General features: G+C 58.2%; 48 protein-coding genes and 11 pseudogenes (2 of these 59 cut by a window edge). 36 read left to right on the forward strand and 23 right to left on the reverse strand.

The features are described from left to right. Window positions 1-685, reverse strand: partial view of an ATP-dependent DNA ligase LigA gene (gene ligA / locus ACFQH2_RS10120; RefSeq protein ID WP_377053263.1) — the 5' portion only. The gene continues 992 nt to the left of window position 1, outside the view; the window shows 685 of its 1,677 coding nt (coding positions 1-685); its start codon is at window positions 683-685; its stop codon lies off the left edge, out of view. Window positions 686-772: 87 nt separating this feature from the next. Between ligA and ACFQH2_RS10125 the strand changes: the two are divergent. After that, window positions 773-2,340, forward strand: a pseudogene (locus ACFQH2_RS10125) (hypothetical protein). Between the two features lie 124 nt (window positions 2,341-2,464). On the opposite strand, the gene ACFQH2_RS10130 reads toward ACFQH2_RS10125, so the two are convergent. After that, window positions 2,465-2,665, reverse strand: coding sequence for a hypothetical protein (locus ACFQH2_RS10130; protein ID WP_377053267.1), 201 nt, complete (start codon window positions 2,663-2,665; stop codon window positions 2,465-2,467). A gap of 239 nt (window positions 2,666-2,904) precedes the next feature. Between ACFQH2_RS10130 and ACFQH2_RS10135 the strand changes: the two genes are divergently transcribed. From ACFQH2_RS10135 to ACFQH2_RS10150, 4 genes and pseudogenes are all read left to right on the forward strand, one after another. Beyond that, window positions 2,905-3,576 (forward strand): potassium channel family protein, encoded by a 672-nt coding sequence (locus ACFQH2_RS10135; RefSeq protein WP_377053269.1) that lies wholly within the window; start codon window positions 2,905-2,907, stop codon window positions 3,574-3,576. Next, a pseudogene (locus ACFQH2_RS10140) lies at window positions 3,573-5,119 on the forward strand (TrkH family potassium uptake protein). The gene ACFQH2_RS10135 and the pseudogene ACFQH2_RS10140 overlap by 4 nt, the downstream one beginning before the upstream one ends. Window positions 5,120-5,206: 87 nt before the next feature. Beyond that, window positions 5,207-6,198 (forward strand): annotated as a pseudogene (gene cofD, locus ACFQH2_RS10145) (2-phospho-L-lactate transferase). Window positions 6,199-6,202: 4 nt separating this feature from the next. After that, window positions 6,203-6,946, forward strand: a complete 744-nt coding sequence (locus ACFQH2_RS10150; RefSeq protein ID WP_377053275.1) for a tRNA-dihydrouridine synthase — start codon at window positions 6,203-6,205, stop codon at window positions 6,944-6,946. A 33-nt stretch (window positions 6,947-6,979) separates the two neighbouring features. On the opposite strand, the gene ACFQH2_RS10155 is transcribed toward ACFQH2_RS10150, so the two are convergent. Next, a complete protein-coding gene (locus tag ACFQH2_RS10155; RefSeq protein ID WP_377076696.1) occupies window positions 6,980-7,447 on the reverse strand; it encodes a hypothetical protein in 468 nt (155 codons plus the stop codon). Between the two features lie 49 nt (window positions 7,448-7,496). Here ACFQH2_RS10155 and ACFQH2_RS10160 point away from each other — a divergent pair. The 3 genes and pseudogenes from ACFQH2_RS10160 (at window position 7,497) to ACFQH2_RS10170 (ending at window position 9,219) form a co-directional block, all read left to right on the forward strand. Then, window positions 7,497-8,338: pseudogene (locus ACFQH2_RS10160) on the forward strand (triphosphoribosyl-dephospho-CoA synthase). Between the two features lie 40 nt (window positions 8,339-8,378). Continuing rightward, window positions 8,379-8,968: pseudogene (locus ACFQH2_RS10165) on the forward strand (DUF447 domain-containing protein). A 62-nt stretch (window positions 8,969-9,030) separates the two neighbouring features. Further along, the gene (locus ACFQH2_RS10170; protein ID WP_377053283.1) at window positions 9,031-9,219 is read left to right on the forward strand and encodes a 30S ribosomal protein S17e; all 189 of its coding nucleotides are present in this window, start codon (window positions 9,031-9,033) and stop codon (window positions 9,217-9,219) included. A 78-nt stretch (window positions 9,220-9,297) separates the two neighbouring features. Here ACFQH2_RS10170 and ACFQH2_RS10175 read toward each other — a convergent pair whose 3' ends face one another. Next, a complete protein-coding gene (locus tag ACFQH2_RS10175) occupies window positions 9,298-11,607 on the reverse strand; it encodes a nitric-oxide reductase large subunit (RefSeq protein WP_377053285.1) in 2,310 nt (769 codons plus the stop codon). Window positions 11,608-11,754: 147 nt separating this feature from the next. Here ACFQH2_RS10175 and asd point away from each other — a divergent pair, with 147 nt between their 5' ends. Further along, a complete protein-coding gene (gene asd / locus ACFQH2_RS10180; protein ID WP_377053287.1) occupies window positions 11,755-12,789 on the forward strand; it encodes an aspartate-semialdehyde dehydrogenase in 1,035 nt (344 codons plus the stop codon). Window positions 12,790-12,877: 88 nt separating this feature from the next. Continuing rightward, window positions 12,878-13,345 carry a histidine kinase gene (locus ACFQH2_RS10185; RefSeq protein WP_377053289.1) on the forward strand — a complete coding sequence of 156 codons (468 nt, stop codon included), beginning with the start codon at window positions 12,878-12,880 and terminating at the stop codon, window positions 13,343-13,345. 35 nt (window positions 13,346-13,380) lie between these two features. Here the strand turns inward: ACFQH2_RS10185 and ACFQH2_RS10190 are convergent, their stop codons facing one another. Continuing rightward, window positions 13,381-13,638: a hypothetical protein gene (locus ACFQH2_RS10190; protein ID WP_377053291.1), complete on the reverse strand. Its 258-nt coding sequence runs from the start codon at window positions 13,636-13,638 to the stop codon at window positions 13,381-13,383. After that, window positions 13,622-14,308: an RNA ligase partner protein gene (locus ACFQH2_RS10195; protein ID WP_377053293.1), complete on the reverse strand. Its 687-nt coding sequence runs from the start codon at window positions 14,306-14,308 to the stop codon at window positions 13,622-13,624. Before ACFQH2_RS10195 ends, ACFQH2_RS10190 begins: the two co-directional genes overlap by 17 nt. Before the next feature lie 110 nt (window positions 14,309-14,418). On the opposite strand from ACFQH2_RS10195, the pseudogene ACFQH2_RS10200 reads away from it, so the two are divergent. The 6 genes and pseudogenes from ACFQH2_RS10200 to ACFQH2_RS10225 all read left to right on the forward strand — a co-directional run bounded on the left by ACFQH2_RS10200 (window position 14,419) and on the right by ACFQH2_RS10225 (window position 18,345). Continuing rightward, window positions 14,419-15,546, forward strand: a pseudogene (locus ACFQH2_RS10200) (RNA ligase). 48 nt (window positions 15,547-15,594) lie between these two features. Next, window positions 15,595-15,951 carry a hypothetical protein gene (locus ACFQH2_RS10205; protein WP_377076697.1) on the forward strand — a complete coding sequence of 119 codons (357 nt, stop codon included), beginning with the start codon at window positions 15,595-15,597 and terminating at the stop codon, window positions 15,949-15,951. Continuing rightward, window positions 15,948-16,859 carry a hypothetical protein gene (locus ACFQH2_RS10210; protein ID WP_377076698.1) on the forward strand — a complete coding sequence of 304 codons (912 nt, stop codon included), beginning with the start codon at window positions 15,948-15,950 and terminating at the stop codon, window positions 16,857-16,859. Before ACFQH2_RS10205 ends, ACFQH2_RS10210 begins: the two co-directional genes overlap by 4 nt. Before the next feature lie 82 nt (window positions 16,860-16,941). Further along, the gene (locus ACFQH2_RS10215; RefSeq protein ID WP_377076699.1) at window positions 16,942-17,562 is read left to right on the forward strand and encodes an FAD-dependent oxidoreductase; all 621 of its coding nucleotides are present in this window, start codon (window positions 16,942-16,944) and stop codon (window positions 17,560-17,562) included. Further along, complete coding sequence (locus ACFQH2_RS10220) at window positions 17,495-17,740, forward strand: NAD-binding protein (RefSeq protein ID WP_377076985.1); 246 nt, start codon at window positions 17,495-17,497, stop codon at window positions 17,738-17,740. The genes ACFQH2_RS10215 and ACFQH2_RS10220 overlap by 68 nt, the downstream gene beginning before the upstream one ends. Next, a complete protein-coding gene (locus tag ACFQH2_RS10225; RefSeq protein WP_377076986.1) occupies window positions 17,740-18,345 on the forward strand; it encodes an FAD-dependent oxidoreductase in 606 nt (201 codons plus the stop codon). The genes ACFQH2_RS10220 and ACFQH2_RS10225 overlap by 1 nt, the downstream gene beginning before the upstream one ends. A 9-nt stretch (window positions 18,346-18,354) precedes the next feature. Here ACFQH2_RS10225 and ACFQH2_RS10230 read toward each other — a convergent pair. The 3 genes and pseudogenes from ACFQH2_RS10230 to ACFQH2_RS10240 all read right to left on the reverse strand — a co-directional run bounded on the left by ACFQH2_RS10230 (window position 18,355) and on the right by ACFQH2_RS10240 (window position 20,208). Beyond that, window positions 18,355-19,324: pseudogene (locus tag ACFQH2_RS10230) on the reverse strand (D-2-hydroxyacid dehydrogenase). A 75-nt stretch (window positions 19,325-19,399) separates the two neighbouring features. Further along, window positions 19,400-19,543, reverse strand: coding sequence for a hypothetical protein (locus ACFQH2_RS10235; RefSeq protein WP_377076700.1), 144 nt, complete (start codon window positions 19,541-19,543; stop codon window positions 19,400-19,402). Beyond that, complete coding sequence (locus ACFQH2_RS10240) at window positions 19,543-20,208, reverse strand: enoyl-CoA hydratase/isomerase family protein (RefSeq protein WP_377076701.1); 666 nt, start codon at window positions 20,206-20,208, stop codon at window positions 19,543-19,545. The genes ACFQH2_RS10235 and ACFQH2_RS10240 overlap by 1 nt, the downstream gene beginning before the upstream one ends. 130 nt (window positions 20,209-20,338) lie before the next feature. Here ACFQH2_RS10240 and ACFQH2_RS10245 point away from each other — a divergent pair. Continuing rightward, window positions 20,339-21,708: pseudogene (locus tag ACFQH2_RS10245) on the forward strand (NAD(P)/FAD-dependent oxidoreductase). On the opposite strand, the gene ACFQH2_RS10250 reads toward ACFQH2_RS10245, so the two are convergent. The 3 genes and pseudogenes from ACFQH2_RS10250 to ACFQH2_RS10260 all read right to left on the reverse strand — a co-directional run bounded on the left by ACFQH2_RS10250 (window position 21,625) and on the right by ACFQH2_RS10260 (window position 25,128). Beyond that, window positions 21,625-22,395, reverse strand: a complete 771-nt coding sequence (locus tag ACFQH2_RS10250; RefSeq protein ID WP_377076702.1) for a cohesin domain-containing protein — start codon at window positions 22,393-22,395, stop codon at window positions 21,625-21,627. The pseudogene ACFQH2_RS10245 and the gene ACFQH2_RS10250 overlap by 84 nt on opposite strands. Before the next feature lie 2 nt (window positions 22,396-22,397). Continuing rightward, the gene (locus ACFQH2_RS10255) at window positions 22,398-23,744 is read right to left on the reverse strand and encodes a DUF7350 domain-containing protein (RefSeq protein ID WP_377053309.1); all 1,347 of its coding nucleotides are present in this window, start codon (window positions 23,742-23,744) and stop codon (window positions 22,398-22,400) included. Window positions 23,745-23,815: 71 nt separating this feature from the next. After that, window positions 23,816-25,128 (reverse strand): annotated as a pseudogene (locus ACFQH2_RS10260) (Tat pathway signal protein). A 179-nt stretch (window positions 25,129-25,307) separates the two neighbouring features. Here ACFQH2_RS10260 and ACFQH2_RS10265 point away from each other — a divergent pair. Continuing rightward, window positions 25,308-25,523: a hypothetical protein gene (locus ACFQH2_RS10265; RefSeq protein ID WP_377053313.1), complete on the forward strand. Its 216-nt coding sequence runs from the start codon at window positions 25,308-25,310 to the stop codon at window positions 25,521-25,523. Between the two features lie 545 nt (window positions 25,524-26,068). Beyond that, window positions 26,069-26,737, forward strand: a complete 669-nt coding sequence (locus tag ACFQH2_RS10270; RefSeq protein WP_377053315.1) for a hypothetical protein — start codon at window positions 26,069-26,071, stop codon at window positions 26,735-26,737. 190 nt (window positions 26,738-26,927) lie between these two features. On the opposite strand, the gene ACFQH2_RS10275 is transcribed toward ACFQH2_RS10270, so the two are convergent. Then, window positions 26,928-27,848 carry an MMPL family transporter gene (locus ACFQH2_RS10275; RefSeq protein ID WP_377076987.1) on the reverse strand — a complete coding sequence of 307 codons (921 nt, stop codon included), beginning with the start codon at window positions 27,846-27,848 and terminating at the stop codon, window positions 26,928-26,930. A 386-nt stretch (window positions 27,849-28,234) separates the two neighbouring features. Then, a complete protein-coding gene (locus tag ACFQH2_RS10280; protein ID WP_377076703.1) occupies window positions 28,235-29,680 on the reverse strand; it encodes an MMPL family transporter in 1,446 nt (481 codons plus the stop codon). A gap of 327 nt (window positions 29,681-30,007) precedes the next feature. Between ACFQH2_RS10280 and ACFQH2_RS10285 the strand changes: the two genes are divergently transcribed. The 3 genes from ACFQH2_RS10285 (at window position 30,008) to ACFQH2_RS10295 (ending at window position 31,997) form a co-directional block, all read left to right on the forward strand. Then, window positions 30,008-30,247, forward strand: coding sequence for a TetR/AcrR family transcriptional regulator (locus ACFQH2_RS10285; protein WP_377076704.1), 240 nt, complete (start codon window positions 30,008-30,010; stop codon window positions 30,245-30,247). 35 nt (window positions 30,248-30,282) lie between these two features. Next, entirely contained in the window at window positions 30,283-30,651 is a 369-nt protein-coding gene (locus ACFQH2_RS10290; protein ID WP_377076705.1) for a TetR family transcriptional regulator C-terminal domain-containing protein, read from the forward strand. Between the two features lie 476 nt (window positions 30,652-31,127). Next, window positions 31,128-31,997 (forward strand): universal stress protein, encoded by an 870-nt coding sequence (locus tag ACFQH2_RS10295; protein ID WP_377053321.1) that lies wholly within the window; start codon window positions 31,128-31,130, stop codon window positions 31,995-31,997. Between the two features lie 42 nt (window positions 31,998-32,039). Here the strand turns inward: ACFQH2_RS10295 and ACFQH2_RS10300 are convergent, their stop codons facing one another. Continuing rightward, the gene (locus tag ACFQH2_RS10300; RefSeq protein WP_377053323.1) at window positions 32,040-33,410 is read right to left on the reverse strand and encodes a nicotinate phosphoribosyltransferase; all 1,371 of its coding nucleotides are present in this window, start codon (window positions 33,408-33,410) and stop codon (window positions 32,040-32,042) included. Between the two features lie 150 nt (window positions 33,411-33,560). Here ACFQH2_RS10300 and hisD point away from each other — a divergent pair, with 150 nt between their 5' ends. Further along, window positions 33,561-34,832, forward strand: coding sequence for a histidinol dehydrogenase (gene hisD / locus ACFQH2_RS10305; protein ID WP_377053325.1), 1,272 nt, complete (start codon window positions 33,561-33,563; stop codon window positions 34,830-34,832). Between the two features lie 600 nt (window positions 34,833-35,432). Here the strand turns inward: hisD and ACFQH2_RS10310 are convergent. Further along, a complete protein-coding gene (locus tag ACFQH2_RS10310) occupies window positions 35,433-35,615 on the reverse strand; it encodes a hypothetical protein (RefSeq protein ID WP_377076706.1) in 183 nt (60 codons plus the stop codon). 147 nt (window positions 35,616-35,762) lie between these two features. On the opposite strand from ACFQH2_RS10310, the gene ACFQH2_RS10315 reads away from it, so the two are divergent. The 3 genes from ACFQH2_RS10315 to wecB all read left to right on the forward strand — a co-directional run bounded on the left by ACFQH2_RS10315 (window position 35,763) and on the right by wecB (window position 38,662). After that, window positions 35,763-36,362 (forward strand): hypothetical protein, encoded by a 600-nt coding sequence (locus tag ACFQH2_RS10315; RefSeq protein WP_377076707.1) that lies wholly within the window; start codon window positions 35,763-35,765, stop codon window positions 36,360-36,362. A gap of 216 nt (window positions 36,363-36,578) precedes the next feature. Continuing rightward, window positions 36,579-37,610 (forward strand): glycosyltransferase family 2 protein, encoded by a 1,032-nt coding sequence (locus ACFQH2_RS10320; protein WP_377053329.1) that lies wholly within the window; start codon window positions 36,579-36,581, stop codon window positions 37,608-37,610. Continuing rightward, the gene (gene wecB / locus ACFQH2_RS10325) at window positions 37,607-38,662 is read left to right on the forward strand and encodes a non-hydrolyzing UDP-N-acetylglucosamine 2-epimerase (protein ID WP_377053331.1); all 1,056 of its coding nucleotides are present in this window, start codon (window positions 37,607-37,609) and stop codon (window positions 38,660-38,662) included. The genes ACFQH2_RS10320 and wecB overlap by 4 nt, the downstream gene beginning before the upstream one ends. A gap of 211 nt (window positions 38,663-38,873) precedes the next feature. Here the strand turns inward: wecB and ACFQH2_RS10330 are convergent, their stop codons facing one another. Next, entirely contained in the window at window positions 38,874-39,986 is a 1,113-nt protein-coding gene (locus tag ACFQH2_RS10330) for a DUF354 domain-containing protein (protein ID WP_377053333.1), read from the reverse strand. Window positions 39,987-40,400: 414 nt separating this feature from the next. Here ACFQH2_RS10330 and ACFQH2_RS10335 point away from each other — a divergent pair, with 414 nt between their 5' ends. The 5 genes from ACFQH2_RS10335 (at window position 40,401) to ACFQH2_RS10355 (ending at window position 47,333) form a co-directional block, all read left to right on the forward strand. After that, complete coding sequence (locus ACFQH2_RS10335; protein ID WP_377076708.1) at window positions 40,401-41,177, forward strand: glycosyltransferase family 4 protein; 777 nt, start codon at window positions 40,401-40,403, stop codon at window positions 41,175-41,177. Window positions 41,178-41,328: 151 nt separating this feature from the next. Beyond that, the gene (locus ACFQH2_RS10340) at window positions 41,329-42,129 is read left to right on the forward strand and encodes a formyltransferase family protein (protein WP_377053337.1); all 801 of its coding nucleotides are present in this window, start codon (window positions 41,329-41,331) and stop codon (window positions 42,127-42,129) included. A 203-nt stretch (window positions 42,130-42,332) separates the two neighbouring features. Beyond that, window positions 42,333-43,397, forward strand: a complete 1,065-nt coding sequence (locus ACFQH2_RS10345; protein WP_377053339.1) for a DUF1616 domain-containing protein — start codon at window positions 42,333-42,335, stop codon at window positions 43,395-43,397. A 60-nt stretch (window positions 43,398-43,457) separates the two neighbouring features. Continuing rightward, window positions 43,458-45,248 carry a hypothetical protein gene (locus ACFQH2_RS10350; protein WP_377053341.1) on the forward strand — a complete coding sequence of 597 codons (1,791 nt, stop codon included), beginning with the start codon at window positions 43,458-43,460 and terminating at the stop codon, window positions 45,246-45,248. A gap of 678 nt (window positions 45,249-45,926) precedes the next feature. Continuing rightward, window positions 45,927-47,333 (forward strand): sulfatase-like hydrolase/transferase, encoded by a 1,407-nt coding sequence (locus ACFQH2_RS10355; protein WP_377076709.1) that lies wholly within the window; start codon window positions 45,927-45,929, stop codon window positions 47,331-47,333. 336 nt (window positions 47,334-47,669) lie between these two features. On the opposite strand, the gene ACFQH2_RS10360 is transcribed toward ACFQH2_RS10355, so the two are convergent. After that, complete coding sequence (locus ACFQH2_RS10360) at window positions 47,670-48,434, reverse strand: alkaline phosphatase family protein (protein ID WP_377076710.1); 765 nt, start codon at window positions 48,432-48,434, stop codon at window positions 47,670-47,672. Between the two features lie 44 nt (window positions 48,435-48,478). Next, window positions 48,479-48,559 (reverse strand): annotated as a pseudogene (locus ACFQH2_RS10365) (hypothetical protein); the annotation flags it as partial. Between the two features lie 571 nt (window positions 48,560-49,130). Here ACFQH2_RS10365 and ACFQH2_RS10370 point away from each other — a divergent pair. Together ACFQH2_RS10370 and ACFQH2_RS10375 are read left to right on the forward strand one after the other, a co-directional pair. Next, a complete protein-coding gene (locus tag ACFQH2_RS10370) occupies window positions 49,131-50,120 on the forward strand; it encodes a hypothetical protein (RefSeq protein WP_377076711.1) in 990 nt (329 codons plus the stop codon). 159 nt (window positions 50,121-50,279) lie between these two features. Continuing rightward, window positions 50,280-50,699 (forward strand): hypothetical protein, encoded by a 420-nt coding sequence (locus ACFQH2_RS10375; protein ID WP_377076712.1) that lies wholly within the window; start codon window positions 50,280-50,282, stop codon window positions 50,697-50,699. Between the two features lie 216 nt (window positions 50,700-50,915). Here ACFQH2_RS10375 and ACFQH2_RS10380 read toward each other — a convergent pair whose 3' ends face one another. Both ACFQH2_RS10380 and ACFQH2_RS10385 read right to left on the reverse strand, forming a co-directional pair. Continuing rightward, on the reverse strand, window positions 50,916-52,151 hold the full coding sequence (locus ACFQH2_RS10380) for a glycosyltransferase family 61 protein (protein WP_377053349.1): 1,236 nt from the start codon (window positions 52,149-52,151) through the stop codon (window positions 50,916-50,918). Between the two features lie 588 nt (window positions 52,152-52,739). Further along, window positions 52,740-54,188, reverse strand: a complete 1,449-nt coding sequence (locus tag ACFQH2_RS10385) for a flippase (RefSeq protein ID WP_377053351.1) — start codon at window positions 54,186-54,188, stop codon at window positions 52,740-52,742. Between the two features lie 892 nt (window positions 54,189-55,080). On the opposite strand from ACFQH2_RS10385, the gene ACFQH2_RS10390 reads away from it, so the two are divergent. The 3 genes from ACFQH2_RS10390 (at window position 55,081) to ACFQH2_RS10400 (ending at window position 56,674) form a co-directional block, all read left to right on the forward strand. Beyond that, window positions 55,081-55,602 carry a hypothetical protein gene (locus ACFQH2_RS10390; protein WP_377076713.1) on the forward strand — a complete coding sequence of 174 codons (522 nt, stop codon included), beginning with the start codon at window positions 55,081-55,083 and terminating at the stop codon, window positions 55,600-55,602. Window positions 55,603-55,640: 38 nt separating this feature from the next. Further along, window positions 55,641-56,141 (forward strand): CARDB domain-containing protein, encoded by a 501-nt coding sequence (locus ACFQH2_RS10395; RefSeq protein WP_377076714.1) that lies wholly within the window; start codon window positions 55,641-55,643, stop codon window positions 56,139-56,141. 164 nt (window positions 56,142-56,305) lie between these two features. Beyond that, window positions 56,306-56,674, forward strand: a complete 369-nt coding sequence (locus tag ACFQH2_RS10400; protein WP_377053355.1) for a HesB/IscA family protein — start codon at window positions 56,306-56,308, stop codon at window positions 56,672-56,674. Here the strand turns inward: ACFQH2_RS10400 and ACFQH2_RS10405 are convergent. Further along, window positions 56,675-56,874, reverse strand: a pseudogene (locus ACFQH2_RS10405) (dodecin). A gap of 130 nt (window positions 56,875-57,004) precedes the next feature. Beyond that, window positions 57,005-57,671, reverse strand: the 3' portion of a protein-coding gene (locus ACFQH2_RS10410) for an ABC transporter substrate-binding protein (protein ID WP_377076715.1). It continues 953 nt past the right edge of the window; only the last 667 of its 1,620 coding nucleotides appear in the window; the start codon falls outside the window, past its right edge; the stop codon is at window positions 57,005-57,007.

The raw sequence follows: 57,671 nt of genomic DNA on the forward strand, positions 1-57,671 counted from the left end.
CGGGGCGGCCCAGTTCCAGCGTGATCTCTTCGAGTCCCTCGCCCCCCTCGTCGCAAGCGACCTCTGCGACCAGACCGTAATCGTTCGAGACCTGCAGGGCGCGCTGGACGTCCTCGACGGGCACGTCGAACGTCGACGCGATGGCGTCCCTGACAGCCCCTTCGCCGACGCCGATCCGCATCTCCGAGAGGACGATCCGGGCGAGATAGCGCGCCTCGATCGGCTCACAGCGGTTCAGGAGGCCAAAGAGGAGATCTATCTTCGTGTCCTGACTCCCGTCGCCGGAGACTGCTGCGAGCGTCTCCAGTTCGTCGGCTACCTCGCCGACCGTCAGGGCATCCTCGTCGCCGCCCGCACCGAACGACGCGAGGCCGCGCTGGCCGCCGAACTCGTAGCTTGTCGCGACGGCACCGATCTCACCGACATCGGCTAGCGTCGACTCGACGTCGTCCGCGCCGACGTTTCGTCCGGCGGCTCTGGCGATTGCCTCGTAGAGGTAGTTCGGACCGATGTCGAGCGTCGTCGAGTCCCACGCCGGGAAGACGCGACCCTGCACGAACCGGGCGATCAGCGGGAGGTCGTCGTTGCCGGCCGCGAGCAGGTCGGTCACCAGCGAGACGATTTCGAGATCCGCTGGCTCCTCCTCGATCCGTTCGGCGTGGTCGGCGAACTCCCTGAACTCCATCGCCAGCCGGTACGCCCGTCGGTGTTAAAAACGATCCGAAGGTGACGCAGCCGCGGGTTTCAATACCGTCGGCGTCACAGAGAGGGTATGCCGGAGGCCCAACTCGCGGCGCAGGTGGCAGACCTGCTGTCGGTCGACGCCGAGGAGTTCCAGGCGGCTGTCGAGACAGACACGGAGGTCATCAAGGAAGAGCTTAGAGCAGGAACGTTCGACAACTCACAGGCCATCGTCGGCTTCGAGTACGAGTTCTACGCTGTTGCCCGCCCGGACAGCGACCCGTGGGCAGGTGTCGACGATGCCGTCGGAACCCTTCGACGGGTCCCACGACGACTGCTCTCGCTGGTCGGCTTCGAGAAGGAACTGGGCCTCCATAACGCCGAGATGACGACGAGCCCACAGCCACTCAACGCCCACGGCCTCGCCGCCGAGGAGGCAGAAATCTGTGCGCGACTCTCCGCCGCGCTCGACTGCACCCGACCCGAGGGGATCGAACTCGTCAGCGACGGCATCTGGACGATACCGCCGGAGGGCGAGACGGCCCAGAACTATCTCACCGACAGCGTCGAGGACAGCGAGATTCGGATCGCAACGAACATGAGCAACACCGCCCGGTATCACGCGATGGCCAACGCGGACGGCACCACCGAGGCCGGAATGTGTATCGAGGCACCCCACGTCTCCCTATCGGCGGACACGGTGATGCCCGAAAGCCTCATCACGTCGATCCAGCCACACTACCAGGTGCCACAGGCCATCGACCTCCCCGAGTACTTCCGCTATGCGATCCGGATCGCCGGGCCGCTCCTCGCGCTGGGGGTCAACTCCCCGTTTTTCCCCCGGACCTCTACGACGAGGACGCTACCGCGGCGGACATCCTCGACGACGGCTGGATGGAACACCGGATCGCTATCTTCGAGTCCGCGCTCAATCCGCCCGGATCGGAGCGGAGTGAGGGGAAAGTCAGCTTCCCACGCGATGTCGACTCCGTCTCGCAGGCCGTCGAACGGATCGCTACGGACGAGACCATCGTCCCGATGCCAGTCGAGACGGGCAACCGCTTCGACGACGAGTTCGCTCACTTCCGGCGCAAACACGGCACCTACTGGCGCTGGGTCCGCCCGGTCCTCGGCGGCCCGACGCGCTCGGAAGCGAACGCCCGAATCGAATTTCGCCCCATCGCCGCACAGCCGACGGTCAGGGACTCCGTCGCGTTTCTCGCCGTCTTCGCGGGGCTGTTGGAGAGCCTCCCACAGGTCGAACACCCCGTCGCCGATCTGGAGTGGGAGGCCGCCCGGGACAACTTCTACGCGGCGATGCGGAACGGCCTCGACGCCGAGTTGCAGTGGATCACCAACAGCGGCGAGCACACAACCGACACGTCGGCGCTGTACGGCGACCTCCTCGCACACGCCGCGGAGGGGCTTCGCGGCCGAGGCCTCACCGACGAAGATATCGAGACCTACCTCTGGCCGCTCAGACAGCGCGTCCGTCACGGGATCACGCCTGCCGAATGGAAGCGCCGCGAGGTGCAGAACCGACTGGAGGACGGCGACGACTTCGAGAGTGCGGTGTACGGGATGCAGCGCCGGTACGTAGAACGCCAGCGCGAGTCGTTGCTAGATGGTAGTTTCACCGACTGGGTCGACGATCGGTAGTCGACCGGACATTGGGTCGACGATCGGTAGTCGACCGGACATTGGGTCGACGATCGGTAGTCGACCGGACATTGGGTCGACGATCGGTAGTCGACCGGACATTGGGTCGACGATCGGTGTCTAATTAACTGTCCGGTGGATCGTACTTCTGGGATTGGCGAATAGCGAGCGCAAACACGACGACGACGGCCAGCGACGCGATGAAGAACTCGATACCGGGAACGATTCCGCTATTGATCCAGATGAAGATATCTTCGATAGTCAGGATCAGAAAGATGGCGACAAGGACCGCCACTCCGTGTTTCCCGATACGAAGGTCTCTCATACGTACTATTTGACGGGACGAACGCTTAAAACTACATAGAGGCGTCCAAGATCCACATTTCGGGCATTAGGAGGCCTCTACCGTCGTAGCTCCGTGTTGATCACACAAAATACAAGACCACTCGAAATCAACCCAGTTCCATGCTATCGATGACGAAACGTCTGTTCCGTCTATTCCCGTACGACCTTTCTGAACGGATCGTTCGAGTTCGTCGTTGCCCCAGGATTCAGTGATCGTTGATGTATATGATCATCGTCGGCGCGGGCGATATCGGTTCGTATCTGGTCGAACGAGCGGTAGAGGACGGCAACGATATCGTCGTCATCGAGCAGGACGAAGAACGGGCGAACGAGGCCGCAGCGACATACGACTGTCTCGTACTGAACGACGACGCGAGAGACCACGAGACGCTCGTGGAGGCGAAAGTCGATCAGGCGGACGCAGTTATCTCGACGACCGATATCGACGCGACAAACATCATGGTGATGTTGCTCGCCCAGGAACACGACGTTCCGAACCTCGTGAGCGTGGTTCACGACCCCGATAACCTCCCCGTCTTCGAGAAGGTCGGCGCGACGCTGATCGAGAACCCACAGCGGCTGATCGCCGATACACTGTATCACTCGGTCCGATATCCGAAGGTCAGCGACTTCATCGAACTGGACTCGACGACCGAACTCGTGGAGCTAACTGTCAGCGAAGATGCACCCATGGCCGGGGTGCGTCTCAACACTGCACTGGAATCCGGCGGACTGCCCGAGGGGGCACTCATCGTTGCACTCGAGCGGGAGGGGAAGATTCGCGCACCGAAAGGGAGCACGAAGATAGAGGCGGGTGATATGGTGACCGTCTTTACCGATGATGCCTCGCTGGACGATGCGGTTTCGGCGTTTACCGGCAGTCCGTCATGAAGCAACGGTATCGGACGATTGGACGTGACCTCGGTCGCATACTGCAGGTCGTCTCGTTAATGATGCTAATCTCGATACTCGTTGCCAGCATCTATCGGGAGTTCTACGCGATTCCTGCGTTCGCGGCCTCCGCAGCCATCGTCGGTGGCCTGGGGACCGCCCTCGTTCGTCAGTGGGAGACGGCTCCGGACGCCGGGAAACTCGAAGCGATGATTACGGCCGCCTCCGCATGGGGGCCGTCGGGATACTGGGTGCCCTTCCGTTCCTGTTCATCGCGTGGACCATCGCAGTAGATCCCTATCCGGCCTGGGCGAACACGCCGCCGACGAACGAGACTGTCGCCGTCTTTCGACGGCCGGTCAACGGTATCTTCGAGAGCATCAGCGGCTTTACTAGCACTGGGCTGACGATGGCCGCAATCGAAGAGCAGTTACCACGATCACTGCAGTGGTGGCGCTCGTTCACCGAGTGGATCGGCGGTGTCGGCGTCATCGTCCTGACGGTCGCCATTCTCGCTCGTCCCGGCAGTGGGTCGCTGACGCTGTACGAGAGCGAAGCACGGTCGGAGAAGATCCACCCCAGCATCGTCTCGACAGTAACGGAGATCTGGAAGATCTACGTCGGCATCACGCTCGCAGCAATCGTGCTCTTTCTCGCGGCGGGGATGCCGCTCTGGGGCGCGATCAACCACGCGATGACCGCGATTGCCACCGGCGGGTTCTCGATTCACGCGAACTCAATCGGCCATTACGGCGAGCCGTTGATCGAGTACGCAGTCGTCCCCGTGATGATCGCGGGGAGCATCGCGTTCCCGGCCCACTACATGATCCTCAAAGGCGACCTGCGTAACGTCTACAGGGACATTCAGACCCGCTGGGTGTTCATCTGGTTCACCGTCGGAACGGTCGTTCTGACCGCCCTGCTCTGGGCAAACGGACAGTACGAAACGTTCGAGGAGACGTTCCGGATCGGACTGTTCCAGTTCGTCTCTGCGACGTCGAACGCCGGGTTCGGAACGACGACCATCGGTAACGGGACCGAACAGGTCTGGACTGCGGGAGCGACGTTTCTGCTCTGTCTCGGGATGCTCACCGGGGCCGCGGCGGGGTCGACTGTCGGCGGTCTCAAACTCATCCGGGTCCTCGTCCTGCTCAAAGGCACTGTCTGGCAGATTCGGGGCGTCTTCACCGCCGACAGCGCAGTACGATACCTGCAGCTAGGAAATCGGAAACTCGACCAGGAGCAGGTCGAGCGAGAGTACACGGAGGCAGCCGTCGTGCTCGTCCTCTGGATCCTCTGTCTTATGGTCGGTGTTGCCCTGATGCTGTTCGTTCTCACACCGGACTATCCGGCCGAATACGTGATCTTCGACGTGATGAGTGCACAGAGTACGGTCGGACTCGATAGCGGGATCACCGGGCCGACGCTCCCCGACATCGCAAAGGTGACCCTGATCTTCAACATGTGGGTCGGCCGACTGGAGATCATCCCCGTCGCCGTCCTGCTGGGGACGGTGTTCCAGAAGCTCGATCTGTACCGATAGCCGTGTGACTGGCCTGGTCGGATCTTTCTCTGGGTGAAAGCGGAGACACTCGTCACTACTATATTCCCGCACTCCCCTACGACTCGTATGGTTACGTTTCTCTCGGGCGGTACCGGCACGCCGAAGCTACTGGACGGTGCCGCAGCCTCGTTTTCTCCCGACGAGACGACGGTCATCGCGAACACGGGCGATGACGTAGAACTCGGCGGACTCCTCGTCTGTCCGGACGTCGACACGCTACTGTTTCAGGGCGGTGGCGTCCTCGACCGCGAGCGCTGGTGGGGGATCAAGGGGGATACGACGCGCAGCCACACCGCGCTTCAGGAACTCGGCGAGGCGATGGGAATCGACGACGAACCGGCATACCTACCCGACGAGAAACAGACGGCAGGTCGGCCGCTGGCGAACTGGCGTCGGTTCTCCGGAGCCGCGGAGTTCATGGAGATCGGTGACCGGGACCGGGCGGTCCATCTCACCCGGACGAGTCTGCTCGATCAGGGCAAGACGCTGTCGGAGGTCACGACGGCGCAGCATCGGGCTTCGACATCAAGGTGGACGTCCTCCCGATGAGCGACGATCCGGTCGCGAGCATGATACATACACCCGACAGGACGATGCATTTCCAGGAGTTCTGGGTCGCCGAGGAGGCCGACCCCGCGGTCGACAGCGTGGAGTTCCGTGGCTCCGCCGATGCCGAGCCAGCACCGGGCGTGCTGGAGGCGCTCGAAGACGACGTGGTCGTCGGCCCCTCGAACCCCGTGACGAGCATTGGGCCGATGCTCTCGGTGCCGGGCATCGGTGACGCGCTCGGGTCGACGAACGTCGTCGTGGTCTCGCCGTTCATCGAGGGGGAGGCGTTCTCCGGGCCAGCCGCAAAGCTCATGCAGGCGGTCGGCGCGGAGCCGGGCAGCGCGGGACTCGAAACCGCGTTCCCGTTCGCCGACGCGTTCGTCGTCGACGAGAGCGACGACACCGAGTTCGAACAGCCGACCGTCGAGACGGACATTACGATGGACGACCGCTCCGACGCCGCACGGGTGACGACGGCGGTCGAGCGCGCGCTGGAGGAGGTCAGATAGCGACGTGTTCGCACCGCGCGTCGCGCTGGCCAGTCTGAGCGGCCGGGCGGATGCCGAGTGGGCCGAGTACGGCGCCGAGTACGCCGGTGCGGCGTTTCTGGGCGGAATCGCCCTCGACGAGAACAGCAGGGAGGCCGCGCGCTCGCTCGTCAACCGCGACCGCGAGGAGTTCCTACCGGACGATCCGCTCGCGTTCGTGGAACGGGAACTACAGGCGCTCGAGGACGTGCCGATCCGGCCGGGGTGGAACGTCCGGACAACCACCCTCGACCCGCTCCAGTCTGCCGCACAGGTCTGTGCGCGTCACGACGCGCTCCTGGAGATCAACGCGCACTGCCGACAGGACGAACTCTGTGCGGTGGGCTGTGGGGAGTCCCTGCTCGCCGATACCGACCGCCTCGCCGAGTACGTCGGTTGCGCGGCGGCGACGGGGGCGACCGTCGGCGTGAAGATGCGAACCGAGGTAGAGGGTGTCAATCTGGTGGGTACGGCCGAAGTCATCGAGGATGCCGGGGCATCGTTCGTCCACGTCGACGCGATGGACTCCGAACCGATGGTCGACGAGATAACGGACGCGACCGAACTGTTCGTAATCGCCAACAACGAGGTCCGTGATCGGGCGTCAGTACAGGAGTACCTCTCCTACGGAGCGGATGCGGTCAGCGTCGGTCGACCGAGCAACGAACCGGCCGTCCTCCGCCGCGTCCGCGAGGCGGCCGACGAGTGGTTCGGGCAATACTCCGTCTAATTGTGATCGTAGGCGACCCCCTCAGCCCAACTTTCAAGCGCCGGTACGGCTACTATAGCACATGGCCCTGGCCGGTTGGTTCGACGACCTCCCTCCCCGGGCGACGGTCGTAGCCATCCTGATCGGACTAGTCGTCGTCATGACGGTCGCGTCGATGGCGCTCGGCGTCGTCTTCGCAGCGATAGCTGTCGGCGCGGAGACTGGCAACGCACTTTTCGGCCTGCTCGCAGGAACCCTCGGGATCGCAGTGATCGTCGGCCCGCTGATCGCGTTCGCCTGGATGCTCACGAGATCCGAGTCGGATGAGGTGGCGGAGGGGAGGAGACAGATATCGTCGACGAACTCAGAGAGCAGTACGTAGCCGGCGAAATCGACGAAGAGACCTTCGAGCGTCGGATCGAAGGCTTTCTCGACGACGACGCCGAACTGGACTTCGATGGCGACACGCGTCAGTCCGATACCGACGCGGCCGCGAGGGAACGCGAACGGTGACCGGATCATCGGCTGTCTCGCCACGTTATAAGTAGCCAAAGCGACCACGTAGACACGTATGCGAACGCCCGCACAGAACGCCGAACTCGCGCTCCTGGTGGAGGTCACTGGTACCCCGAAACCGGGCAACGTCGATCGGAAACACGATCTTCCGGGACTGCGGTTCGAGCACTTTCTCGCCGGTGCAGTCGGTGCACAGAACGGACTCCGCATGGCGCTGGATCCCGAACGGGGGTCGGTACCGCGTTCGAGCGATCGATCGAGGGGATGGCCGACCAGTCCGGCGGTAACACGCAGTTCGGCGCCCTTCTGACTCTCGTACCACTCGTCAGAGCGACTGCCACGGAGGAGTTGACCCGGGACGGTGCGCGGACAGTGGTCGGGGGAACGACCGTCGATGACGCCGCCGAGTTCTACCGCGCGTTCGACCATGTCGAGGTCAGAGCGGGCGATCCACCGGAGGAGATGGACGACCTCGACGTCCGGCGTGGAAGCGAGGCGGTGCCCGCAGTCCGGGAGCGCGGACTGACCCTGGCCGAACTAATGGAAAAGAGCGCGGATCGGGACGGCATCGCACAGGAGTGGACCAACGGCTTCGAGCGGACGTTTCAGGCCGCGGATCTGATCGCCGATGGGGACGGCCCGCTTCCGGACCGCGCCGCAGCGACGTTTCTCTACTTGCTCTCGCGGGAACCGGATCAACACATCGCCAAGAAACACGGGAATGGGACCGCCCGGAGCGTGATGGTGCGGGCACAGGAGGCGCGCGAGGGAGGCCCGGAACTGGTCGAGGCCTTCGCCGAGTCGCTGCTACGGGCCGGGATCAATCCCGGAACGACGGCGGATCTGACGGCTGGCGGACTCTACGTCGCGCTGGAACGGGACAGGATCGAACCGTGAGTCGGGACGCGTCCGGGCGGCGACCGGGAGGTGTGTTCACGTGAGCGAGACCGACACCGCGGAGTGGCCCGTCGACCTCGTCGGCGTGACAGAATCCCTCGTCACGACGCTCGGGCCGAACGATCTGTGGAACGTCGCCGCCCTCGGCGTCCACGCGGGCGATCCGGTCACCGCGACGACGTGGGGGAACACCCGGACGCGGCGCAACTTCCGCCGGAACGGTCGGGGCCACGTGCAGTTCGCCTACGATCCCGAACTGTTCGTCGACGCCGCGCTATCGATCCGCGAACGTCAGGAACCCGTGCTCGACGAGGCCGACGCGTGGGTCGAAGTTTCCGCCGAATCGATTGGCGTCGAGAACGACGAGGGGACGAAAACGGAACAATGGGCACTCAGACCCGTCGATAGCGCGGTCGCCGAGCGCCACCCCAGAACCACGAACCGTGGCTACTACGCCGTCATCGAGGCCACCGTTGCGGCGTCACGCCTCGACGTCGACGCCTACGACACCGCGACGCTGGTCGACCGGCTAACCTACTTCGAGAGCGTCGTCGATGCCTGCGGCGGACCGGGGAGCAGGCCGCTTTCGAACGGCTCTCGGAACTGGTCGACTGGCGAGACGCCCAGTGAGAACGTCCGCTAAGGATGCGGAATCGAACCCTTTTAGGCACCGAGCGGACAACTCTCCTATCATGCCGATCAAACCAGGATACGTCAAGAAGACAGGCCACATACTACTGGAGCGGTACCCCGACGCGTTCTCGGACGACTTCGAGCACAACAAGAAAGGCGTCGACACGCTCACCAACATCGAGTCCAAGGACGTTCGTAACCGCGTCGCGGGATTCATCTCGCGGAAGAAAGCCGGTCAGGTAGCGTAACTCGTTTTCTGCGTTCCTCGTGAATCGAGTTCGGCACCGACAGGTCCGTCCTCGAACCGTGAGTACGGCCGACCCCGCTCAGTCGTCGTCAGCGGGGAGTTCGCCGCTCTGACGGTCGAAGACGCGATCAGAGATGACGTTCCGGGCGCTCTCCTGAGCGGGTTTGCGGTGGAACAACACCTTCTCGGCGACGTCCCAGGCGAAGACGAGCGATCCGAGGATCACGAGCGTGTCGCCGGGCATACGGAGCCAGAACAGCGTCTGGATCAGTTCACCGTTGTAGAACTCCAGGCTCCGCGCCGCCGCGTAGCCGTCGGCGAAGGCGACTTCTAGCTGCAGGAAGCCGATCGGGAGCAACGAGAGGAACAACATCAGCGCGAGACCGATGTTGCACAGCCAGAACGACCAGCGCAGGCGTCGCTCGGACCAGCGCTCGACGCGAGTCGTCACCCGCAGGATGTAGACGGCCATCCCCATCGCGAGGAAGCCGAACGCGCCGAACATCGCACCGTGGGCGTGCGCGACGGTGAGATAGGTTCCGCTCTGGAAGTAGCTAATGATTGGGAGGTTGATGAAAAAGCCCATCACCCCGCCCCCGAAGAAGTTCCAGACGCTCGATGCGATAATGAAGTAAAACGTCATCCTGTAGGGGAAGTCACGCTTCGTACTGCCCATTGCCCGGTACTGGCCGATGGCCTCGTAGAGGATGAACAGCAGCGGGACGAACTCCAGCGTGGAGAAGATAGTCCCGAGTGGGAGCCACACCTCCGGCAGACCGATCCACCAGTAGTGGTGCGAGACGCCGATGATCCCACTGCCCATCACGAATATCGCCTGGAAGATGACCGCCTTCTCGGCCGAGCGCTTCCTGAGGAGGTTCATCGAGACGAGCGTCAGCGAGATGACTACGAGGATGAAGAACTCGAAGACACCTTCGACCCACATGTGGACGACCCACCAGCGCCAGAACTCGGTGGTCACGATGTTCGTCTTCGGCGTGTACATGAACCCCGCGACGAACAGGAGTCCGATCGATCCGCCCGCGTAGACGATCATGTGTGCAAGCCCGTAGCGAGGTTCTCTATCGAGTAAGGGCTTGAACGCACGTGCGACCAGTGCAGTCCATCCCAGGAAGCCGACGAGGAGGCCCGCCTGCCAGACTTTCCCGACCTCCAGGTACTCGAGGCCCTCGGTACCGAGGAGCCACCACAACTGCCCGTCGAAGAAGTTGTGGACGCCGAGCCAGATTCCGGCGAGTCCACCGACGACAACGACGAGCAGGGCGGCAAGCAAGCCTTTCACGTACAGCGCCTGCCGCGGCGGATCACGGCCGGTCATCAGCGGTGCGAGGAACAGGCCGGCCCCGATCCACATCGTCGCGATCCAGAGGATCCCCATATCGATGTGCCAGGCCCGGACGATAGACCACGGTAGCCACTCCAGAATGTCGATCCCGACCAGTTCTCGGAGCGCGAAAAAGCCGTCGCGCTCGATGTAGTAGTGGGCAAGTAAGCCACCTAACAACGTCTGTGCGAGAAATAAGAGCGCGCCGACGAGTATGAACCACGAACTGAGCAGTTGACTCGGCGTGAGATCGATATCTCTGGGATGCGGGATCGACATCCCTGCGGCGTTAGGTTCGGGGATTTCGACCGCCTGGTAGAGCCAGATTCCGGCCCCGGCACCGGTAACGAGCAACACAATCGCGACAACGCTCCAGGTCATCACCGACGCGCTGGCGTCGTTCCCCGCTGCGGGCGAGTACGGCCACTCGTTGGTGAACGAGACGTCCGAACCCGGTCGATCAGTGTGGGAGATCCACGCGGTCCACAGCGCGAAGTCAGCGAACTGCTCGGCCTCTTCAGCCGTCGAAATCTGCTCGCTGGGGATGCCGCGTTCGCGGTCGCCACCGTAGTAGCGCTCCACGTACTCCTCACGGACCTGCTCGTGTGCGTACAGTTCGGCCGCGGAGTACTCGATTCTGGACTCGTACTCGCTGTTGTCCAGTTCCTGGCGAACCTGCTGGTCGACTCCGGCCTGATCACTGGGATCGAGGGCCGAATACTCCGTGCCGTACCGTTCGTCGGCGTAGTACGACCGCATGTGTTCGGCTTTCAACTCCAGCGTCTCCGCCGTGTAATCCGTATCGTAGTAGCTACCGTGTCCGAGGATGGAGCCCTGGTTCATCAGGCCGTTCTCCTGAAAGACGGTCTTTCCGGCCTGGACATCCGCATCGGTCGTAACCGTCTCGCCGTCCGGGCCGACGATAGTGCCCGGTATCTCCGGTTCGTTCTCGTAGGTGAGCCATGCGCCACCACCCATCACGATGAGGTTCACGATGAACACTCCCGCGAGGATGGTCGCGATAGTCGAGCGTTGTAGCTTCATACCCGGCCCTCTTGCCGGACCACCTATCAACCGTTTACCGATTCTCAGCCACCGGTAGGGGGACGAATATGTTCGGCCGATCCGAGTCGTCCCGCTACCGAGACCGTATCCAAACCGTTTTGACTCGTGGAATCTCACCTATACCAAATGTCTGTACGCGTTGGAATTCTTGGAGCGACCGGTGCCGTTGGCCAGCGACTGATCCAACTACTCGACCCCCACCCGGAGTTCGAGATAGCGGCGTTGACCGCCAGCGAATCGAGCGAGGGATCGGCCTACAGTGACGCGGCGAAGTGGCGCGTCAATTCGCCGATTCCGGAGGACGTCGCCGACATCACCGTCGGCGCGACGACGCCGGACGCCGTTCCGGACGACGTCGACCTGATCTTTTCCTCGCTCCCCTCGAGCGTCGGCGAGACAGTCGAACCGGACTTCGCTGAGGCCGGCTACATCGTCTCCTCGAACTCCTCGAACTCACGGCTGGCCGAGGACGTTCCGCTCGTGATTCCGGAGGTCAATCAGGACCACATCGACCTGCTCGAAGTCCAGCGAGACGAGCGTGGGTGGGACGGCGCACTCATCAAGAACCCCAACTGCTCCACCATCACGATGGTGCCGTCGCTCAACGTCCTCGACCAGTTCGGCCTCGACCGCGTCCACGTCGCGACGCTCCAGGCCGTCTCGGGCGCGGGCTACTCGGGCGTCACCTCGATGGAGATTATCGACAACGTCCTCCCGCACATCGGCGGCGAGGAGAACAAGATGGAGACGGAGTCCCGCAAACTGCTCGGCGAGTTCGACGGCGCGGAACTGACCTGGCACGACGTCGACGTCTCGGCATCGTGTAACCGCGTCGCGACGCTCGACGGTCATCTCGAGAACGTCTTCGCCCGACTCGACGATGACGTCGACAGCGCAACGGTCGAGTCGGCGTTCCGCGCGGCCGAGACCATCGACCTCCCCAGCGCACCGGACGAACTCATCAAGGTCTTCGAGGATCCGAACCGGCCCCAGCCACGTCTGGATCGGAACCTCGCGGACGGGCAGGCGCTCGCAACCGGCCCGGTCAAAGAGACCAGCGACGGCATCCAGTACGACTGCCTCGCACACAACACCATCCGTGGGGCCGCCGGCGCGAGCGTGCTGAACGGCGAACTACTGCTGGAGAAAGGCTACCTCTAGAACTCGATTCCGTCTCCCAGTCGGCTGTGTATCCCGAATACATTTCAGGAGAGATACTATACCCTGTCCAACCGATTCTGCTGACATAATGGGAGTCCGATCCTACGAAAACGAGCAGTTCACTTTCACCGCCGACTTCTGGGTCATACTCGTTCTGAGTGGACTCATCGCCGGCGTACTGATGGGCATCGTAATGTATCTCGTCATGGGGATCATGCAGTCCGTCGCAGGGCTGTACACGCTGGAATCCACAGTCGCGGGCTGGGCCGCACATATGGCCCATTCGGTGATTTTCGCGCTGACGTTCGGCGTCGCGTTCGCCTGGCCACCGCTCGATCAGTACCGCACCGAGGTGCTCTCCAGTATGTCGCTAGGGATCATCTGGGGAGTCGTGCTGTGGCTGTTCGCAGCGGGAATCGTGATGCCGGCATGGCTCGGTGCCGTCGGCCCCGCATCGCCACCGATACCGGCAGTCAACCCGATTAGCGGGCTGGGACACATCCTGTACGGTGCGGTCCTCGGGAGCGTCTTCGCGGCGTTGCAGAGCCGATACTGAACCGCTCGTGCGGAGCCAGCTATCCGTCTGGCCGGTCAGGTCTCTATATTGTCTTCCAGTTGATCCCGCAACTGCTGTGCAAGCCGCTCGTCGGCCTTCGTGGGGACCTGCTCTTCCAGTTCGTCGGCGACCGCCTCCTCGTCGTCTTGCAGGATCCGCTCGTACACCGTCATGTTCTCCCAGATGCGGAGGAAGTAGCCGAGGATCAACTCGCCCTGAAACGCGGCGATGCGGGCATCCAGACCGACGAACAGGAGATAGCCGAAGCCGAGACGCTCATGTATCGGTCTCATCGATGCCGGTCGCACGCAGATACTCCTCCAGCAACGTCGGGAACTGCCCGCCGCGGACGTACCGGAGACCGAACTCGTCCGCCCAGGAGATGATTCCTCGGTCCTCGGTGACGACGCCCGCCTCTAGCTCTCTCGCCAGGATCAGCAGGTCGAAGTCCTCCCGCGAGTCGAGGACCCCCTTTCTGAGCGCGCGGCGGTATCTGTCGCGCATGTTCGAGAGGATGCGGTCGGCCTCGGTCATGTACTCGTTCCGGCCGTCGCTCGTGTCGGTCGCGAGTTCCTCCGGATCGAGTTGTTCTACCTCCCGGAACGCTTTCTCGGAAACGCGAAGGCCACGGTTGACCCGGTCGCTCATCTCGTCGATGAAGTTGTACACGATGTCCGCTGGGATAGAGACGCCGTAGCGGTCCGGGCTCTTCCGAACGACCCAGGTATCGAGTCGCGAGAACACTTCGTCGCTGACGTCGCGTTCGTGCAGCATTGTCGCGAGTTCGTCGTGCACTGAGGGTGGCATGTAACAGGAGATATTGAGTTCGAGGCGGGCCGTCGCGACGTACTCGAGTAAGCGCAGGACGGCTTCCTCGAGGGACTCGTCGTCCGCCCGGATCTCTTCGGTGATGAACAGCGAGGTGTCGAGCACGAACCGCTGGCGTGGGATTTCTCCCGGCATATGCCCTATTTCTCGGGCGAGCAACAAAATGGTCCTCCCCGCTGGGGCCAAATCGTAGCCCCCAGAGATCACCCCCGGTGTTTTTGCTCGGCTATCGACTCAATCGAACTATGGACCGACGGGAGTACTTCGACCGGCTGGATACCGCCGCGGAGGAGCCCGCTGAGCTGTTCGAACACTTCTGAACAGTACTCTACTGCCGATAGGACCTACCATGCGCTTCCCGATGCGCGCCACGGCCTCGAGCGCGGGACAGTCCTCGTCCCCGCGGCCGACGCCATCGTCCGTGGCTATCCGAGTATCCCCCGCATCCTCGTCCTGGACCCCGGCGTCACCGACTTTTTCGACGACGAACCAACCATCGCCGTCGAGGAGAAACTCAACGGCTTCAACGTCCGAATCGCCGACGTCGGTGAGGTCGTCGCGTTCACCCGGGGGGATACGTCTGCCCGTACACCACGCCACGGGTGCGAACACTCCTCGATACCGAGGCGTTCTTCGCCGACCACCCCGAGAAGATGCTCTGTGCCGAACTGATCGGCCCGGAGTCACCGTACACACCCCACGACTACGATGCGATCGAGTCACACGCGGTACGCGTGTTCGGCATCCGTGATCGCGAGTCAGGGACGCCGTTGCCCGTGGCCGAACGGCGAGCACTCTGTGACTCGTACGGCTTCGACCAGCCGCGTCTCTTTGCCCGCGGCGAGCCATCCGAACTGGTCGGCCCGATCCGCGATGCGGTCGCGGAACTCGATGCGGCGGGACGAGAGGGAGTACTGATGAAGTCCGCAGATGGCGAATCGATGGTCAAGTACACGACCGAGTTCCAGCATCATCACGAACTCGCTCACGCGTTTTCACTCCCCTTCGAGTATGGACGGGATTTCGTCTTCTCCCGGGTCATTCGCGACGCGTTTCAGGCCGCCGAGTTCGACGAGACCGACGAGCGCCTGCGAGAGCGGGCACACGACCTCGGCGAGTCGATCCTGTTGCCGATGGTCGAGACGATCCGAGAGATCGAGGCCGGAAAGACCGTCGGTGAACGCCACACGGTGCGGGGCGCGCCAGAGCACGTCGCGGCCCTGCTCGAGCATCTCCGCGACCACTCGCTCACCCTCGAAATCGAAGCGGATCGGCGCGAAGACGGCGACCGGGTCGTCGAGTTCGTCAAGGTGGCGGAATCCACGCGGGATCGCACGCAGCATTATCTGGAGGGCGGCACTCGTGACGAGTGACAGGAGAGGCACACACTGAAGCCATTTCCGGCCATACTGTCCGTATCGATGGACGATGATTCACCGGTGCCGGAACGGCTCTCGCGAACGCGAAAACGGTACGACTCGGACGTGGATCGGCGTAGCTTTCTTCGGCGCTCGACGGCGACGGGTGCTGCTGCCGCGACCGTAGCCAGCGCTGGCTGTGCGGGGCTAACCGACGATACCGACGACCCAGTAGACGAGGACCCACGCACTGTGTTCGTGTTCAACACCGGCGATTCGACGGTCAGCCTGATCGACGTCTCGACCGATCAGGTGTTCGATACGGTACACATCGGCGCGACGTCGTCCTATCCCGCCAACCAGTACGCGACGGTCGAGCGCGACGACGAGACGCTCTGGATCAACGTCGAAGGGGAGTGAGAGCGTTCAGGCCGGACTCGCTCGACAGCGTCACCCGGGTAGACACCGGCGCGGAGGCCAACTGGCAGGAACTCACGCCGGACGGATCCTCGCTGATCGTCAGTGCACGCGAACCGACGCACGCGCAGTACCGGATCGACGCGGACTCCAATTCGGAGACGTTCGGCGAGGTGACCGGCGAGATAGACCGTGGCGACGCCGGCCCCTGTGACGTGACGATGGGACCCGACGGGGCATACGCGTACGTGCCTGATCTCCGGGCGGACACGCTCACGGTGCTGGATCTCGACGGCTTCGAAATCGCGGCCCAGGTGCCGGTCGATCCGGTGCTCGATGGCGTCGACGACGTCAACTCCTACATGGGGACCGCCGCCTGGTCGGGCGAGTGGCTCGCAGTCGAGAACGCGGAAGGCGATCACGGCACCGAGAGCATCTGGGACATCAGCTATCCGACGGCACCGGAAGAACGGTATCGGTTCACCGAGGCGGACGACCTCGGTGCGGGCGCGCTGACGAGTGAGATCGGTCCCGACTCGGAGACGCTGTACGTGTTCACCCGGAACTCGAACGACGTGACCGTGATCGACGTCCCCGAACTGACGGTTATCGACCGGATCGACCTCGGCGGGAGTGCGCTCGTTGGCTCCTGGGATCCGGACCGTGAAAAACTGTATATCCCGGTGCAGGATAGCGACGAGGTTGCCGTGCTCGATCACGCTACGGGCGAGATTACGGCCCGAATCGACGTCGGTGCAGCACCAGTCGGCGCGACGGCCAGACGGGTCCGGCCGGAAGTGGATACCGGTGCACGGCTCCGCGCCTCGCTCTCACAACTGGGCTTTGGCTTCGACGACGACGATACGACGTTCTGTTACGGCGACTGTTACTGCGGATCGAGTTGCGAATAGCCCCCAACAGCCAGTTGTAGCTGACGTATCCGATCCAGAACAGTGAAGACCAAGACGAAAGAGGGCGAACGTTCACTCGTCTATGGGAGTGACCAACACGGAAGCGGACCTCGTCGTCGTCGGAGCGGGTCCGGGCGGCTATACCGCAGCAATACGCGGCGCACAGAAGGGGCTCGACGTGGTGCTGGTCGAAAAAGAGCGGGTCGGCGGTGTCTGTCTGAATCACGGCTGTATTCCCGCGAAGGCCCTGATCCACGCGGCCGGTTTCCAGCGGGATATCGCCCACTGGAACGATATCGGGATCAATACGGGCGTTGTGGACGTCGACTTTCAGGCGATACAGGAGTGGAAAAACGACGTCATCGAACAACTCGACGACGGGATTTTACAGCAGTTAGACTATCACGACGTGGAGTACGTAAACGGGACGGCGAGTTTTCTCGATTCGAGTACGATGAGAGTCGAGCACGGGGACGATGCGAGAGACATCGCGTTCGACACGGCGGTACTCGCGACCGGATCCCAACCGATCGAGATCCCGGGTCTGGAGTTCGATCAGGATGGCGTGATCTCCTCAGGAAGTGTTACAGGTCGACGAAGTACCGGACGAACTCGTCGTCGTCGGTGGCGGGTATATCGGGATGGAGGCAGTAACGAAGTTCTCCAAGTTCGGATCGCTGATCAAAGTCGTCGAGGCACGTGACCGCGTCCTCACGATGTTCGAGGAGGAAATCGTGAACTCCATCCAGGAGACCAGCGAGATGTACCGCGATCATATCTACACGTCGACGATGGCGAAAGGCGTCGAGTACGAGAACGGGAGACCCGTTCTGGTCGCCGAGCGGGAGGAGAGGAACTCAGGCTGGGCGGTGACTACATAATCGTCGCGGCAGGGCGAGAGGCAAAAACCGCGTACCGTGCACTGAATCTGGGGAACACGGCGATAGAGCGGGACGACCGCGGCTACATCAAGACCGATCGCCGGATGCAAACGACGGATGAGAACGTCTTCTGTGTCGGGGACGCCGCTGGAAACCCGCACCTGGCGCACGTCGCATACAGACAGGGGAAAGTGGCCGCAGAAGTCGCGGCGGGCGGTGACGACTCGTTCGATGGCAGGTATATCCCTGCTGTGATGTACACCGACCCGGAAGTCGCTATCGTCGGCCTCAGTGAAACGGACGCCGCCGAACAGTACGACGGGATCAAGGTGGGGAGAGTCCCGTTTAGCGCTTCGGGACGGGCGCTCACGACAAACAAGAGTTCGGGGTACGTGAAAGTGATCGCAGACGCCAACGAGAAGCTACTGGGTGTGCGGATAGTCGGAGCACGAGCATCGGACTCTATCGCCGAGGCAACGCTCGCGCTAGAGATGGATGCGCATCTGGACGATATCGCGACTACGATTCACGCCCATCCGACGTTCCCCGAGGCAGTCGCCGAGGCCGCGGAAGCCGCGAAGGGCGAATCGATCCACTCGCACTGATAGTTCGATTCAGGGTTCGACCTGATTGCGAAGTCCTCGTACTCGCCGGTCTCGTCGATCCGGCCGACGTTCTCGGCGACGATGTCGGCGAGGCGTTCGTAGTACTCGGGCGTGTGACCGGCGTTGTGCGGCGTGATCTGGACGTTACCGAGGTTCCAGAGCGGGTGTTCTTCGGGCAATGGCTCGGGATCCGTGACGTCGAGGGCCGCGCCGCGGATGGTGTTGCTCCGGAGCGCCGCGACCAGCGCGTCGGTGTCGACGACTTTGCCGCGGGCGACGTTGACAACGACGGCGTGCGGCGGCAGCGTCATCAGTTCCTCGCGGCCGATCAGCCCCTCGGTCTCGTCCGTGAGCGGGCAGGCAAGCACGACGTACTCCGAGCGGGCGAGCGCGTCGTCGAACGCCGCGCCGCCGAAGCCGACTACCTCGTCGGTCGGGCCGCCCTTCTCGGGCGTGTACCGGACGCCGATGGTTTCGACGCCGAACGCGTCGAGGCGTTCGGCCGCGGCCTGGCCGATGGGGCCGAGACCGACGACCGTTACCGTACTGCCCTGTAGTTCGCGTGTCTGGTAGTGACGCCACTCGCTGCGCTGTTGTTGCTGGAACCCCTTGTGGAACCGCCGCGTGAACGTCAGCACGTTGCCGAGGATATGTTCGCCCATGTTCGGCCCGTGGACGCCGGAGGCGTTGGTTACGGTGACGCCCTTCTCGCGGAGTTTTTCGAGGGGAGGTGGCCGACGCCGGCGTACGCGCAGGCGAACACCTTCATTTCGGAGGCGATGTCGACTAGTTCCTCGTCGAGGACCATTCCCGCGACGAACTCGGCGTCCTCGATCAGTTCGCGTTCCCCGCCCGGCGTCCGGGCAAGCGTGATCTCGTGGTCCGGGAGTCGGTCACGGAGCGCGTTTGCGTACTCTTCGGTCGGGACACCGTGCGTGTCCTTTCGCAGGACGAGCACGTCAGTCGATGAATCGGACATACCCTGGCTGATGGGATACAGGGGTTTATTTTTGGCTAACCTGCGTCCGGAGAGCGCCCCCGTTGCATCCGCCGGTCAATGCCCCTCGAACTCGGGATCTTCCTCTTTGAAGAAGGCCTCGTGTCCGCTCGCGTAGTCGTCGGTACCGGCGAGGCGGGCAATGGTGTTCGCCTCCGCTTCGAGGTGATCGTCGAGCGAGCGGGTGTGGCTGTTCGTCATCAGGCGCTTGGACGCGCCGAAGGCTCGGGTCGGTCCGGAGGCGAGTTCCTCGGCGAGTTCGGCGACGCGCTCGTCGAACGAGCTGCCGGAACGACTTCGGTCGCCAGCCCCATCTCGACGGCCACCTCGGCGTCGATGGGTTCGTCGAGCAGGGCTATCTCGCGGGCACGCCGGTGGCCGACGAGGTCCGGCAGGAAGTGGGTGATGCCGCCGTCCCCGGAAAGCCCGAGTCGCGGGTAGGCGAACTCGAAACGGGCCTCCTCGCTCACGACGACCAGATCCGCGGCCATCGCGAGGCCGAAGCCGGCACCCGCCGCGACGCCGTTGACGCCCGCGATAGCGGGCTTGGGCGCTGTGGCGATGTGCTGGACGGCAGTGTGGAGTCGGGAGGCGAGGTCGCGAAGCCGGCGACCGTCGGACTCGTCGCCCTCCAGGTTCGCGAGGTCCGCGCCGGTGTTGAACCACTCGTCGGCCCCGGTGAGGACGGTACAGCGAACGTCATCGTCGGTCTCCATCAACTCGATGGAGGCGTCACGGATCTCTCCTGCCATCATCTCGTTCATCGCGTTGTACGCGTCGGCTCGATCCATCCGCAGATAGCCAACCGCTCCGTCCCGTTCCACGCTCACGTGTTCGTACTCCGCGGTGAACTCGTCGGTTGCCATACTATTACCTGCGCCCCCCGAGGGGAAAAATCTTGCACGCCGTCTTCGGGCAGACTGAACAGATCCTCTGCGGTTCGTCCGGACGAGGTGTTCCGGGAGTTTAATATCTCTGGGCTTGACCTTTCGGTGTATGGATCGGTACGACGTAGCCGTCGTCGGTGGCGGTCCCGCTGGGACGAGTGCTGTCTGGGAGGCTGCTAAGCAGGGTGCTGACGCAGTGGCTCTAGAGAAGGGCGTTCCCCGCGAGGACCGCGACCGGCTCGGCCCCGACTCGACGGACGCAGCCGGGATGCTCAACTACTGGGTCGATATCATGGACATCGATCACGAACAGCTCCCTGACGGCGTGATCTTGCGCGAACTCGACGGCACGGACTTCATCGGTCCGTCCGAGGAGTTCGAGATGAACACGACCGGAATCGACTCCTCGTATCCGAACTTTGGGTTCACCTTCCAGCGCGCCCGACTGGACGACTGGCTGCGCGGGGAGGCCGAGGACGCTGGCGGGGAGTATCGAACCGGCGTCAGCGTCCTCGACGTCGAAACGAACCGCAGTGAGGGCCCACGACACCTGCTCGAACTGCGCGACGGCGAGGATATCGCTGCCGACGTACTGGTGCTGGCGGACGGCCCCCAGCGCCAGGTGACCAATCGGGTGCTCGACCGGTATATGCCCGCTGACGAGTCTATCACGGACTATCTGGGGACGACGCATGCTAACCATATCGCCTATCAGGAGTACCGGGAGATCCCGGACGAGTTGTTCGAGAAATCGAGACTCAAGTTCTGGTGGGGGTATATGCCGGGCGAGACAGCCTATCCGTGGGTCTTTCCGAACGACGGCAACGTCGCCCGCGTCGGGCTGACGATGCCGATCGGACTGAACATCGACGAGATCGAGAACCCGACCGACTACGTACTCATCGATGAGGACGACGAAAGCCTCCCGTCGGGGAGCGAGTATCTCCGCCGGCTACTCGAACACGAGTACGGCGACGAGTACGACATCGAGACCGACTTTCCGCTCGTCAAGGACAGAGGGAAACGGAAGGGGACCGAGACCTATCCGATCTCCTCGACCCGGCCGATCGACTCGCCGACTGACGCTGGCATTCTCGTCGCAGGCGGTGCCATGGGCACGACCTCGGCGTTCCACGAAGGGGCGATCACGTCGCGATCCGGACTGGGCGCATCGCTGGCGAACTGGCGGCCAACGCCGAGGTAGAGCGATACAACGAGGCCTGGAAAGACGCGATCGGTAGCGAGATAACCCGCAACGTCGCGTTCGCGGATATCGTCTCCGATTACACCCCTGCAGACTGGGATCGGACGTTCTCCGTTGCGGAAGATCTGACCGCCACTGACAACGACAAACTGATCGACTGGGAGCTTAGCTCCGGCTTTACGGGGATGAAGCTAGTCGGCACGTACAAGCGCAAGAAGTTCAGCTATCGGAACGGCGGCTACGTCCAGTTCGCTGAATCGAAGTACGTCATCTAGGACGCTCTGGTTCCGTCTCTGCAGTACACGCGCTGTCACGAGCACCACCAGGGCGACCGCCGCGACACCCAGACCGAACCCGGGGAGGGACTCGTCGGGAGTGTTTGCCTCGTCTCCGTCCGACGCTCCGGCGTCGACAACCGAAGCGTCCTCGTCGACGACGAGCGTCCCGCCGTTGAGGAAGACGTCCTGTGGCCACCCGTTCGTCAGCGACGCCTGGCCCCCGGTGAGTTCGAGGGCGTACTCGCCCTCCGGGGCGTCCTCGTCGACGGTGAAGGTGAAGGTGACGAATCGCTCCTGGCCGGTCGCACCGCCTGCGTGTGGGTTACGGATCTGTGTGATCCGTGCGTAGCCCGCTTCCTCGTCGGTTTCCGTCTCGGTCCGGATCTGGGTCTCGTTGCCCTGCTCCATCCACGCCCCCCGATCGACGGATTCGAGCGTCAGGACGTCGCTGTCGTACTCCATCGCGACGGACGCGTTGGCCACGCCCACGTCGCCGTAGCCGCCATCGCTGGTCATCGTGACACCGATATGCACCGTCTCGCCGGGCGGTGCTTCGTTCGTCTCCGGATCCACATCCAGAACGGTCGCGTTGTCACTGCCGGCACTCAGTCCGATTATTCCTGCAGTGCCTGCGCCCGCGAGCAGGAGGAACGCAACGAGGATGGCGGCGTGTTTTTGGGACATGCTCACAGCGTATCGATAGCGAGTTGTCGTTCGCCAGTTTCGGTGAAAGCCGTCTCGTAGCCCTGATGGCGCGCCGCCTGCGAGACGGAATCTATCGCAAGGACCAGTTCGTCGCCGACTTGGATGTCATCGACCGTTGCTCCGTAGTGGAACTCCAGTTCGTGGTCGAGCGTTGGCTGAAGTCCACTGATGTCGAGTACCTCACCGTCCCGTTCGAGCGTCGCGGACAGGGACATCTGCGGGAGTACACACCGGTTGTACGGCGTTCTGGGCGAGACGGCGAGATACTGTTCCTCACCCTCCACGAAGCGTGATCCGGGCTCTAATAGCGTCGTCGCGTAGACAGCGTCATCGAACGTCGGCGTCCCGAGAAGGGTACCGGGTAAGGTCTCGGGGTCAGGCAGCGAGGAGTACGGCATCTGGTGACCGCCGTCAAGGTGCTCGCCGTTCTCGCCGCTGTCTCCGTCCTGCATCCCGCGCTCGTCCCCGTCCTGCATCCCGCGCTCGTCCCCGTCCTGCATCCCACGCTCGTCTCCGTCCTGCATCCCGCGCTCGTCCCCGTCCTGCATCCCGCGCTCGTCCCCGTCCTGCATCCCGCGCTCGTCCCCGTCCTGCATCCCGCGCTCGTCCCCGTCCTGCATTTCCCCCTCGCCCATCCCGCCCTGGCCGCGGTTCATCGGAGGGACGGCTGCTCGGCTTCCCCAGCGCTCCTCCTCGAACCGCTGTACTGATTCGACGAGACGCTGTCTGCGCTCGTTGGTCATCTCGAACTCGACTGTCACCGTCTCGGAGCGCTGGAACCGGCCCTCCATCTCGCCTGTTAACCGTACGTTCTCCATCGACCCGGTGGTGATAGTCGCCGTGTACTGGCCGTTGCCGTCGAGGTCGTAGTTGTCGCCGAAATGAAAACCCATTCCCTGCGAGAGCATGGCCCAGGGCGCTCGCGAGTCGACGAGTCGACCGTCCTGCTCGATATCAATCGAGAGGCCTGCATCGACCGGGAGGACCACGTCCGTCTCGGGATCCCAGACGCTCGCCATGAAATGAACTGAATCACTCTCTGGGGGATCGACGCGCTCGACGCCGTCGCCGATGCCGGTCTCGACGATCCAGAAGAAATGTGGGATCGAGAGCATCGGCGAGACGGCCACCTCGCCTACGATTTCCGTGTCCAGCATCGCCATCCCGTCAGTGTGTGAGGGCAGGTAGACCCCGTCCGGCGGGTTCTGGACGCGGGGCATGTCGTCCGACGTTGTCGGGTCGTCCTCGCTGTCGTCGCTTGTACAGCCAGCGAGTCCGGCCACCGCCGCGGCCGTGGCTCCGGCAGACAGAAATCGACGTCGGTTCATCGTACGTTATCTCGGGTTGGGAAATATTTATACCCCGGGACAGGCGGGGCGATGCACCGGGTCTGCAAGTCTCACTCCGGTCGCGGCGACGGGAGCGAGCGGTGCTCACGAGGCGGAACGAGGAAGTTACCACGGCGTCGAACGGAGATGTATTGCAGAATGCCGTTGTTCTGCACCGATCCGATGGGCAGGTCCGCCCCGGTCATCGCCTCGCGAGTCTTTACGAAGTCCTCGATCCGACGCTGTAACGAGAGGAAGTGGAGGCCAGCGATGTCGTCGTCGGTCGTCTCGAAGTCGCGACGGAGAATAATCGGGGATCCGTCCTCGCGGGCCCGCGCGGCCTTCTGAGCATGGCCGACCAGCCCCGAGGCGGCGTCCGACTCGGTGTCGTCCACGACGTCCGCTACCTGCGAGGAGTCCGTGAGTTTCTCGCCGTGCTCGCCGACCCGGCCCTCGCGTTCGTGGGTCGGACTGAACATCTTCGCGACGCGGATCGACTGGCTGTCCTGGTTCCACCACTGGGATAGCTGTTCGCGGATCTTCGAGACCTGCTGGGTCGTTCCCCGGCGAACGGGCCCTCCTGGATCGTGACGCGGTCCTCGCTCGGTTGCGTGCCCGCGAACCGGCCGCGAAAGCCCATAAACATCGGCGCGCCCTCCGGGATCGGCGCGTCCTCCGGCACCCCGATCGCGCCCGTGTTCTCGGCGGGGAGTCCCGCGCCGAAAAAGCCGGTCCGCCGGTCGGCGCGCTCGAAGACGTCCGAGAGTCGCTCCTCGACGTCGACGCCGTTGACGGTATCGGGGCCGGTATCCCGTGGGCTCGCGTCCGACCCGCTAAGTTGGGCGGTGTCTCCGAACATCGCGAGTTCGGCCTCCAGGAGGGCTACTGGCTGGTCGCTTGCGAAGTGGACGAGCGCGTCGTTGTCATCCAGATCAGATTCGTCGAGACTCTCCAGCGAGTTCAGCGCCCTCGGCGCGGGCAGATCGACCGACTCGGAGAGGGGTTCGTCGTATCGCTCGAAATAGGCTGGCGAGTAGCCAACCGTGAACAGAAGTCCCTCGTTGCTCCACTCGTAAGCGCGTTCGAGCGTGCGTAGCGCGGCTTCAACCGTCTCTCTATCCTCGGCCGTTGGCGCGCCATCGACGTCGAGATACGCCAGCACGTGGTGGCGCGGCAGTTCGACGTTGCCGTCGTCGTCCCGTGAGAGGAACGGGTCCCATTCGTGCTGTCGGGTCGGGAGGTCGCCCGGCGTCTCCGTTCCCGACGGAATCTCGACCCTTTCGTCCTCGCCGAGGCAGGCGGCCAGCGCACCGGCACCGCCGACCGCGACGAGAGATTTCACGTACTCGCGGCGCGAGAGACCGTCTCGGTCAGGAAGGGACATTCGTTGGCCGAACCAGGCAGCGACGATACTTGTACCGAACGCCTCCGACCCGGTCCAGTAGCCCGGACCACGGTGTCACCGAGGGGTCGAATGGGTCCTGAACCGGCCATACTCCCGCTCCGATGACCGGTTTCTGTCGAGGCAAATCACTAAGAGCCGCGACACCGTCGACCCTGCTAGTGAACGAGCACACGATTGTCAAACTCGGACTGCTCGCCGGCGCGCTCGCGGTGGGGAGCTTTCTGCTACTAGGAACGACGCGACTGGTCGTCGGCTTCGACACGGCCCAGACCGTCGCAGCGCCGTTTTTCGCCGGTGGGTTCGTGCTCGCAGTCGTCGTCTCCGTCCTCTCCGTCCTGGTAAAACTCGGCGTGATCAGTGTCGACGAGGGATGAGTGTGCCCGCCCTGACGACACCCTTTTGCGACTTCCCCTCATAGGGTCGACTGCGTGCCTTTGTCCCCGCCCGAGTATGTCCACACGGACGCAATGACGCGCGGCGAACCCAGGCATGCAACACGCGGCATAAAACACAGGCACCTGCCGCACTGCCAGCCCGGCACGAGGGTTTCCCGGCTGAGACGGCATGCCGCCAGCAATGATGCCGGTCGTTAGTGTTCCGGGCCACACATTCATTTACCGGTATAAATCGACGTATAACGGCTCCTATTTGCTGTATTCGGCACAATTCGATTACAACTCGGAGGAGCCCTATATCGAGTTGAACACTAACGACATTATATATTACCTCAGGAGGTGCGCTTTCGATGCCTCCGCATAATTACGATGATCGCCGGGGAGAAGTCTACTTTGGCCCGTCACACAAGGTTGACGTGACGAAAGAGTAACTGGCGGAGTTCATCATTGAGGAGATGGCTCTCGAACAGTCTGACGGTAGGCCGAAGTGAACTGATGGCGTTACCGATGTCGTTGAGCTCGGGATGGAAGCGTTCCAAGAGCGATACCAAGATGGGCCGGAGTTTGCGGAGGAGATTGTAAAGCTGAACCGGAAGCTCGATGAGTACCGGAGCGAGGTCAGGGAAATAGCCGCTACACAGCAAGAACCCGTTGACACTCGTATTCAGGCGTCCAAATTAGCCCACCAGTCACAGGCACGGATTCTCAAGGTCCTGTCCGAGGCGGTATCCGTAGATGAGAGTTTCATTCCCTTCGTAGATTTGTACGAAGTGGCTGAGGAGGCTGATCCGGATTATAGTGTCGTCTCGCATCACGCAAAGTTACTCGAACACTCTGATCCCGGTGCCTATGTCAGGAGGGACGATCTGGGAGAGAAAGCCAAAATAACGAGGAGAGACGCACTTGATGAGTTTTGTAAATCAAAAGACATCACTGACGACTGTCGCAGTGTCATCGCCCTCGACCGGGTAGTGATCGGACCCAGTCCGTATCGTCCCATCGAACGCCAGCTCGTCACCGTCGTTGGCCCCTTCAGGAAGTTCGACCGAATAGGAGAGGGTAGGCCTCAGTCTCCGATGTCGAGCTCCCAGAGAACTGGTATCTCTTCGCCATTGCGATTCACGGCAACTGGTTTGGGGTCGATGTCAACAGCTGTGATCGCCTCTGGAATAGGTTCGCGGACCGACGTATGACCTTCGATACCGCGGATCGAGACAGTAACTGGGATCGACCGCCCGGGAAGGGGATATGGTCGCCCGATCGTTCGCGTTACGAAACGGTCTGTCTGGGACGGTGAGTTGCTTCCATAGTTGGTTGCTCTTCGGATGTTCGTGTTACGACATGATCTGTCGGAGTGGATGTCACACTCGCTCTCGTGGCTGTTTAGTCCTCGTGTCCCGTGAATCGGGCCCAGACGATCAGGATACTCGGGAGGACGAAGACGGCCGCCAGGAACGCGTAGACAATGGTGAGTGCGGTGATGAGACCGAACGACTGGAGGAACGGCAAAATTGCGACGAGCAAGACGGCAAAGCCCGCGGCAGTCGTTGCCGCACTCGATAGCAAGGCCCCGCCAGTACCGATCACTGTTTCGTGGAGGGCTGCTGCGGCGGTCTCCGCGTCAGCGAGTTCCTGATTGAACCGCTCGCTGATATGCAGACTGTAGTCAACGCCCAGCCCGATCGTCAGCCCAGTAATCATTCCCGTGACTATGTTGAACGGGATCTCGAGGAGTGCCATCGTCCCGAGGACCCACGTAAGCGTCATAGCGACCGGTATGATCGTGACAAAGCCGAGCGAGGCGCTCCCTTCAGTTACCCGGTAGGCAATCGAGAGGAACACCGCCACTGACAGAAGCGCGACGACGAGACTCAGGATAGCTGTCTCGGCGAGTTGATCGGCGGTGATCTGGTTGATGATTACGTCTCCCGTTGCGATCGCGGCGACGTAATCGCCCCCGATATCCTCGGCGATCCAGTCCATCTGGTCGGTCACCGTCTCGCCCTCTGCAACTCCATCGACCGTCACGACCATCCGAAGTGCTTGGTACTCGCCGTCTTCACGATGAATGACGTTGCTCGCCTCGTCGGGGGCGATCCGGTAGAGGTCGTCGAAGACAGCAGTTACGTTCCTGTCGGGGACGCCATCGTCATCGCTATCTGACGCCGCGAGCGTGGCGTTGAACGATTCGTTTCGCGCTGCAACGTCTTCCATCAAGGTGATCGGGTCGGAGATCGCGGCCGAACCGTCGGCGTAGGTTTCGGTGACAGACAGGTCACTGGCGTTTCCTCGCGCTTCTTCCATCCGATCTACTGTTCCGGGATCAGTCACATTGCCACGGACGAGGATCGTCGCCGTCGTATCTCGCCTGACGAAATCTGCGTCGAGCGTTTCGATCGCCGTTTCAGACGTGTACGTGCCTGGTGCGATGGGATCAGGAAGGTCTTTCAGCCAGTCGGCCGGATCTTCCGCGAGGAAGTCCGACTGTTCGAAACTCGCGTCGATATCGGTCGCACCGTACGCACCGACGCCACTGATCAACACGGCGACGACGATGACGACGTAGGGTACAGTCGTTGCCAGCGTCGAGCCAGTGTCCAGGATCCTGTTGATCGGCCCGCGTCCGGTGCCGACCGCCGGTTTCACTCGATCAAACCCGTGGGATTCCAGTACGTCGTCGAATTCGACCTTCAGTGCCGGGACGAGGACGCCGAAAACGAGCAGCGCGGCGACGATCCCGATCGCGCTGACGAGGCCGATCTCTCGGAAGATCGACAGGGGACTCGTAAGATTCGAGAGAAAGCCGATAGCTGTCGTTGTGGTGACGTAGACGAGCGCGACGCCGACGCTCCCGAGGCCGACAGCCATCGCTTTCGAGGGGGCGTGTCTTCGTCCTCGCGTTCCTCGCGGTAGCGCATCACGACGTGGAGGCCATAGTCGATCGAGAGCCCGATCAGCAAAACGAGGACGACAATGAACGGTTGACTGAACGCGATGTCGAACCACCCCATCGTGCCGAACGTCCAGACGAGGACTAGTCCGATTCCGCCCAAGCCCAGCAGGATGTCCAAGGGGTCCCGGTAGACGACGACGAGGACGAACAGGACGAACGCCGCGGCAAGCGGACCAACCAGCAGAACGCTGTCGATCATGGAGTCGAGAATCTCTGTCGAGACGATCCCATCACCGTAGACGAGCGCCGACATCGACTCGCCCTCGGGGGTAAGATCAGCGATCGCAGTCTGTGCCTCTTCGATCGCCTCAGGGGCGTCGCCCGGGGCGAACGATCCGCCAGAACTCTCCTGTGTGACGACCAGCAACGTGGCGTTCACGTCGGACGATCCTGGCTCGTAGTACTCTGGTATGAACGCCAGCGCCCGGGAGGACTGGCTCGCGTTCCCGGCGAGTACGTCCGCAGAGAGGTCGTCGATCTGTGAGTCACTCAGCGACTGTAACTCTTCGATCTGTTCGTCGAGGGTCGGGTCCAGATCCGCGATCTCCGCCTGCTCGTTCGACACATTCGCGTATTCGTCGGCGAGAATGTTCTTGCTCTGGTTTCGATTTTCCACCCCATCGGCCCCGCTCTGGCCAGCAGGTGCTGTTTCGTTCGTGGGAGCAGCGCGACGCTCCGCAACGGTGCTATTGAAGAGATGGTAGTCCTCTTCAGTGAGATTCACCGAGCTGTTGGCATCAACGCTCTCGAACGCCGGGCGCACTCTCCGGTTCGGATTCGAGACGAGCGATTCGAGCGTGTTATCGAGGGCCGTTGACGTCTCGTTGAGTTCGTGCTGCCGGTCTCGTAGGTCTTCGATGCGGTTCTCACGAATTGACGTGGTTGCAAGTGTTTGCGCGACGCTCGCGGTAGGGTTCTCGTCCGCGAGCGTTTCGTTGATTGTCTCGTTGTTGCGTATGGACTGCTCGTATTCGACCATCGCCACGAGCGTCTCCCGGTCGAGGACGTCCTCATCTTGGATAATGACCTGTGCACGGGTCGCGTTTTCAGCCCCTGACGAGAAATTGGTCTCGACGTAATCGAGTGCGTCAGCCTCGTCGGCGTCGGTCTGGAACTGATCGAGCGACGTCGAACGGTCGAGCATCGTAACCCCACTGCCGACGACGACCGATGCTACGAGCATAACTGCGATAACGATCCGTGCGTTGTCTGCGATCGCTGCGGCAATATCTCTCGTCATCGGATCCCGCCCCCGATCCGTCCTGGCTCGTCACCGAACGTTCGTTCGACCATTGTGTACCGAACGTTCGTTCGGCAACCGTAGTAAAACTTTCGACGAAATGATCGGCTGTCGAGGGATTACTCGTCGCCGAGTCGCTCACATTTTCCTACCATGTGTTGAACGAACGTTCGGTATATAGATACTTGGCCTCTAGAATGGGCAGCTACGCACTGACAGGGCGACAGCGCGACCCGGAGTTATTTCATGCTTGCCGAACATTCGTTCGGTATGGGCGAAGATTCGCAGGAAGCGTTTCCGTTCGGAGGCGAGCCAACAGATACGCGCGGACGGATCATGCAAGCGACGTTCGAGACGGTTCAGGAAAACGGGTTCGCTGGGCTGTCGATCCAGCGGATCGCTTCGAAGGCCAATCTGAGTAAGTCCTCGGTTTATCATTTCTTCGAGGACAAGGACGATCTGTTGCTCGCGTTCTTGGACGAGATGCTTGGCCAGTTCGGGGGCCTCTAAAAGGGCTTGAAGCCGATGCCGCCCCGATCGACGTATTGTGGGCGTACATCGACTTCGGACTCTACGGAGTGACTGACGAATCAGTGCCCCCCGTAGAGGGAATGGAAATTCAGCCTGGACGACCGCTTGTCGAACTGCGCTCGCAGGGAACGTACAGCGAGGACTACCGTGATCGTTTCACCGAGATGGACGGCTCAATGCGTGACCGGCTAACGAGCGTCCTCGAACGGGGTATCCAAGAAGGAACGTTCCGCGACGTTGACCCTGAGCGGACTGCTGAGTTCCTGTTGACGGTTCTACTGGGTGGACTGTTCCGCCGGGCAACCGCCGATGGCGTCGACGTCGATGCCGTCCGTAGGGAAATAGAAATGGTCATCGAAGCTCGTATACTGAACGAAAGCTGAACAGTGTGCGGAGATACTAAACGCCCACGCACGGGAGTTGGCTGAACATGGCCGAACTCGTCTGGAGAACGTTCCAGACGCAGTGTCTCAACCGACGGATTCCGGATGCAGCGACCATCCATGCGGAGGTCGCTGCGTGGGAACAAGGACGCAACGAGCAGAATGTTACTGTTAACTGGCAGTTCACAAGCGAGGATGCGCAGACACAACTTCACCGGCTGTATCCGTCAATCGAGGAGGTCGAGAACTACCAACTCGACGGTTGGGAAGGTACTAGTAGTTCCTCGTCCGGTAGTGTTCCGGGCCACATTTCCGTATGCGAGAGACGATGTCCCCGTAGCGAGGCCGCTAGCGGATCTCGAACCGATGTCTCCGTAGCCGAACAGACCATCCGTCGACGACATCGGTTGGCCTCAGTCGGCCACCATGTGAGACCAACTTTTAGCATCTCTGCCTCGTAGTGCTATCTAGTAGCAATGTACGACGATATTCTGCTCCCGTTCGACGGGAGCGATGGTGCGATGACGGTGCTGTATCACGTCGCCGAGATTGCACACTGGGCCGATGCAACCATCCAACTCCTGTATGTCGCGGATACGACCCGGGAGAGCGTCACCGTCGTCGAAACGGAAGTCGTCGACGCACTCGAACAAAAAGGAGAGGTGGTCCTCGAGGAGGCAGAGGAGGCCCTGAGTACGCTCGGTGTCGACTACCGGTCCGACGTAGTCCAGGGGAACCCTGCGCCGACCATCGTCGAGTACGCCGAGCGATACGATCAGGACATGATCGTGATATCGACTCACGGCCGGGAAGGGGTCTCACAATACCTCATCGGGAGCGTCACCGAGAAGGTCCTCCGTCTGTCCTCCGCTCCGGTTCTCACGGCACGGATGCAACCCGACGAGCAACTGGAGTTTCCCTACGAGGACATCCTCGTGCCGACGGACGGGAGCGCCGGCGCAGCATACGCTGCTCAGCACGGCATTTCGCTCGCAGCATCGCTCGATGCAACCGTGCATGCCCTCTCCGTCGTGGACGATTCCCTACTGGGTATCGACGTGCTGTCCACGCTATCGGGGCAGGATAGCGAGGAGGCGGCGACCGATGCCGTGGACGACATCGTCGAGGAGGCCGAGGCACAGGGGGTGACGAACACCGAACGGTACATCGAACACGGAACGCCCCTCTCGGAGATTCTGGACTGTATCGAGGCACAGGGCATCGACGCCGTCGTGATGGGAACGACAGGCAGGCGAGAGACCGATCGGATATCGCTCGGTGGCGTCACGGAGAAAACGGTCCGCTCTGCACCAGTGCCGGTCATCACAGCCAGGAAACCGGACTGAACGCGCAGTAGTAGCGACAGGGTCGACTCCCGAGACGGAAGACTACCCGCCGACGCTGCGTTCGAGCGACTGCTGTAACTGTTCGGTCTCCGCCTGCAGGCCATCGCTGATCCGAACCTCGTAGGAGGCCGGGTCCTCGATACGACGAGACTGCTCCGGGAGTTTCCGTCTGCGTTCTCGCGCTCTCTCTCGGATCGTGTCGATATCGGGGAGATCGATCACCTGCTCGCCGTCCTCGACGACGGTGACGAGTTGCTCGGTTCCGGGAAGCGACTCCTCCCTGAGTCCGACCGCGTCTCCGATGTACTTGCCGTCTTCTTCGATCCGGTGGACGCTTTTCGCGCCGGGATAGGTCAGTTTCCCCTTCGAGAGTTTCATCGAGGGGTGCATCTCGCCGTCGCGTTCGACCGCGACGAGTTTGTAGACGCCTTCGATCTTTGGTGCGTCCGTGCTCGTCACCAGCGCCGTCCCGGGCCCGAACCCGACGCCGATGCCGTCGCGCTCGAAAAACTCTCGGAGGGCGTACTCGTCGATGCCGGAGGAGATGAACTGGTCGAGTTCCGGAGCGACCTCGTCGACCGCTTTCGAGAGGGCTGGCAGATCGCCGGAATCGAGACGGACGCCCCGCAGGTCTACGTCGGCCGCGTCCGCGACGTCGCGTGCGAGTTTCGCGCCCTCGACCGTGTCGTAGGTATCGATCAACAGGACGCTCTGGTCGCCGTACTCGTCGACGAACGTCTCGAAGGCGTCCCGTTCCGACTCGAAGCTCTGGACCCACGAGTGGGCCATGGTCCCGAACACCGGGATGTCGAACAGCTCGCCCGCCGCGACGTTCGACGTCCCATCGAAGCCAGCGATGTATGCGGCCCGGGCGGCCTTGATCCCAGCATCCGTCCCGTGCGAGCGCCGAGAGCCGAAATCTACCAGTCGCTGATCGTCGCCGTATCGGTCGATGACGTCCTGCATTCGGCTCGCTTTCGTCGCAATGAGCGTCTGAAAGCCGATCTGGTTGATGACGGCCGTCTCGAACAACTGTCCCTGCAGTATCGGTGCGGTGACTTCGAGCATCGGTTCGTTCGCGAAGACCGGCGTCCCTTCAGGCAGGGCGCGAACCTCGCCGGTGAACTCCAGAGAGTCCAGGGACGCGAGAAAGTCGTCGTCGAACCCCTGTTCCTGCAGAAACTCGATCGCCCGGTCGTCAAAGGAAATGTTCTGAATGTACTGGATGGCCTGTTCGAGTCCGGCCGCAATCGTGTACCCACGTTCGGGCGGGAGATCACGGAAGAACAGGCTAAACGTCGCCCGTGGATTGTGATCCTGATTGTAGTACGCCTGCATCATCCGCAACTCGTAAAGATCGGTGAACAACGGTAGGTTCTCCGCCATGAGGTAGCCAAATCTCGACTCGCTCATACGTATACATACGTCGACGCGAACAATAAACGGGATCTGTCGACCGAACACTGGTCAGTCGAACGCGTCCCGCGACTCGTTTGGCGAGGGTTCTGTCCGCAGACAGACACAGACGGAAAGCGGTTTTGCCCTCCCGGCGTAACGGACCGTATGAACTACAAAACAGTCGCCGACCTCTCGCCGGACGAGCGGTCGAGCCTGTTCGACCGCGACGCGGGCGTCGACGAGATCCGGGCCGATGCCGCGGAGATCGTCGGCCGCGTCGGTGAGGAAGGAGACGTCGCAGTCCGGGAGTTCTGCCGGGAGTTCGACGACGTACAGGTCGGGAGCCTGGAGATCACGGATCAGATCGAGCGCGCCTACGAGGAGATCGACGACGACCTGCGCGCGGCTATCGATGACGCCGTAGCGAACGTTCGCGAGTTCCACGAGGCACAGATACCCGAGGACTGGACCGACGACTTCGACGGACGGGAACTCGGTCGGCGGTTCCGACCCCTCGACAGCGTCGGCGTCTACGCTCCTGGCGGGACGGCCGCGTACCCCTCCAGCGCGATCATGGGCGTCGTCCCGGCAAAAGTCGCAGGCGTCGAGGATGTCGCCGTGGCGACGCCGCCGGCCGACGAGATCAATCCGGCGACGCTGGCGGCGATCCACGCCGCTGGCGCGGATCGAGTCTACAGCGTCGGCGGCGCACAGGCCATCGCCGCGCTGGCCTACGGCACCGAGTCGATGGAGCGCGTTCAGAAGGTGGTCGGGCCGGGGAACCGATGGGTGACGGCCGCGAAGGCCGAGGTTCGCGGCGACGTCGAAATCGACTTCCTCGCCGGACCGAGCGAACTACTCGTCGTCGCGGACGAGACCGCCGATCCGGAGTACGTCGCGGCGGATCTGGTCGCACAGGCCGAGCACGACCCGAACGCGTCCGTCGTTGCGGTCACCGACGACGAGGCCCTTGCCGAAGCAATCGGCGAGGCGGTCGAGGCAAAAATCGACGAGCGCGAGCGCTCCGACGTGATTCGCGAAGCGCTCGAGGGCGAGGCGAGCGCAGTTCTTCACGCCCGGTCGATGAGCGAGGCGATCCTCTTCGCCGAGGAGTACGCCGCCGAGCACCTCTCGATTCTCGCCGAGAACGACAATGAAGTACTCGACCGGATCGACAGCGCCGGGAGCGTCTTTCTTGGTCCGTACACGCCGGTTGCGGCGGGCGACTATGCGAGTGGGACGAACCACGTCCTCCCGACGAGCGGTGGCGCGAAGTTGACGGGCGGGCTTTCTATCGACACCTTCGTGCGCTCGACGACAGTACAACGACTCGACCGTGATTCCCTGAGCGAGCTGAGCGAGACGATTACGACGCTCGCGGAGGCAGAAGGCCTCGACGCTCACGCCGAAAGCGTTCGGACGCGTTTCGAGGAGTAACGTCTCCCCGGAGGCAGGTTGGATTTTCTCCTCGTAGAAAGATAGCAAACGATCCACAGATAGCACATTAATTATAATTTCCGGCGAATATGCTATTTATGGATTGATTGGTAGTTTTGGTATTTTGTTTACCAGATCTGTATACACTGACTTACTTTATACAGATATAGAATACACGTCGATATGGCATCTGGCAGGACCGATTCCGCGGACAGTAATGCTGGATCGGACAGAGAGGGTTCGGGGGCCCGGGGAATTGGAAGGGATCATCAGTCCCCCGTCGACAGGAAGCGACAGAACCGATTCGTTGAATCGGGTCGGAGTTCGATCGGACGGTGGATAGCAACACGGTTCCAGGATAGTGTCATTAAGACCGTTGGCTCACTGGTTGCATTTTCTAGACTTGCACCAACCGTCGACCCTCACAGGGACGGTGACTCCGGCAGTACGCGACTGGGAACGGTCTTTTGACGACGACAACATTGCAATCTGTGATATCGCCGCGGATACCGAAGGGGGTATATTCTCGCCGGCGGAATCGGTGACAGTCCGGACTTCTGGATCGCAAAGACGGATCAGAACGGATCCCTCGAATGGTCCTCACGAATGCACCACGAGGGTGTCTGTGTCGTCAGGTCGATACAGCCAGTCGAGGATGGACACGTCTTCGCCGGTACATCGTCTACTACCGATGGCGACGATATCGTCCTCACTCGCACTGGTCAGCGTGGAACCGTTCAGTGGGAACGGACGTTCGGCGGCGACGCGTTCGACTGTTGCCAAAAAGTCGTCCAGAGCAACGATGGCGGATACGTGATTGGAGGCAGTACCCAGTCCTACGCGACCGCCGGGCAGGATATGTGGTTGCTCAAGACGACTGGGGATGGCCGAGTCGAATGGGAACGCACCTACGACCGGAGCTACACGGATATGCTCGAAGACATTGTCAGAACAAGAGACGATGGCTACGCGCTCGTTGGAACGACGTTAGACGAAGATACGGATTGCTGGATTGTAATGACCGACAGTGACGGTACCGTAGACTGGGAAGAAAGTATGTCACGGAACGGGGGTGTCGTCGGTAGATCGGTTATACAGAAAGACGACGGTGGAATCGTCATCGCCGGAGTGAGTAATAACACCGGTGGACAACAAAAAGAGGGATGGCTCGCAAGTCTCGACGCGGAGGGAGGCATGGAGTGGCAACGAACGTACGACGATCCGAACGATATGCTGGCTGTCGATATTATCCAAACGAGTGACGATGGACTCCTATCGGCGGGTACTGTACGGTCGTCGAAGCAGAAAAATATACTATTAGTGAAAACTGATTCTGAGGGTAACCGCGAGTGGGCGAAGAAAGTAGCCGGTAGGAGTTCGATACCGCCGAGTTTGTTGAACCCATCTCCCGGAACCTACGTCGTAGGAGGTAGCTGGGAATCCGGTCGGGCTAAACGCGAGACTGCTGGTTGGTTGGCGCAGTATTCACCATCTACAAAAGGACCAGCAATCGGCCGGGAACTGGACTAGAGGCCGTATATGGGGGTGGCTATTGTAGAATACTGTTTATAACTAATTGAATCCTTTCTCAGCGATAATATACCGTATCAACAACAATGTCCGGAAATAGACGACTTGCCGTAACACTATCTCCTCCTGATCAGTTGGCGCGCGCAGTCGATAGTGGGGTCATTGATTTTGCCCGAAATCAGTGGGCACCTCTCGGCCCATCGGCCGGTGGACGTCATGTATAAGAATAAGACGATTGGGGTCGTCGTTCCCGCGTACAACGAAAAGGGTCTCGTAAGCGATGTCATCGAGACGCTGCCCGGATTCGTCGACAGAATCTACGTGGTAGACGATTGTTCGACCGACGGAACGTGGCAGGAGATCAGAGAGACCATTCAGGAGGAGAATCCTGAAGATCCGGGGGGCAAAAAGAAAAAGATCCACGGTGATGGCGGGCAGTTGCTCGCGGACCGGGCTATAAGTATCCGACACGACCAGAACCGCGGCGTTGGGGCGGCGATCAAAACCGGTTACAGGCGCGCTCGTGAGGACGGAATCGACGTTACCGCTGTGGTGAACGGCGATGGCCAGATGGATCCGACTATTCTGCACCGGATTATCGACCCGGTAGTCGAGGGGAACGTTGACTACGCGAAAGGCAACCGACTGTCTCGGAGCGACCACCGGAAGCAGATGTCGGCCTGGCGGCTGTTCGGCAACTCGATACTGTCTTTCCTGACAAAAGTCAGCAGTGGGTACTGGCAGATATCGGATCCGCAGAACGGATATACAGCAATTTCCTCGCATGCGCTGGCAGTAGTCGACATCGATAGCCTCCACGACGACTACGGCTTCCTCAATGACCTACTGGTCGCCCTCAACGTGCACAGAATGCGGGTTACAGACGTCTGGATGGAGTCGAAATACGGAGACGAAGAAAGCCATATCCGGTATTCCCGGTTCATTCCGATGCTCTCTGGACTGCTCGTTCACCGCATGTTGTGGCGGTTCAAGACGAAATACGTCGTTATGGAGTTCCACCCCCTCATCCTGTTGTATGCACTCGGATCGATCGGAATCTGTAGCGGACTGACGTACGCTGGCTGGGTAGCACTCGCCTCCACGCCCACGCCACTCGACGGAATACTGTCGCTACTGACGCTCCTGATCAGTGGTCTCTGTATCACGCTTGCGATGATCTTTGACAGGAGCAACAGCAAGCCACTCGAAAGGAACGTCAACGAACGGCTTCCCGATATCGAACGATGAATGTCCTATCAATCGTCGGAGCACGACCGCAGTTCGTCAAGGCAGCCGCGGTTTCCCGGGCCCTCCGGGAGAGCCACACCGAGACGCTAATCCATACTGGTCAGCACTACGACGAAGAACTCTCGGACGTGTTCTTCGAGGAGTTGGCGATTCCCCAACCGGATCACAATCTCGGCGTCGGTTCTGGCTCTCACGCGACTCAGACCGCCGAAATGATGGTTCGATTGGAATCAGTGATCGGTGACACCTGCCCGGACGTCGTGCTCGTGTACGGCGACACCAACTCGACGCTAGCCGGTGCACTGGTCGCAGCAAAAGAGCAAACACAGCTCGCACATATCGAGGCGGGGCTACGCTCCGGAGACTTTTCGATGCCGGAAGAAGTAAACCGGATTCTGACGGATCATTGCTCGGATCAACTGTTCGCCCCGACAGAAGCAGCTAAGAAAAACCTGCAAGCCGAGGGAATCACCGAAGGTGTGTACACTCCGGGAGACGTCATGTACGACACCCTGCTGCAGGTCCGTGACCGTCTAGATACGGTCGACGTGATCGATATCCCTGGCGAGTTCGTGCTCGCGACCGTCCACCGCGCCGGAAACACCAACGATCCGGATCGTCTCGCAGGGATCGTCGAGGGGCTAACGAACTGTCCGTATCCAGTCGTCCTTCCGGCACATCCACGTACCGTCAGGGCACTCAAGGACTTCGGCCTGTGGGACCGCGCGACAGAAACCCTCGATATTGTCGATCCTATCGGATACCTCTCCTTTATCAAGCTCATCGAAAAGGCCCGGTGTGTCGCGACGGACTCCGGCGGCGTTCAGAAAGAAGCGTTCTACCTGAACACACCCTGCGTAACACTGCGAGACACGACGGAGTGGACGGAGACAATCGACGCTGGCTGGAACGTGCTTGTCGGTGCCAGCGCTGAGCGGATCAGCGCCGCGATCCGTTCCGCTGGTAACCTTCCGTCGAAGCCGGATCTGTACGGTAATGGCACCGCCGCCAGTAGCATCGTCGAAACGCTCGAACGAGAGATTGAACGATAAACGGGCGCGGTTGCACTGGATAGAGCATCTGGGCTGCTACGATACGGGTGGGTTGGAGGTCGGTCTCCACGATTTATACCGCTCTCCTGATGATCGGATTCGACTGTGGCCACCGCTCGTTGCGGTCCTTCTATAAGACAATTATTCCAATATTTTTGTAGAGATATCAAAAAACCCGGAGCGGATACCAGGGAATAGGTCGGATTTTCGATCAGATTCTCTCTGCCGGTTGCGGCGGTTTGATTCTTTCCGGTTCGCCGAACGGCCGGAGTGACTCGATACCGTCGACGGCCCCACCATTTTCGGCCACCTCCACGAGCAGGTCGGTGAGGTTGCATTTCTCATCGAGATACTCGTTTCGACGTCTGTTCCACATAGAGGCCGTCTTCTCTGCATCGAGCAGCAACTGGGCCTGCTCGATGACGCCGTCGAACGAAGCGATGTTGAAAATAAGGCCCTCGTCTTCGAGTTCGAGGAAATTGCCCATATCGGAGTCCCCGACGAAGGAGTTCGAACGGATCGCTGGAGTTCCCAGCAACGCTGCTTCGGTTACCATCGTTTGCGTGTCGGCAATGAGCAGTTCTGCTTCCGCGAGGGCGTCGTGGAGTAGCGCTGGATGCAAAGAAAACGGCTCTGCTGGAACCGATTCGAGGCTAACGTTGCGTCCTTCATCAGATACGAATACGGTTGCACGGTCCGCGAGGCGCTCGATCAGATCCCGGCACTCGGACTGACTGATACCGCCCTCGCCAACATCGTGATGTGACCCGAACGCGTTCAACCGGACGATTACGTACGGTTCGTCAGGCCCCACACTCAGAGACTCACGGATCGACTGGTCGTGCTCGTAGATATCGGGATGAAGATACGCACACTCCTTGAATCCGGGGAATACGTAATGTTCGTCGCCCAGAGATTTCCGGAACGTATCCGGTGTGAGCACTGCGCGAGCGAATGGGATCGACATCGAATGATCGAGTGAGGTGGACTCGGAGTCGAGTACCAGCACGGACGGAGTTCGGGTGAGTGCCGCAGTGTGAGCGGCGTATCCGCCCATCCCGAAGATCAGGTCTGGATCGAACCGATAGACGGCACGGACCGCTCGCGCGTAGTGGGCGGGCAGACGAGCGAATAGCGACCCCTTCGCAGTGGCACAGTAGCCGTACACCTCGTACGGCAGATCATACCACTCGAGTAGTTCGACAGTGCACCCGTAATCCCGTGCGAGGACGAGTACCTCGTGCCCTCGTGCGAGTAGTTTGTCGACGACGTGTTTGTACAGATGAACGTGTGCGGGCGTGTTTGTAAAAATCAGATACCTCATTTCAATTGAGACTACGGATCAACTCTATTTGTTAATCGGATATTATATTTATTCATAAAATCTACACACACGCTCAACTTACCTAGAAGACGTATATCAAAACAGTAGTTCGAGAATAGATTTTGAACCGGACACAAACCGCTTAGAGTTTCGAAAACACGAAAATATGCAAGATTGTTTCGGGATACGTCTTACATGGCACGTCCCGGGCTTCATCGGTAGTTTGCGTAGAGCTAGAGACCGACACGCCTCGTCGAGTTACGACGGTATAACTCTCATAACAAAGAGACGATGGCCGGTGTGTAGATTCTGAACCCGCAGATGCACGTGCTAAATCTGACGACGAAAGTGAAGTCTCCGTGTTTCCAGTTGCAGGTGCGTGCATTGGAAAACCGAGGAATCACCTGTACGAACTTGTCGGTCCCCGGGGAGTACGACCGGGAGTCCTCTCGATCGGTTTTCGACTACATTCGGCTCTATCCGGAGGTTCTGAAACACTCGTTCGGTGAGTACGACCTCATCCACGTAAACTACGGCCTGACGGCGCCAATTGCGCTCGCACAACCGCAGTTGCCGGTAGTGCTCTCCCTCTGGGGATCGGACCTTACCGGACGGTTCGGCTGGTTGAGCGAGCGGTTAGCCCCATACTGTGACGCGACGATCGTCATGTCTCACGCGATGAATGAACGACTGGACTGTGATGCACACGTCATTCCACACGGTGTGGAACTCGACAAGTTCGAACCGATCGGCCGGTCGACGGCGATCGATCGAGTCGGCTGGGATCCCGACGTAAAACACGTACTCTTCCCGTACGGCCCGGATCGAGCGGTGAAAAACTATCCACGGGCGGATCGCGTCGTCTCGGCGGTCGCCGATCGGTTGCCGGATCCCGTCGAACTGCAAACAGTCAGCGGCGTCGCGCACGCGGAGATGTTCGAGTACATGAACGCCGCTGACTGTCTCCTGCTAACCTCCCGGCGTGAGGGATCACCCAACGTCGTCAAGGAGGCGATGGCGTGTAACCTTCCGGTGGTCTCGACGGATGTCGGCGACGTCAGCGAGCGGCTTGAAAATGTAGATCCCTCTGCAGTCTGCCGGAGCGATCAGGAGTTGATCGACGGCCTCGTCGAGATACTACGAAAAGACGAACTTTCTGAACGGTCGAGAGTATGCGATGGAACTCAGTAGCGAACGGATGGCGAAGCAAATTCACGAGGTATATCGGACCGTTGCGGACGGTTATACTCCGACTGACGAACGGACAGCAAAGCGCCAGACACTATGATAGCAAACATAGGGATAGGAGATCGTTCTTCCCTGATACAAAAGTGGGGATCGTATGTCTGATACGCTTCGCATCTGTGTACTTTTTGAGAGCGATAAGATGCGTGTCTGGCAGGCGAACGCGTTACGTCGACTGCTTGACGACGACTCTCTAGAACTATCGTTATCAGTCGTTAACGCCGATTCGCCACAGCAGTCGTTCTCGGAGATGGTTCGCCGCGCGCTCGAACTCCGGGAATGGGCAATCGTCGGAGGGCTACTCACCGCTTCACGTCACCTCAGAGGCCCCATACGACATGAACAACAGATTCCGATCGACGATATCGACGCGATACGGTCTGCCCCTCGACGTACCTGTGAGTCGATTTCCGTCGACGGGTGGAAACAGAAGCTACCGGAGGATATCGTTGACGAGATAGCGGCGTCAGCCGATGTAGTGATCAGATTTGGGTTCGGTGTGTTGGTCGGTCGTGTTCTGACAGCGACAGAGTACGGGGTTCTGAGCTATCACCACGGTGATCTCCGTGAGTATCGGGGGATGCCGATGGGATTCTGGGAGTACGTTCACGGGCGAGAGACAGCGGGAGTGACGTTGCAACGATTGAACGAAACGCTCGACGGGGGAGAGATCATCGTGCTCAAAGATGTGGACATCAGTGACGCGAACAGATGGGGAGATATTAAATCACGTCTCTTCGAGGCGTCCGAATCAATGCTTGCAGATGGGGTTCGTAATCTACGCAGCGAATCGTTCGAGCCGACGACTCCTGGCCATCTGGGCGAACTCCACACGATACCGAAGGGAAAACCTGTGATAACGTACCTTGTCAGGACGGCTCGTGGGTTGCTGCGGTAGACACCATTGTCAACGTATAGGGAAACGATGTCCCTCTGGAGGTCTCTAAGTACCATTTACTGGACCTCTCAGGGGAATATACAGGTCATAACAAAGCCACACTCTACTGAGTCTCTTGGCAAACAGATGAATACTGACTTTGCTTGGTTGAGTAGAGCGTGGTGGGCCTACATTCGGTTTGTTAGTGCAATACAAGGGGCACGATGAGCAATCCGAACGTCCCGGATTCTACGGCCGCAATCGTTTCGCGGCTACTGGCGAGGGTTCCATCGGACGTCATCGTACTACTGTCGTTCCTGGCAGTCGTCGATCTTTCGATTGTAGTAGTCGGGCTGGAGTCACCGCCACTTCGAGTCGCCCTGGGCGCTCCGTTGTTGTTACTTCTACCGGGTTACGTACTGGTCGCCACCCTGTTTCCCCGATCAACCGTGCCAGAAACCAGGCAGAGATCCAGCGGTGTCAGTTTCTTCCCCAAACAGTTCTGTGCGCTCAACGGCCCGGAGCGTGCGGCCCTTTCGTTCGGACTGAGCCTGGCGATTCTCCCTCTCTTCGCGCTTGTAGTCGCCTTTTCGAGGTGGTCGTTCACCGTCGACGCAGTCGTACTTGGACTCTCACTGTTCGTCTTCTTGGGTGCTGTGACGAGTGCCCTCACCAGAAGTGCTGTCAGTCCCGAAGCACGATTCGAGGTGTCGATACTAGCGTGGAGCGGCCGGATTTGGAAATTCATGGTTGCAGGCAACCTCCGAAACTCGGTAGTGAACGTTGCACTCGTCTTGAGTATCGTTCTCTCGGTCGCAGTCGTTGGGTTTGCGTTCGCGGCACCCCAGGACGGTGAGCGCTATTCAGAGATGACTTTGCTGACCGAGACAGAAGACGGAGAGTACGTTGCCGGAGAGTATCCCGAGGTGTTTGCTACGGGTGAGCAACGTGAGCTTGTCGTCGGTATCGAGAATAACGAACAGGTCCGGACGGAGTATACGGTCGTGACCCGAGTGGAGCGCGTCAGCACAAGCAACGGGTCGGTGGCCGTTCTCGAGGCCAACGAAGTCCGCCGTAGGGTGGTGACTCTCGATTCTGGAGAACAACGGTACGACAACCACGCAGTTACGCTCGACACTACTGGAGAGGATCTCAGACTCAGCTACTACCTTTACAGGGACGGTGTTCCGGAGACGGTCAACGAGGAAACCGCCTACAGGCACACGTTCATATGGGTCGACGTGACGGATGATTCCTCGGAGACCGCAGAAAGGTTGCGACGTAGCTAGCGGTTACCAAAAGAATAGCAAGTATAACAACGTGTACTGTACCGAACGATTCGACAACAAATGCAACACTCACCCCCAGGATCGCTGACTGAGAGAGCATTACTCCTACTGGGGTACGTCTCTCTCATCGGTGCCGTCGTCGCAGCACACTCGAATCCGGCGACTGGGTACGAACTCTCCCTGTACACCGCGACTCCGCTGCTGTTCTGGCTAACGTACGGTTTTGCGATGTTCATCGCACTGGTGGTCGCTTTACGAACCTCTGGCGACTGGCTTCGGCGAGGTGCGTTAGGACTCGGTGGCACAGCTACGGTGGTGTTCATCGGTCTGCCGATTTTGCGGGGCTACCGATTCTACGGTGGCGGCGATTCACTCACCCACCTGGGCTGGATGCGCGGTATCGGATCGGGATCGTTCCAGCCCACCGAACTGATTTATCCTGGCCTTCATACCTCTGCGACGTTGTTTAGCAATACGTTTGGACTCGACCCGTCCCATGCACTGTTGCTGGTGACTGTGGTCCTGTCTGGTGTATTCTGCGTCTTCGTTACGTTGTCGACGTCGCTCGTGTTCGAGAGTAGGTACACGACCACCGTCGCCGCTTTCTCGGCGTTTCTCTTCCTCCCGATAACCTCACTTAGCACGTTCGTGTTTCCACACACGATGTCTCAAGCGATCATGATGAGTTCGATCGCTCTGTATCTGTTGTTGAAATACGTTCGGATGGGAGACGATGCGAGATCGCTGTCCTCTGTGGGGGCGGCACTCGCGACCACGTCGATTGCTCTCGTAATATATCACCCACAACTCGTCGCACATCTGCTGGCAATGTTTATCGCTGTATCAGGGCTTCAATTCCTGTTCCGACGGTACCGCACAGAACATCCTATCGCGTCTCATCGCACGGTCTACGCGCAGTCTGCATTCATGATAGTCGCGTTTCTTCTTTGGACCTCCAATCACGGATTTTTCACCAGTGTGATCGAGAGGTCTGTTATAAGAGCTGTCGAGTTCTTCCGCGGTAATGGATCCGCAGCTGCGTCCGCCGCCAGCCAGGGTGCATCGTTGGTAGAGATCGGTGGAAGCATTATCGAGATTTTCTTGAAACTGTTCGGAGTGAGCCTACTTTTCACCGGGATAGCCGGTCTACTGTTCCTATACTCCTTCTGGGAGAAAGACGAAAAATTGACCCACAACACTGATGGGGTCCTCACCTACTTCGTAGGGGGTCTGTCTGGACTGGCGGTGATATTTGCACTGTATTTTTTCGGATCTGTATCAGAGATGTACTTTCGTGTCTTCGGTCTAATGATGGTACTCGTGACAATAGTGGGTGCTGCTGCCATCTCTTACGTGTTGAACACACTCTCAAGTGAACGATCAAACGGGACGCTTCACAGCGTTACTGTCATCGGATTTGCAATCCTCCTCGTGCTGTCGTTGTTCACTATATTTCCATCGACGTTCATCTTTCTACCCTCACCACATATTACAGACATGTCGATGTCCGGTCACCAATCGGCGTTCGGACATCAACAGGATGGCGTCGGGTTCGACGGGATTCGATCCGGCCCTGATCGGTACGCAGATGTAGAACGCGCCGAACCGGGCCGAGCACGTGGGTTCGGTTCAGTCTCGGGCGAGGAAATCGAAGCAGGGGTAGCTGAGCAATACTCTGCACCTCGTTATTTGACAGTCACTAGAGTCGACAGAGAACGAGAGGCAATCGCATTCAAAGAATTGCGCTACTCACGGTCACAACTGAACTCTATCTCGGCCCAACCAGGTGTGAACCGAGTTCAGTCGAACGGTGCTTTCGAGTTGTTTTATATAAGAGGTGCGGCAGAGTAAGCGGATAGGATACGAAGTTACGATCGGTAAACGACTTATATTCTTGATATAGGTTCGTCGAGTTCACGAAGTCGCATAGATCTTGGGGGGTTTACTGGCGCGTTTGGTGGACTTTCTCCTGTTGATCACCAACTATCGCTACATTGCTCGATTCTACATTCCGGAGTATAGGATCCGTCGACGTGCCTGTTACAATCGGTGACGGCTATCGGTCATTAGAAATACAATCGGTTTGCCACCGGATCTTCACACTATTTCCTCGGTGTGTATTTGGTTTCCACCGATCTCCCACATCGGCCCAGCTGTGGTTCCGTCGTTGCAGTCCGTTCGCTACCAACGTAGCTCATTCGAGTGCTCCGATATTTCCAACTAGTAGTAATATGAAAGTAACATACCTGATTAGTAAACAAGTTTTTTTATTTTACTGTAGTAAGCAATAAATAGTAGTACAATAGTAACTATTACTGGTAATCTAAAATCAATACTGTATGTCAACACACAATTCTAGCAACAGGGACGGTTGCTGGCCAATGATGAACTGCCTGTTGATCGCTTCAGTAACAGCCAGTAGAGGGTTCAGAAAGTCACTTGCGAATCGTAGAATCGCTCGTCAGATACGGACGGCTGTCGGAGCATCTTCTCAAGGGTTTACTGCTGACTCGTGGAGGCGTTATACCAGTGGCGCGTAATTCTCCCCTCAATCGGCTGAATACTGACGTCATTGACAACATATATATCTTCATTGCAGATTCGGTTCGCTACGACTTTGTTCCCGATAGAGTCACAGAGAAAGGTGTGTTGTTTAAAACAGCTGCAGCTGGCCTTTGTACACCGCAATCGGTATCCAGTATCGTTACTGGACGCCATGTACCACGCCACGGTGTTACTTGGTTTAACGACTCACTCGATCGCTCGATTAGCCAACTGTTCGATCTTACGCCGAATTCGGGGTACAACGAAGTTTTCTGGACCAGGGCGGCAGTTCAGGAGATACTCAACACCCCCGGTGAGATAGAGCTTGATGGAGTGAATGAGCCGTTTATCGCACTAGAACATGATAACGGCGGCCATGCACCGTACGTTGGCTTCCGTGATCAATCTCCCTCACAAATGTTCTCAGAGATCCCTGATACTGATTCTCTCAGAGAGTTATATCGCGACACTGTCAAAGGAAGCACCGATCGGTTCGAGGAACGGCTTGCGCTCCTCGAATCTCAGGGATTACTCGAAAATACACTTGTGATATATCTCTCAGATCACGGTGAGTTACTGGGAGAACACGGCGGGTTTCTCGGCCATGGATTACCGTCCACCCCGGAAGTCGCGTACGTTCCGACCGTATTTATACACGATTCTCTCTCTTCAGACCGCGCAGATACTTTGATACAGCACGTGGATCTCTTTCCGACAATCAAAGAAATCGTCGACGGTGGAAATACTGCGATCGATGTCGACGGACGATCGCTTCTCGGCAACATAAACGAAGATGCACCGGCCTATACAAACGGCCTCATGAGAGCGCCGTTCAAGTATCGCGATACAGCCGTCGATCCGTGCTACAATGCTCCTAGTATCTGGACGAGAGATGGGGGGTACGTGTTCAATGACACGAGAAAGTACGTTAGACCGATGACAGCCACTTACGATGCATTCGTATCGGGATACACCGGTTCGTTCGACGGAGATCGCCATCGTTCGGTCAAACTGTTACACACCTTCAGACAGTACCTTGCCTCGAGCCAGTCGTACGGTGATCCCTCTTTACCGAAGACGGAAGCCAGAGAGATGGTAAATCGGATTTCAGAACCGATCAGTAGAGGTGGAGCAGAGGTCACTCGACGTAGAGACGAAAAAACAGTTGGAACAGCTCGGATATCGATAAATTATTCCAAGTATCCCAACCCTCGCAGTCGGTCCTCGACTTCGTCGAACTCTTCATCGCTCGTTTCACTGGCCGAGTCCGTAGCTGCTATCTCATACGATTTTTTCCCGACGGGTTCGGTGGTATCAGAGGTTTCCCCTGCAAATATTTCTTCTAGAATTCGTCCGTCGGCGGCCTTGGGAATCGGTTCGCCGACATCGTAAAGTACGGTCGGTACGACGTCGACGACGGACGCGTCCCTCGGCGACGACCCTGGCGTCACATCCTGTCCCCATGCGAGGAATACACCCTCAGAGCGGTGACTGGCAGCCTTGGTTCCGGCGGGTGCGAACGCCTCATCAGAGATTTTGGTCTTTTCCTCGTACTCACCGCGGCCGACTGCGACAAGATCCGGGGCGCTGGGATCGTTCGGGAACAGCTCACTGCCGTCGTGAAGGTCTAGCACCCGTTTTCCGGTTTCGGGATCAGTGACCTGCGAGAGAGCCGACATAACGTCTTGCTTGACCGTTTCTACCTCGGCCTGCGGAACAGTTCCGTCTTCAGAACCGCTCTACGTCGTTAACGAATATCTGACTCGGATCGTGTGCAAATGCAACAGTTTCCTCGAAGTCGACGTCGTAAAGTCCGTGTTCTCCAGGAATCTGCTCTGCAACGCCGTCAATAACTGATTTCGGGAGGTGTCGTACAAGCGTATCTGGTGTTATTCCGAGTCGATCAAGCGCGTCGAGTACTGTCGTCTTCGTCACGCCCGCCTTCGCCAATGGCCCTCGCGCACCGTCGTTGTTTTTGCGCGTGAGGAATCCTTGCTCCGCGAGCAAAGTATTGAGGTGGACGAATTTCGAGATAGGGCCAAAACCGTGGTCCGACACGACGTATAATGTTGCGTCTTCGTCTTCAGCATAACTCATAGCTTCTCCGACCACGTCGTCGAGTTTTCGGTAGTGATCGAGTATCACCGTCCTGTCCCAGATAAGATGCTGGAGTCGGTCCGGGGCAGTGTACACGAAAAAGAACAATCGCCAGTCACGTTCACTGGCGAGCAGATTCATCAACTCCCGCCTGGCCGCAAGCAGCCCGTCAATATCGGAGATAAAATCATCGTGGTCGTCGGCGTACTCATACCAGTCGAGTCCGATCCGGTACTCCGGGATTTTTTCTGTATTGTTGACCGTAGCTCTGGCGGATGAGTAAACCCTTCGTCGATATCCGGTGACATCATACCACTGATCATCGTCCCGTCGATCTCGTCGGTCGGGTACGTCATCGGAACGTTGCCTACAACCGCCGGCGAGAGGATATCCCACAGCGCGGGCTGTTTTCGGTCGTCTCCCGTGTACATGCTGTGGGTATAGTTGGATTCAAGCGCGTGAAAACCGTAGATGCCGTGCTTATCTGCCCATTTGCCGGTGGCGATAGACGGCCAGGCCAGAGGTGTTGTCGGCGGGACGGTGCTTTCAGCGCTCCGGCAGCGCCCTCTTCAAAGAGTCGCTGGAAGTTTGGTAGTTCTCCTGCTTCACTCCACTCTCGCAACAGGTTCCAGGGAACGCCGTCGATACCCAGAATAAATGCCTTCTCTGATGTTGTTCCAGTCATAGATTCAAATCGTTCATAAATATGATCGGTAGAGACGGATATTGTTATATGTCTATTGATCCAAAGTTGATGCAGTATTTTACTGAGAGGGGACATTACAGCCCTGCTACCGATTATGATGTATCGATTAAATAAGGCCGGTAGCTGCTTTCTATGTTAATACGTAGAATGTCAATCGACAGTTCTGAAGAAAATAACAAAACACCGCATATTGTGCGTCGACCCGTCAGGAGATAGCCGTCAGTAATGACTTATTGCCGGGTACATGTACTATACTTAATTTTATAGTATATTACTATAGTATGCCTATTATTAAATATATTAAGTTAGATTTAAGTGCTTTTTTAATATTTATAGTTTAATAAAAAGAAAGCTTATATAGATAAGGTTAGCTCTAACTAAATCGTATGAGCGAAGAACAAACTGACTCATCTGGTAAGCAAGCGAATGCGAAGGATAACATCTCACTCTGCCGGCGTTCGTATCTCAAGGCAACTGCCGGGGGAGCTGCGTTGATTGCTACAGGTAGTATGGTCTCGGCTGAAACTCAGTATGATATAATTAACGTATCGTCAGGAGAAACCTACCGCAAGCATTTAGGCGACGAAGAATCCTTGGAAAACGTTCTGATCGACATTTCGGCTCAAGGTGCGGAATACGACATTTCTGCATCAGGTAACGATTGGTCGATCCGCAATGTCGGCATTCGTGGTCACTGGGATAGGACGACGAACACTGATCCGTTTCGTCTCCGTGTTCCTGATGACGACAAGACAGGTGTCGTCGAGAACGTACATCTCGGGATCACCACTGAGTCCGATAGATCATACGGCGGTGGCCCATCAGGAATGTTTGTTTGGCGAGATCATGCTGGCCATATCGATATCCGTGGCTGTTACCTTAACGATTATCAGGATAACGGCATCTATGCAAGCGCGCCAGGAAACCCGAATAGCCATCCATTTCCCGGATCAGGTGGGACTGTTCGGATCGAAGACTGTTATGCTCACGAATGTGGCACCTCAAACTTCCGTCTGGGGACGGACGGATCAAGCATCCACAACAGCGTCTCCGTTGGAGGGTGGCGCGGCATCTGGGCGTTCATAGAGGAGACTGATATTTACGACTCAGATATCCTCAACTCCGAATCCGGTGATATAGCGTTGGGCGATGGAAATTACGTCGAGAGTGACACTGCCGAGGTAGCTCTAAACAATAGCCGATGGGGTACTGAGGTCGCACACGGGGGGCAACGACCGACAACATACACGCAACATCGGTTGACACACCGCAAGATCGGCTTCCCGAGAACTGCCCTAGTAGTCCTGAAGAGGCCGCCTCCGGCGAGAGCATCACGGAATCTGATTCTTACCTTCCCGAAGGCGACTTCGAGGTAGAAATCACGACGAATAGTAGTCTCGCGGAATACCTGATTGAAGTTGATGCCGACGAAGTCATCCCCGGTTCGGATACGAATAAAGACGAAGACGAGTATCAAGATCGTGCATTCAGAAAGAAACGGTCGCTGGTATATCCATGGGTACACGGCGGGCGGTGTGGAAAGTTACCAGATCAAGGATGGACAGATACTTAGAATAGGCGACTTTGAGGAGTCTTCGATAGTTACTGTTGCCGGTCAGCGTTTAGATTTGGATACTTTCGACTCGATCACAGAAGTTCCAAACAAAGAAACGGAAGACCGTGATGGAGATGATATCTTGGCAAAGAAGATAGTTGTCGATGGGAGTAACAATGATGATGTTAGCAATTATACATTCAAGGTCACTGGTGAGGTCGAAAAAAATGACACGTTAACCCAAGTTGAGAATAGTACTGCCTGGGATGAGCTTCCATCGGATATCTCTGACCAGCGTGTTATCGGGATTGTCGGAAACGGTAAGAACATGTATCGATACTCTGGAAATGTCACGGTGCTTCGGATTTCAGGCAATGCAACTGTGAGATTGGGAGAATAATGATTATGTGACTAGATGAGATAGGTAATAATCGATTATTAAAAGAACCAAAGGCCAAAGAGCACAGTTCACCAGCAAGTGAAGTTCTTCAGGTTATATATAATGTAACCAGAAGGATCTCGGAGAACAAGTGATAATATCAATGGTATATTTTCTGAGTAACTAATACAGAACAGCCGCACTTAGCAAAATAAAGATCCTTTCTTATATGATTTCCTATGATACCGGCGAACCTTTCATTGACAGTTCCATATCAACTATCGACTTGAGTTCGTCGGGATCGACTACTAAATCTGGACCTTCATACTCACATAGTAAGCAGCGATAGCGGTGATTGAGATGTTCTGAGAGAACGTAGTACGTTGGACGTACGTCGTTCGACCGGAAGAGTTCGATGACGGTGGTATCTGTAGCATAGATAAGGTCCGTAAGTCCTGCCCCGTGGGGAGCCACAATCAAGTCTGCCTGCGCGAATAACTGAATGTTCTCGGCAACGCTGTTCTCTGAGAGTACATACTTTTCAAATCCCCGATTTTCGAGGATATCAGTTATCTCGTCTTCATTAACAACCTGGCGGCGGGGAGCATCTTCACGAGAAATATATATACGCTTTGATAAGTTCTCCGTTATGTCAAGTTCTCTATCTGCGACTGCTGTTCGCATACGGTCGCGGAGCCACTGGACTGCAACCGGTGATACTGTTCCCAAATTGTACTCGCGTCGCATCGAGGGTACAACCAACCGGTCGACTGACTTCGTCCGTTGATCCCACTTGATAAGATCGTCTTCTTCATACCCAAGAAGTTCTAATGTTTCTAGTTGAAAACGGTTCGGGTCAGGACCGACAATGAGTTTCGGTTGGTGACCAGTTCTATCGGTGTATTTTTCGACACCCTCGAGTCTGTTCAGGGTCTCAACCGTCCAATGATAATATCCGTCGTTCCATCGATTATAAAGCAATACTGCACTCCCGATGGACCCGGAGTCCCCCTCGGTGCGGCCCTCCAGAGGATTGGAAACAAATTCCCGTGCAGAACTCATAATATTTAGCGTTAGTACCTCCGGACTAACAATTGCCTCCATAACGATATTGTTATTGTCGTCTACCGGGATCGGATATGCGCCAAAAAGGTTGGCATCTTGGAGCACCCCTACGAACGGTTGACTAATCGTATATGTGCCGACACGTTTGCCGATCGTTTCTACGTGATCTTCCCCGGCTGGAAGATCGATCTCTATCTTTCGCTTACGATCATAGTATTCGATAGACCGATTAGTTTGAAACCGCTGTTCCATCTCTTTTCGATCGAGTACAAGCGGCGATATCGCGTCTACAAACCTGTATGCTGCTGGGTGATAAAAGGAAAGAAGAACGTTTCTTCCGGCCCACTTTCCAGCCTTGAGTACGCCTTCGTCGCGGTGTACTGATCTAAATTCTTCAATTACACCCATATTGAATCACCTATTTATGAGTCACTATTAGTTAATCATAAGTATAGACTTCCTTCGTATGGGCTACAACTTTTTCTATTTAAATAAATATAATATCAAATAGATATACTACAAAACTATTTGGAGACAGTTCTTGGTCACGCCCCTAAGTTTCTACCTCCTCGCTTGAGGTAGTTCAAAAACTCAATGGGATTGGTGACTCAAGTTACTACTCCTATATTTGCGTCCTACGTCGACTTGAAAATAGCGAACAAAGTAATTATGAGTTGACAGTCGAACTTGGCTGCAAGTCGATGATCCGGTGACGTCGACGGACCGGTACGGATAACGCTCTATATGAGGGCAACGGGTTTGATTACGCCTCGTTTATATAGATATTCATAGGTAATATGAACAGCTTTTGAATCCGTGTTTTTAGCCATATTGGAATGTGAAATATAGTTTCGGATCATGAGATACAGAATAGATTTTTTTGAATAACAACGCCAATGTTTTTGTGATATCATAGACTCATAAATACACCATATTATAACATTTCTTATATGTGAGTAAAGAAAGGATAGTATCATTCATAAATAATTATAATGATTATGAAGAGCGGCTCAGATATGTAATAGCTTCTTGTATGTCAAGTAAACCACTGACAGAGGCCAACCCCGCCCATATCAGGACGCCAAATAAAATGATTGCTCCTAATGATAGATAGCCAGAGACGTATGGAAGGAGGAGGACAACAGCGCCACCCATTATTGCTGAAATAATTGTAGTTCCGCCGACCATTTTCGTCAAATACCCAATTCTAAGTGGCAATTCGATGTACATTATATATACGTTCAAGATAGTGTAGATGCCGTATGTAATAACGGTTGCACCTGCTGCTCCGACGACACCTATGGTCGGTATAAGTATGATGTTCAGTCCGAAATTTGCGATAGAAGTAGTTCCTTTCGCAACAGCACGGTATCGTGCGCGCCCAAGATAATCAATGCCCTGTGTGGTTACGCCAGTCACTGCTTGGAACAAGAGGAAAACGCTGAGTATTTGTATAACTGGAACTGCGCCAAGATACGCCCTGCCAAAAATAAGGAGGATCATCGGTTTCGCAACTGCCATCAACCCAACTGAAGCAGGAATGTACAGTAGCAGTACGTACTGAAGCGTTAACTCGTAGACCCTCGCAGCCTGATCGAGACTGTTGTTGGCTTTCTGTTCGCCGTACGTCGGTGAGACAGCAAAACCAATGGATCCTGCGGGGGCACGGATAAATTCGGTAATCTGTTTCCCCAGAGTATAGAATCCTACTGCGACAGGGTTCAAGAAGTAGCCAACCAAAATAATATCTACTCGTCCATCAATGACATTCGCACTGCGAGTCGCTGTCAGTGGAATGCTATACTCGACGATTCGTTTCCCAAGTCCGTTCTCACAAGCAGCATCCATGTCGAAATTCCGATAGAACCGGACGTAAAGAATGGTCAGCCCAACTGCTGCAGTGACACCTGCACTTAGGACATATCCGAGCAATGCTCCAACTACTTTCCAACCGAAAGTCACAAAAACGACAACAAAGAGCACCTTGCTCACACTGCTAATAGTCTTTATTATAGCGCTGTACTCAACCGCATTGAAGCCCTGAAAAATAGCAGAACTGAACTGTTGGAGAGATTTAAATGTAATAAATCCAGTGCCGATCAAGAGCAGTAATTCTAGTTTCTGGTCATTTAGCAGTTCTGCGATCATGCCTCGACCTGCAATTATTGCAATACAAACAATTCCAATTAAAACCAGACGATATTTTAGCGACATTTTTAAAATATTCGTTATCTGAGATGGATCCGATTCTTTATATTCGGTAACGTACCGTGCTGCCGATCGGGCTATCCCTAAATCCGCGAATAGTTGGGCAAGATTGATGATTGCGATAGCGAGAAATAGCCTTCCGTACCCGCCCGGCTCCAACAGGTAGTTCGCGAGGAGAATAATCAATATCCCGTTGGCTACAATGTGGATTACTCGCGCAATGAGTGATGCCTTCATTCCCCGTAATAGCTTGGATGAGAGAGCCATTCTGTATTATAGAGATGGTGTCCGGGGCACAGGATATTCATACACTTTGTAAAATTTGCAAGTAGAAACTCGAAGCAGACTGGTGCTCGTCATTCAAATTGAAATAGCTCCATGCCTAACTTTGTTATACATCTTATTCGATTACTGTTGCTCACATAGTATTCCGTATAGAGGGCCCAAATCGGGCATATCCGACTCAGAACCACTCTTTCAGAGGAATATTCGGTTTGTAAAATAAGTAGTCCCAGGAGATGTAGGTTGTAATATTTGGCGTCCTTGCCAACGACAGACTAGCGACGTGGTTTTGAATTTTGAGTGGCACCGACGACCGTTATACCGTCCAGCGTTTGCGCCCAGTTCCGGTTTAGTAACTTGTAAGCGATCACCTTGGGATCGGCGTTACGAGAGAGCCTTCTTTACTGTTGAATTACGGTCTACAAGTGTCGATATCGCATGTTGATTATTAAAAAGTAGTTTCTATATGCAAGTAGCTTGTTTCGTCGTTGGAACTCTCGAGCAACGCCACACTGAATAGGATGCGACCATCGCAATGCTGTGGTGATCCCGCGTAGCACGTAATATCGGTGGAAATCTTAGATATCGACAGACGGTATAGCCGTCTAGGTCCTCCTCAATCCGAACCGAGATTGAAGCCGGATCCTCAGACCGTCTTCGTTCTATTAGATGTAATCAGATGCCCAAAATTGGCATAGTGTATCTACATTCCTATCGAAGGTTGCGTAACAGTATGAGATCCATTACAAAACGGATCTATGAGTTCCTTTTATACGAAAGTTCGCTAATCGGACCTAAAAGGAATAATGATTATAGATAAAACTGGACTATCCACATATCTTGGGATATGCATCGCACTGGCCGCAATACTGTCTCTCACAGTCGCTCCCGTCGCGGGGGGATCAGTCTACAGCAACAGGACGACGATACCCCGCAGAACTACTCCGTCATCCAGGGCGGCGAGTGTACGACGATTACGTCGTTCGGAGACGGATCCGAATCGGTCGAGGAGTTCTACGACTATCGAACGCCGTACACCCAACAGAGCAGTTACACCTACAGTTCCTTCGGAACGACCCAGTTTCAACAGGACAACACCAGCATCCTCTTTCTCTACGAGGGGGCAGAAGGGACCAGCCTCGTCCTCGTCAACGGTCATCTCAACGGTGATTCTGCGGGCGGCGCTCTCACGATGGAGATAGACGGTCTTCCCGAGGAGGGAGCGTGGGTCATCGAGGACGATAACTACGAGGGACAGTTCGACGAGTTCGACCACGCTGCGACGTCGAGTCGAATCACGTGGGCATGGACTGAGAACCGGACCGACGGCGGGGTGTTCCAGGGGGACTCGAAGACGATTTCGAGATAACGGTCGATCCAGCGTTCAACGACGACGCTGACTTTCGGGTGTATCAGGGCGATATTACCGAGTGGCAGGCCCTCTCGGATACCGGAGACAACATCGAACGGACCGCTCTCGACTTCCAGCAGATAACGATTCTCCCCGGGACGTGTTCTTCGTTTGCGGTGTCCGAACTGAGCGCACCGAACGAGGTAGACAGTAACGAGGAGTTCGAGGCCAGTGCAACCGTCCTGAACGATGGTAACGCCGAGAGCACGTTCACCGTTCCATTCAGGGTTGACGGCGAGGTCGTTGAGGAAGCAACGACCACGCTCGAACCGGGCGAAGAAGCCGATGTGGCAGCGACGATGCGGTGGGCAGGGGACGGTACGCACACGATCGAGGCCGGTGATAGGACGGCCGAAGTGACGATTATCGACCCGAAACCCCCGTCTGAAAACGGTGGGGAAGGACCCGGAGACAGCGGGCAATCAGGCGGATTTACGTATGCTGCTGCGATCGCTGCACTCGCCATAGCGATGGTATTCTGGCGTCGACATCGGTGAGCGTGCCGCTTCTCAGCGTCGCGTCCGTAACATCTCACGCTCTTTCAAACGTACTGAGACGGTCGACAAAAAAACGCCAGAGAACGAGCGTCGATGGATGATCCATCCTGTGAACTCCAGTGTACAGCGTCAGTATTATCTGCGTACCCGTGTTATGAACCCCTATGAGTACTGAAACGGCATCGAACGACGACGGTTCGGGAACCGTCAGGGTGACAGAGGCCGCCGCGGAAGAGGCTCTGTCGCTCCTCGAATCGGAGGGGCTTGACAACGGGGTGGCGGGACTTCGACTGTTCGTCCAGCAGGGCGGGTGCGCTGGCCTTTCGTACGGGATGCGCTTCGACGACGAACCGGACGACGACGACACGATCACCGAGCACAACGGCTTGCGCGTATTCGTGGATCCGGCTAGTCAGAACTACATCGAAGGCAGCGTCGTCGACTACGAGAGCGGGTTGCAGGCGGAAGGGTTCCACGTCGAGAACCCCAACGTGGTCAGCGAGTGTGGCTGTGGTGAGTCGTTCCGAACCTGATCAGTCTTCGAGTTCGAACGCGATGTCGACCTCTGCCTGATACTCGCGGCCCTCCACGGACGCGACCTCGACGCCGAGATTGTCGACTTCCACCCAGTGAATGTTTTCAGCGTCTGTTCGGCCCGGTCGACTGCGTTGTCAGCCGCATCCTCGAAACTGTCCTGACTCGTGCCGATCATCGTGATCTTTTTGAATACCATGATAACGTACCTCGTACGTGTATTTTTGCCGAGGTCACTTAAAATGCGCCCGCGGATCGTCGCGGACCACGCTCGGTAGAACGTGTGAGTCAGTCGAGCGGCCAGGTGCGGCGGGCAGGAGAATGGCCGGTTACTGCTGGGTTAGCAGGTCTCCTTCCCCGTCGTACCGGAACCCCGCGTCGCGAAACAGCGATCTGGCCAGTTGTGGGTCAGCCTGTCCATCCTCGCCCGGGAACGGGCCGAGCATGCTCTCGCCCGTCCACTCGAACTCCTCGGTGAGATATTTGGTCCGCTGAAGCGGCGTGTTCGACGGTATCGCGTATCCGTTTGCAACTTCCTCGGCGATATATTCCCGGTCGACGAGACGGCTGACGACCCGTCTGAAGCGGTGGTTTCCAAGCGGATGTCGACGAGTGTTGAACCCGATCAGGAAGAACTCGGTCCCTTCACCGAGGAGCACCTCGAGTTCCTCGAACTCCTCTTCGAGAGCATCCGTGTCCAGTACCGGTATCGAGGCCGCGGTAATATCTCGTTCGCCGCTGTCGATGGCGTCGAACGCGACGCCCGCGTTCGCAGCCACCTCGAAATCGACTTCCTCGAACGTCGATTCGGCGATCAGTGGCTCCAGCGTCTCGTCCGGATCCTCGATATCGAACAGGAAGTGATCGGCGTTGCGCGTCAGCGTTAATCCCTGTTCGTCCGTTGCCTCCTCGAAGACGAACGGACCGCTCCCGATCGGCTCTTCGTTGTCGATCTCAAGAGCTTCAGACTGATACGTTCGTATCCGTTCCGTGCGA

This window comes from Natronoarchaeum sp. GCM10025703, assembly GCF_042661985.1.
Taxonomy (GTDB): domain Archaea; phylum Halobacteriota; class Halobacteria; order Halobacteriales; family Natronoarchaeaceae; genus Natranaeroarchaeum.

Bases quoted from the DNA above. Each gene is read 5' to 3' on its own strand.
- ACFQH2_RS10385 (WP_377053351.1), bottom strand. From the start codon at position 54,188: ATGAAGGCATCACTCATTGCGCGAGTAATCCACATTGTAGCCAACGGG.
- ACFQH2_RS10320 (WP_377053329.1), top strand. From the start codon at position 36,579: ATGTATAAGAATAAGACGATTGGGGTCGTCGTTCCCGCGTACAACGAA.
- ACFQH2_RS10170 (WP_377053283.1), top strand. From the start codon at position 9,031: ATGCCGATCAAACCAGGATACGTCAAGAAGACAGGCCACATACTACTG.
- ACFQH2_RS10340 (WP_377053337.1), top strand. From the start codon at position 41,329: ATGTCTGATACGCTTCGCATCTGTGTACTTTTTGAGAGCGATAAGATG.
- hisD (WP_377053325.1), top strand. From the start codon at position 33,561: ATGAACTACAAAACAGTCGCCGACCTCTCGCCGGACGAGCGGTCGAGC.
- ACFQH2_RS10240 (WP_377076701.1), bottom strand. From the start codon at position 20,208: ATGGCAACCGACGAGTTCACCGCGGAGTACGAACACGTGAGCGTGGAA.
- ACFQH2_RS10175 (WP_377053285.1), bottom strand. From the start codon at position 11,607: ATGAAGCTACAACGCTCGACTATCGCGACCATCCTCGCGGGAGTGTTC.
- ACFQH2_RS10215 (WP_377076699.1), top strand. From the start codon at position 16,942: ATGGGAGTGACCAACACGGAAGCGGACCTCGTCGTCGTCGGAGCGGGT.
- ACFQH2_RS10315 (WP_377076707.1), top strand. From the start codon at position 35,763: ATGCTCGAAGACATTGTCAGAACAAGAGACGATGGCTACGCGCTCGTT.
- ACFQH2_RS10135 (WP_377053269.1), top strand. From the start codon at position 2,905: ATGTATATGATCATCGTCGGCGCGGGCGATATCGGTTCGTATCTGGTC.
- ACFQH2_RS10185 (WP_377053289.1), top strand. From the start codon at position 12,878: ATGGGAGTCCGATCCTACGAAAACGAGCAGTTCACTTTCACCGCCGAC.
- ACFQH2_RS10205 (WP_377076697.1), top strand. From the start codon at position 15,595: ATGGACGATGATTCACCGGTGCCGGAACGGCTCTCGCGAACGCGAAAA.
- ACFQH2_RS10275 (WP_377076987.1), bottom strand. From the start codon at position 27,848: ATGGAAGAAGCGCGAGGAAACGCCAGTGACCTGTCTGTCACCGAAACC.
- ACFQH2_RS10285 (WP_377076704.1), top strand. From the start codon at position 30,008: ATGGGCGAAGATTCGCAGGAAGCGTTTCCGTTCGGAGGCGAGCCAACA.
- ACFQH2_RS10380 (WP_377053349.1), bottom strand. From the start codon at position 52,151: ATGGGTGTAATTGAAGAATTTAGATCAGTACACCGCGACGAAGGCGTA.
- ACFQH2_RS10390 (WP_377076713.1), top strand. From the start codon at position 55,081: ATGCATCGCACTGGCCGCAATACTGTCTCTCACAGTCGCTCCCGTCGC.
- wecB (WP_377053331.1), top strand. From the start codon at position 37,607: ATGAATGTCCTATCAATCGTCGGAGCACGACCGCAGTTCGTCAAGGCA.
- ACFQH2_RS10270 (WP_377053315.1), top strand. From the start codon at position 26,069: ATGGAAGCGTTCCAAGAGCGATACCAAGATGGGCCGGAGTTTGCGGAG.
- ACFQH2_RS10255 (WP_377053309.1), bottom strand. From the start codon at position 23,744: ATGAACCGACGTCGATTTCTGTCTGCCGGAGCCACGGCCGCGGCGGTG.
- ACFQH2_RS10235 (WP_377076700.1), bottom strand. From the start codon at position 19,543: ATGACGAACAGCCACACCCGCTCGCTCGACGATCACCTCGAAGCGGAG.
- asd (WP_377053287.1), top strand. From the start codon at position 11,755: ATGTCTGTACGCGTTGGAATTCTTGGAGCGACCGGTGCCGTTGGCCAG.
- ACFQH2_RS10300 (WP_377053323.1), bottom strand. From the start codon at position 33,410: ATGAGCGAGTCGAGATTTGGCTACCTCATGGCGGAGAACCTACCGTTG.
- ACFQH2_RS10295 (WP_377053321.1), top strand. From the start codon at position 31,128: ATGTACGACGATATTCTGCTCCCGTTCGACGGGAGCGATGGTGCGATG.
- ACFQH2_RS10345 (WP_377053339.1), top strand. From the start codon at position 42,333: ATGAGCAATCCGAACGTCCCGGATTCTACGGCCGCAATCGTTTCGCGG.
- ACFQH2_RS10330 (WP_377053333.1), bottom strand. From the start codon at position 39,986: ATGAGGTATCTGATTTTTACAAACACGCCCGCACACGTTCATCTGTAC.
- ACFQH2_RS10370 (WP_377076711.1), top strand. From the start codon at position 49,131: ATGAGCGAAGAACAAACTGACTCATCTGGTAAGCAAGCGAATGCGAAG.
- ACFQH2_RS10190 (WP_377053291.1), bottom strand. From the start codon at position 13,638: ATGAGACCGATACATGAGCGTCTCGGCTTCGGCTATCTCCTGTTCGTC.
- ACFQH2_RS10400 (WP_377053355.1), top strand. From the start codon at position 56,306: ATGAGTACTGAAACGGCATCGAACGACGACGGTTCGGGAACCGTCAGG.
- ACFQH2_RS10195 (WP_377053293.1), bottom strand. From the start codon at position 14,308: ATGCCGGGAGAAATCCCACGCCAGCGGTTCGTGCTCGACACCTCGCTG.
- ACFQH2_RS10280 (WP_377076703.1), bottom strand. From the start codon at position 29,680: ATGCTCGTAGCATCGGTCGTCGTCGGCAGTGGGGTTACGATGCTCGAC.
- ACFQH2_RS10130 (WP_377053267.1), bottom strand. From the start codon at position 2,665: ATGAGAGACCTTCGTATCGGGAAACACGGAGTGGCGGTCCTTGTCGCC.
- ACFQH2_RS10250 (WP_377076702.1), bottom strand. From the start codon at position 22,395: ATGTCCCAAAAACACGCCGCCATCCTCGTTGCGTTCCTCCTGCTCGCG.
- ACFQH2_RS10155 (WP_377076696.1), bottom strand. From the start codon at position 7,447: ATGATCCGGTCACCGTTCGCGTTCCCTCGCGGCCGCGTCGGTATCGGA.
- ACFQH2_RS10350 (WP_377053341.1), top strand. From the start codon at position 43,458: ATGCAACACTCACCCCCAGGATCGCTGACTGAGAGAGCATTACTCCTA.